The sequence below is a fragment of the Actinacidiphila acidipaludis genome (genome assembly GCF_019890725.1).
GTDB classification, from domain to species: domain Bacteria; phylum Actinomycetota; class Actinomycetes; order Streptomycetales; family Streptomycetaceae; genus Actinacidiphila; species Actinacidiphila acidipaludis.
In genome coordinates, this window is record NZ_JAINZZ010000055.1 from 1 (window position 1) to 53,644 (window position 53,644).

Sequence of the window (53,644 nt, forward strand, 5' to 3'; positions counted from 1 at the left end):
GCGAAGCCGGTCATGTCGGGGAGCATCACGTCCAGCACGACCAGGTCGGGGCGTTCCCTGGCGACCGCGGCCAGGGCCTCGGCGCCGGTCGCGGCGGAGACCACCTTGAAGCCGACGAACCGCAGCGAGGCGGAGAGCAGCTCGCGGATGTTGGGTTCGTCGTCGACGACCAGCAGGCTGGCCTCGGGCGTGTCCATGGCGTTCTCCTGGCCTGCGGGGGCGGTGCGGTCGTACGGTGCGGCGCGGGCGGGTCCGCGCGGGGGCCTGCTGCCGCACCGTACGGCCTGTTGCTGTGAAGGCCGGACGGGTCAGTCCCGCCGTCAGTTCCCGCCGGTGCCGCCGCCCGCGCCGCCACCGCCGAAGCCGCCGAATCCCCCGAACCCGCCGAAGCCGCCGGCCGAGCCCTGGGTGACGGTGGTCGCGGCGATGTCGCCGTTGGACTTCTGGTCGCCGCGGATGGTCACGCTCTGGCCCGGCTGCAGGTCGGAGACCTTGCCGTCCTTGTTCTCGGTGACCTTGGTGGACGAGCCGGTGGTCACCTTGACGATGTTGCCCTGGGCGTCGGTCACGTAGATCGTGTCGCCGTCGACGAGCTTGACGGTGCCCATGGTCACGCCCGAGCCGCCGGCTCCGCCGGGCGCCCCGGTGCCTGCGCCGGTGCCCGTTCCCGTCCCGGCGCCCGCGCCCGTGCGGCCCGTGCCCGTGCCGCCGAAGCCGCCACCGCCGCCGTAGCTCCGGCCGGAACCGGTGCCGGTCCCGGTGCGGCCGCCGGCCGCTGCGGCGAACGCCGCGGCCCGGCCGCTGCCGCCGCCCGACGTGCCGTGCAGATGGTTCTTCTCCACCAGCGCACCGCCCGCGAAGGCGCCGGCGGCCACCACGCACGCCGCGAGCACCAGCGTCACCCACGGCAGCTTCCGCCGCGGCGGCGCGGCCAGTTCCGCCGTGATGTCCCGGGTGTCCGGCGGTACGGCCAGGACGTCCTCGGGCCGCTCGGCGGGCTCCCCGAGGGGCCCCTGCATGATCTCGCCGGGTCCTTCGAAGATCTCGATCGTGGCGGGTTCTGGGACCAGCAGATCCGTGTCGGCGGCTGCCTTGACCAGCTCGCCTCGGCGTCGCGCCATCTCCGCTTCTCCCTTGGCTGTGTGCGTACGGATGGTGTGCCTGTGCTGCGTGGAACGCATGTCGGTCGGGGGTCTCACTCGTGCCGCAGGGCCTCGATGGGCCGCAGGCTCGCCGCTCGGTTGGCCGGGTAGCTGCCGAAGAACAGCCCGATGGCGACCGCGATCACGAACGCGCCGACCACCGACTCCGGGATGACCACCGGTTTGATGCCGACGATCGTGAACCGCGAGCCGATCAGCCCGCCGATCACCCCGAGCCCGCCGCCGACCAGCGACAGCAGCGTCGACTCGGCGAGGAACTGGCCGAGGATGACGCCCTTGGGGGCGCCGATCGCCTTGCGGATGCCGATCTCCCGGGTCCGCTCGGTGACGGTGACGAGCATGATGTTGGTGATGCCGATCCCGCCGACCAGCAGCGAGATCGCGGCGACCGCGCCGAGCAGGACGGTGAACGTCTTGTTCGTCGAGGCCTGCGTGTCCAGCAGGGACGCCTGGCTGCTCACCCGGAAGTCCAGCGCGCTGGAGTCCTTGATGCCGTGCTGGGACATCAGCACGGTCGTGATCTCGTTCTGCGCGGGCGTGGTGGCGTCGGCGGACTTCGCCTCGACCAGGATCTGGCTGACCGGGCCGAAGCCGGTGAAGGCGTTCTGCACGGTCGGCAGCGGCGCGATCACCGTGTCGTCCGGGTCCTGGAAGCCGGTGCCGCCCTTGGTGTCGAGCACGCCGACCACGGTGAACGGCGTGCCGCCGATGACGATCTTCCTGCCGACCGGGCTCGCCGTGCCGAACAGGTCGGTGGCCGTGGTCGAGCCGATCACCGCCACCTTGCGGGAGTTGAGCACGTCGTCGGCGCTGAAGTAGTCGCCCTTGGCGACCTTGCTGTTGGACGCCTTGAAGTACGCCGGGTAGGTGCCGACGACCTGGTTCACGCTGTGCGAGGTGCCGTCGTAGAGCGCGGTCTGCGACGTGGTGACCTCCGGGGCCACCGACTCGACGTCCGGCGCGGACGCAGGGTCGGCCAGCGCCCGGGCGTCGTCCACCGTCAGCGGCTTGGTGCTGGTCGCGGCGGAGCTGCCGCCGAAACCGCCGCCGGAGCTCACGGTCAGCGCGTTCGTGCCGAGCTTCTCGATGGAGTCCTTGACCGCCTGCGACGAGCCGTTGCCGACCGCCAGCAGGATGATCACCGCGGCCACGCCGATGAGCACGCCGAGCATGGTCAGCCCCGAGCGGACCTTGTTCGCCGCGAGCCCGCCGACGGCGAAGCGCAGGGTCTCGAAGGGGTTCATGGTCAGGAGCCTCCGCTCGTCAGGGCGTGCGGGGCGTGGGCCGCGAACACCGCGGGATCGCGCAGCGCGGGCGGCGGGCCGTCGACCGGCGCCTGCCGGACGTCGGCGACGACCTGGCCGTCGACCAGCCGCAGCACCCGCTTGGCGTGCCGGGCGACCTCGTCCTCGTGTGTGATCAGCACGACGGTGCGGCCCGACGCGTTCAGCCGGTCGATGATGGCCAGCACGTCCTCCGTGCTGTGGCTGTCGAGGTTGCCGGTCGGCTCGTCGGCGAGCAGCATCGCCGGCGCGGTGACCAGGGCGCGGGCCACGGCCACACGCTGCTGCTGGCCGCCGGACAGCTCGTTGGGACGGTGGTCCACACGGTCGGCGAGACCGACCAGCGACAGCGCGGCCAGCGCCCGCCGCCGCCGCTCGGCGGCCTTCACCCCGGCGTAGGCGAGCGGGAGTTCCACCTGCGCCAGCGCGGGGGTGCGCGGCACCAGGTTGAACGACTGGAAGACGAACCCGATCTTGCGGTTGCGGACCAGGGAGAGCTGGTGCTCGTCCAGGCCGCCGACGTCGATGCCGTCGAGCAGGTAGCGGCCGTCCGAGGGGACGTCCAGGCAGCCGAGGATGTTCATCAGGGTGGACTTGCCGGAGCCGGAGCTGCCCATCACCGCGACCATGTCGCCCTGCTCGACCACCAGGTCCACGCCCGGCGAGACCCCGGTGACCGGGTCGGGCGGGCCGCCGAGCGCGCGGACGGCGGCGTCGCCGTGCCCGTACGTCTTCAGCAGCGACCGCACCTCGATCACCGGGGACGGACCCCAGAGGTTCTCCTCCTCCACCGGGGCGGCGGCCCCGTCCGGGCCGGCGGCCCGGTGGGCCCCCGTCCGGACGCGGCCGAGCCGCCCGCTCAGGAGCTGCCTCATCGGCGGGCACCCCCGCCGGCGCTGGTGCCGCGGAAGCCGCCGGCGCCCGTTCCGCCGAACCGTCCGCTGCCGCCGCCGAGGCCGCCGGGGAACGCGCCGCTCGGGAAGCCGCCGTTGCTCGACGAGGCGACCTGCGGGATCTGCACCTGCTGACCTTCGGTGAGGCCGCTGGTGATCTGGTCCGCGGAGTCGCCCTCGACGCCGACGGTGACGTTGGTGCGGGTGGTCGAGCCGTCCGTGCCGACGACCAGGACCGTGCGGTTGGTGCCGGTGCCGGAGACCGCGGCGGTCGGCACGCTCAGCGCGCCCGACGCCTCGCCGGTGACGACCTGGATGCTCGCGCTCAGACCGGTCCGCAGGTTCGCGGTGCTGCTGGTGATGGTCAGCGTGGCCTCGTACTGCACGGCGCTGCCCGACGAACTGCCGCCGCCGCCCGAGCCGGAGGAACTGCTCACCGGCAGCGAACTGATCGACAGCACCTTGGCGTTGAGCGATGTGCCGGACTCGGCGTTCAGCGTGACGGTGGCCGCCTGGCCGGCCTTGATCTTCAGCGCGTCGGTCTCCGAGAAGTCCGCCTTGACCTGCATCCCCGACGGGTTGGTCAGCACGACGAACCCGCTCGGCGTGGAGCCGGAGGACGCCGAGGAGCTGCCCGAGGAGCCGGAGCCGCCGGACGAGCCGGAGCCGGAGCCCGAGGACGAGCCGCTGCCGGACGTGCCGGAGACCGTGTCGCCCTTCGCGGAGGCGACCGAGGCGACCGTGCCGGACACCGGAGCGGTCAGCACGCAGCCGTCCACCGCGCGCTGCGCCGCGTCCACCGCGTTCTGCGCCTGCGTCAGCTGCGCCTGAGCCTGCGCGAGTTGCGCCGGGTCGACGGTGGGCGTGGGCGTGGGGGTGGGCGTCGCGGCGACCTGGCCGCGGCCGGACGAGCCGCTGGACGACGAGCCGCTGCCGGAGCCGGTGGACGCGGGCAGTTCGCCCTCCTCCACCTTCGTCAGGTTCGCCTGCGCGGCCTCCAGCGACGCCTCGTCCTGCTGCAGCGTCTCCTTCGCCTGCGTCGGGTCGACCTTCGCGAGCACCTCGCCCTTCGTCACCGTGTCGCCCGGCTTGACGTCGACCTCGGTGAGGGTGCCGCCGGTGGTGAAGTTCAGTCCGGCGTCGCTCGGGGAGGACAGCGACCCGGACCCGGACACCGTGGCGAGCACCGTGCCCTTGGTGACGGTCGCCACCCGGGCGGTTCCGGCGCCCGTCGAGGAGTTGCCGTCGCCGCTGTGGACGGCCGCGTAGGCACCGCCGGCGCCCGCGAGGACCACCACGCCGAGCACCGAGTTGATCAGGGCGGCCCTGCGCCGCCGTGGAAGCACCTTCATGCGCGCATACTCGCCGCCCACGCCTTTGAACCCCTGGGAGAACCCTGGGAGTTCGCTGGGAGCCGGGAGCCCCGCCGGAGCGGCGCAGGTCGGGGCGATCCGGAATCCTCCCGGCGAAACGGCGCGGATTCCGGTGTCCGGCCGGTGGCCGAGGGTGGTGTTTCCCCGGGAACTCACAGGCCGGTCCCCGACAGTCCCCACGTGCGTGCGGTTCAGTCCCATGCGTCGCCTGTGTGTCCGCCGTGTCCCACGCGGGCGTGACCTGCCGCCACCTGTCCGCGCCGCGCCCGCGGCGCCCTTCCAGAGGAGACCTTCGGACATGACCTGGAACCCCACCCGGCCTTCCGCCGCGCGGCGCGCGGGCGTCTCCGTCGCCGCGCTCGCCGCGTCGGGGGCGCTGCTGCTGACCGCCTGCTCGTCCTCGTCGTCCGGCACGTCCGCCGACGCCAAGCCGTCTGGCTCGGCGTCCGGCTCGCCCGCGGCGTCCGGGAACAACGGGACCCAGGCGATGGAGGCGTACCGGCAGTGCCTGCAGCAGCACGGCGTCAACCTGCCGACGTTCCAGCGCCGTTCTCCCGGCGCCGGGCGGCCCAGCGGGGCCCCGAGCGGCCGGCCCGGCGGCGCCGGCGGGCGCGGCTACGGCGGCTTCCCGGGCTTCGGCGGGGCGTCCCCGGACGCGGCCACGCAGAAGGCCCTGGACGCGTGCAAGTCGCTGCGGCCGCAGTTCAACGGACAGGGGCGCGGGGGCAACGGGAACAGCAGTGCCTTCCAGGCGTTCGCGAGCTGTCTGAAGGACCACGGCGTGGCGCTGGCCACCCCGTCGCCCGGGGCGACCAACCGCGGCGGCGGCTTCGGCGCGCTGCGCGGCCTGAACACCTCCGACCCCAAGACCGCCAAGGCCTACGACACCTGCAAGGCGCTCCTCCCGCAGCGCCCGTCCGGGGCCCCCACGACCAGCCCCTCCGCCACCGTCTGAACCCCCCTCCGGCCGCCCTCCCGCCCGGCCGAGGACACCGGCCGGGGGGAGCCCGGAGGCGAGCGGGCGGCATAAAAGGTAAGAAAGGAAGGTGACCAGGCGGCGCAGGCGTCGGAGCGAGCGCGCCGACCGCGACGGCCCGGCCTCTCGCGAGTACGGCGGCGTGCGCTCGCTGCTGAACGTACGCAGCCTGGCCGGCAGGGTCTTCCTGCTGGAGATCGTGATCGTCCTGCTGCTCATCGGCATCGGGGCGACCGCGCTGGTCCTCCAGTCGGAGACCGCCAACACCAACGACGCGCGCCGTGTCACCCGCGCCGTCGCGGAGTCCTTCGCGCACTCCCCCGGCATGGTGGACGCCATCAACAGCCCCGACCCGTCCAAAGTGCTGCAGCCGGAGACCGAGACCATCCGGGCGACCACCGGCGTCGACGCGGTCAACGTCTTCAACAACTCCAGCGTCCAGCTCACCTCCCCGGACCCCACCCGGATCGGCCAGGTGTACCACCAGCCGGAGTACGTCCGGACGAACGTCATCCCGCAGCTCCTGCAGGGACACACCGTCACCTTCACCCTCCACGAGCCCGGCTACTCGGCCATCGCCACCGCCGTGCCCGTCTTCGCCCCCGACGGGACCGCCGAGGGCGTCGTCTCGGTGAACATCACCGTCCAGCGGGTCAACAGCGTCGGCGGCAACCTCCCGCTGCTGCTCGGCGGCGCGGCTGCCGCCGTCGCGCTGGCCGCCGCCGGTACCGCCCTGGTCTCACGGCGCCTGCTGCGGCAGACCCGCGGCCTCGGGCCCGAGGACATCACCCGGATGTACGAACACCACGACGCGGTGCTGCACGCGGTCCGCGAGGGCGTGGTGGTGATCGGCACCGACGACCGGCTGATCCTCGCCAACGACGAGGCCAGGCGGGTGCTGGGCCTGCCGGCCGGCGTCGAGCGCAAACCGGTCTCCGAGCTGGGCCTGGACCCCGGCACCGTCGCGCTGCTGACCTCGGACGACATGGTCACCGACGCCGTGCACCGGGCCGGTGACCGGATGCTGGTGGTCAACAAGCGGCCCACCGCCCCCTACGGCGGCCTCCCCGGCAGCGTGGTGACGCTGCGGGACTCCACCGAGCTGTACGCGCTGACCGGCCGCGTCGAGGTCGCCCGCCAGCGGCTGCAGCTCCTCTACGACGCCGGAGTCGGCATCGGCACCACGCTCGACATGGGCGTCACCTCGCAGGAACTGGCCCAGGTCGCCGTCCCCCGGTTCGCCGACATCGTCTCCGTCGATCTGATCGAGGCGGTGACCCGCGGCGAGGAGCCCGACGCCGGCGGGCGGCGGCTGCGGCGCACCGCGCTGGCCGGCGACACCGTGGGCTCGCCGCTGCACCCGGTCGGCTCCGCCCTCACCCTGGAGGCGGCGACCCCGCAGGCGCAGTCCCTGGAGACCGGCCGCCCGTTCCTCGTCGACGACCTGGCCGCGAGCCAGGACTGGCGGGCGCTGGACCCGGTCGGCGCGACGCAGATCGTCGACCAGGGGGTCCACTCCCTGCTCGCGGTGCCGCTGCGGGCGCGCGGCGTGGTGCTCGGGCTGGCCGGATTCTGGCGGGCCGAGGGATCGCCGCCGTTCGACCCCGACGACGTGTCGTTCGCCGAGGAACTGGCCGCGCGCGCCGCCGTCAGCATCGACAACGCCCGCCGCTACACACGCGAGCACAGCATGGCGATGAGCCTGCAGCGCAGCCTGCTGCCCAGCACCCTGCCCGAGCACACCGCCCTCGACGTGGCCTTCCGCTACCTGCCCGCGCACGCCGGGGTCGGCGGCGACTGGTTCGACGTGATCGCCCTGCCCGGATTCCGCACCGCGCTGGTCGTCGGCGACGTCGTCGGCCACGGGATCACCGCCGCCGTCGCGATGGGCCGGCTGCGGACCGCCGTGCACAACTTCTCCGCCCTCGACCTGCCCCCCGAGGAGGTGCTCGGCCGGCTGGACGAACTGGTCACCCGGCTGGACAGCGAGGCCAGCGGCACCGAGATCACCGGCTCGACCTGCCTGTACGCGGTCTACGACCCGGTCGCCGGCCGGTGCGCGATCGCGCTGGCCGGCCACCCCGGCCCGGCCCTGGTGTCCCCGGACGGCACCGTCGAGTTCCCCGACGTCCCGGTGTCGCTGCCGCTGGGCGTCGGGGGGCATCCGGTGCGGACCACGGAGCTCTCCCTGCGGGAGGGCTCCAAGCTCGTGCTCTTCACCAACGGGCTGGTGGAGAACCGCGAGCAGGACCTGGGAGCCGGCCTCAGCCGGCTGCGGCACGTCCTCGCCGAGGACACCACGCGCAGCCCCGACGAGATCTGCCAGGCCGTGACCGCCGAGATGCTGGCGTCCCGGCCGGCCGACGACGTGGCGCTGCTGGTGGCCAGGACCCACCTGCTGGAGCGGGAGCAGATCGCCGAATGGGACGTCGAGCCGGTGCCCTCCGCGGTCTCGCCGATCCGCGCCGCCTGCGGCCGCAAGCTGACCGAATGGGGCCTGGAGGACATCGGCTTCACCACCGAGCTCATCCTCAGCGAGCTGATCACCAACGCGATCCGGCACGGCAGCCCGCCGATCAAGGTGCGCCTGCTGCGCGCCAGCACGCTGGTGTGCGAGGTGTCCGACGGCAGCAGCACCTCTCCCCACCTGCGCTGGGCCGCCACCACCGACGAGGGGGGCCGCGGCATCTTCCTGGTCTCCCAGCTCGCCCACCGCTGGGGCACGCGCTACACCCCCGGCGGCAAGGTCATCTGGTCCGAGCAGCTCCTGCACTCCGGTCCGGACGGGCCCGGACCCGATCTGGGTCCCGGCCTGGGGCCGGACCTCGCGGACACCCTGCTGGAGGCGGAGGACCTGTGAGGGCGGATCCGTGCCGCGGGCCTCACCAGGCGAAGGCCTCCGGGGAGGGCCCGGGGCCCGGGAAGATCTCGTCGAGGCCGGCCAGCAGCTCCTCCGGCAGCTTCAGGTCCGCGGCCCGCAGCGCCGACGCGAGGTGCCCGGCGGTGCGCGGGCCGACGATCGGGCCGGACACCCCCGGCCGCGTGAGCAGCCAGGCCAGCGCGACCTCGCCCGGCTCCAGCCCGTGCTCGGCGCACAGGTCCTCGTACGCCTGCACCCGGGCGCGGACCGCCGGGTCGGCCAGCCCGCGCGCGGAGCGGCCGGTGGAGGTCCGGGAACCGCCGCCCTCGCGCTCCTTGCGCAGCGCCCCGCCCAGCAGGCCCTGGTGCAGCGGCGACCACGGGATCACGCCCATGCCGTACTCCCGCGCAGCCGGAAGGACGTCCATCTCGGCGCGCCGCTCGGCCAGGTTGTACAGGCACTGCTCGCTGACCAGGCCGAGCATGCCGTGCCGGGCGGCGGCCTCGTTGGCCTGCGCGAGGTGCCAGCCGGCGAAGTTGCTGGAGGCCGCGTAGAGGATCTTGCCCTGCCGGACGAGGACGTCGACCGCCTGCCAGATCTCGTCCCACGGGGTCGCCCGGTCGATGTGGTGGAACTGGTAGACGTCGATGTGGTCGGTGTTCAGCCGGCGCAGGCTCGCCTCGACCTCGCGGCGGATGTTGAGCGCGCTGAGCTTGTCGTGGTTGGGCCAGGACTGCTCGTACCAGGGGCGGCCGTCGTTGGTGACGTTGCCGTAGAGCTTGGTGGCCAGCACGACCTTGTCGCGGCGGCCGCCGCCCTGCGCGAACCAGCGGCCGAGGATCTCCTCGGTGAGCCCCTTGTGCTCGTCGCGGCCGTAGATGTTGGCCGTGTCGAAGAAGTTGACGCCCGCGGCGAGGGCCGCGTCCATGAGGGAGTGGCTGGTGGGCTCGTCGGTCTCGGCGCCGAAGTTCATCGTGCCGAGGACGAGTCGTGAGGTGCTGAGGCCGGTGCGGCCGAGCTGGGTGTACTCCATGGCGTTCAGCGAACACCTTGGAGTGCGCTCGATGGCAAGGGCTCCTGCCGCCCCGGGCGCGCGGGCGCGCGTGCGGGCCGCCCGGCTGACGGGCGCTCAGCCCCGCCGCCGGGCGGGGAGGTCAGGGGGCCAGGCGGTAGCCGCGGGGGGTGAGCTGGTGGCGCACGTGGCTGGTCGTCGAGACGAGTTCGAGCAGTGTCACCCGCTGGCCGGGGGTGAGGTCACCCGCGAGGTCCTTGTCGTGGACGTGTGCCCGCAGCATCAGCTCGTAGCTGTCCAGTGCCGTCATGCCGGGCACGGCGTGCAGCAGGGCCGACACGGGGATCGCGGCGGCCTCCTCGTCGGAAGCCGCGCGGCGCAGGGCCCTGCACAGGCCCACCGTCCCCTCCGCGGCCACTTCGCTGAGGACCAGGGCCCGCCGGTGCCGGGCCTCTTCCGTCGATGACGTCGTCATCGGACCACCTCGTTCGGACGATGTTGTCCGCTCCAAGAATCGAGCGTACGCCCGGTGTACGGAGTGCCCAATCGTGTGCGGAGCGTGACGACCAGGGCACCCCGGGTCGCCCGCAATCGCCGGTTTGCCCGTCAAGGGTCGGGTTATCCGTCCGGTATGAGTCATTCGCGCGAGACGGATGTCCAGTCCGGCCCTGGCATCGCCGGCCGGCGGCGACGGAGGTGAGCCACCGTGGCGCAGGTGAACGGGAAAGTCAACGGCCACGTCGACGGTCACAGGGCCGGCGAGCGCTCGGTCGGCACCTTGGTGAAACAGGGCACGGAACAGCTGTCCACGCTGGTCCGCCAGGAGATGAAACTCGCCCAGGCCGAACTGACCAAGAAGGGCAAGAAGGCGGGGATCGGCGGCGGCCTCTTCGGCGCCGCGGCCCTGCTGGCCTTCTTCGGCCTCGCGGCGCTCATCACGGCGGCGATCGTGGCGATCGCCATCCCGCTGCCGCTGTGGGCGTCGGCCCTCATCGTGGGCGGCGGCCTGCTGCTGTTCGCCGGGCTGCTGGCCCTCGCCGGCCGGTCCCAGGTCAAACGGGCCGTGCCGCCGACACCCGATGAGGCGGTCGACAGCATGAAGGACGACCTGGCGACGATCAAGGAAAGGGCGAAGCGATGAGCCGTGCCGAGCACCGCACCGATCCGACGCTGGCCGAACTGGAACGGCAGATCGCCGAAACCCGCGAGCAACTCGGCCAGACTGTCGAGGAGTTGGCCGCCAAGGCCGACGTGCCGAGCCGGGCCAAGGCCAAGGCGGCGGAGACGATGTCCCGCTTTCGGCTGGGCGCGCACCGGGCCGAGGACCGGACGAAGGAGGCGGCCGCACAGGCTGCCGACCGGGTGAAGCAGACCACCGGCCGCGGGGACCACCGCGGCGGCCACGGCCGCCACGCGGGCGGCGGCAAGGGCCCGGACGAGATCACCGGAGCGGCCGCGGCGGCCGTCGCCGAGGACGGTTCCGGAGCCCATCTGGCAGGCGGCGCACCGGGGGCCGCCGAACCCGAGGTCGTCGCCGTCAGCAGGACGCACGACCGGGAGCGGATGGCCTACGGCGCCGCCGCGATCGGCCTGACCGCGGCCACCGCGGGAGCGGTCGTCTGGGCCGCCCGGCACCCGTGACGGCCGGGTGCCGCCGGGCACCCTGACGCCGGGCCGTTGCGGCCGTCAGGCGGCCGGAGGACGGCCGCGGGTGCCGCGCGGGCCGGCGCCGTCCCCTGTCGTCGGCAAGCCCGTCGCGCCTACGCTGGGCTCTCATGAGCGCCGACCCGCCGATCCTCACCGTCAGGCCCGAACCCGGGGCGTACGCCTGGACGTTCGGCGGCGCCCCGCCGATCGCCCGGATCACGCCAGGCACCGTGCTCGACCTCTACACCGAGGACTGCTTCGCCGGGCGAGTGCGCTCGGACAAGGACCTGGTCTCCGAGGTCTGCGAGTTCCCGTTCCTCAATCCGCAGACCGGGCCCTTCCATGTCGAGGGCGCCGAGCCGGGCGACACCGTCGCGGTGCACTTCGTCTCGGTCGAACCCGCCCGGGACTGGGCCGCGTCCACCACCGTGCCGCTGTTCGGCGCGCTGACCTCCACCCACACCACGGCCACCCTGCAGCCGCCGCTGCCCGAGGTGGTGTGGATGTGGGAACTGGACCGCGAACGCCGGACCTGCGCGTTCACCACGCGTGAGGGCGGCCTGCGCATCGAGCTGCCGATGGACCCGATGCACGGCACCGTCGGGGTCGCCCCGGCCAACCTCGAGGTGCGCTCGGCCCTGGTGCCCGACGCGCACGGCGGCAACATGGACACCCCCGAGATGCGCGCCGGCACCACCTGCTACCTGGGCGTCAACGTCGAGGGCGCGCTGCTCAGCCTCGGCGACGGGCACGCCCGCCAGGGCGAGGGCGAGACCTGCGGGGTCGCGGTGGAGTGCGCGATGAACACCGTCGTGATCGTCGAACTCCTCAAGGGCGTCGCCACGCCCTGGCCGCGCCTGGAGTCCGACACCCACATCATCACCACGGGTTCGGCCCGGCCGCTCGAGGACGCGTTCCGGATCGCCCAGCTCGACATGGTCCGCTGGCTGGAACGGGACTACGGGCTCGCTGAACTCGACGCCTACCAGTTCCTCACGCAGGCCGGGGAGTCGCCGCTGGCCAACGTGTGCGACACCAACTACACGGCAGTGTCGAAGATCCGCAAGGACTGGCTGCCGCCCGGCACTCCGCACCGCGACCTGCACCGCCACCTGCGTGCGACCGCGGCCGCGCTCACCGGCTGAACGCCCCGCGGCGGCACGCGCCGGGCGACGGGATACCGTCGGGACGTGACGACCTTCAGCGAGAACCACGCCGAACTGCCGGGCGCCACCGGCCCGTACGCCACCACCGAGGCCGACCCGCGTGACGTGGGCCGGGTGCGTACCGAGTACGCCCCCGCGCACGACGGCGACCCGGACCCCGGCGAGATCGTGTGGACCTGGGTGCCCTTCGAGGAACACGACGGACGCGGCAAGGACCGGCCCGTCCTGGTGGTGGCGCGCGAGCCCGGAGGCACCGTGCTCGCCGTCCGGTTGTCGAGCAAGCGGCACGACCACGACCGGGAGTGGGTCGCGATCGGCGCGGGCCCGTGGGACCGCGAGGGCCGCGACTCCTGGGTGGACGTCGACCGGGTGATGCGGCTGCACGAGCAGGGCATGCGGCGCGAGGCGTGCGCGCTGGACCGCGGGCGGTTCAACCTGGTGGTCAACCGCCTCAAGGAGCTGTACGGCTGGTCGTGAGACGCGGCGACCGGTGACGTGCCCGGGTGGGCGGGTCACCGGTCGCGGGGCGTTCGGCGGACGGCCCGCCGGCGCCGTCAGGCGTCGGCGGAGTCCTTGTCCTCCGCGGCGGCCTCGGCCTTGTCCCCGGCCTTGTCGTCGGCCTTCTCTGCCGTCTTGTCCTCAGACCCGTCCGCGTCCTCGGCGGTCACGGCCGTGCTGTCGGCCTCGGCCTGGGGCTCTTCGGCCTCGGGCTTCTCGTCCTCGAAACGGGCGTCCAGGACGGCGTCGAGCTCGGCGGTCCACGCCTTGAGCTCGGACCGCGAGGAGGCCTCCACGTCGCACTGGAACCAGCGGCGGGTGGACGTGTAGACGGTCACACCGAAGCGCTTGCCGAAGCGCGGCGTGTCGATCTCCACCGCGCCGATCTCGTCCCAGCCGAACTCGGCGGTCTCCTCGTCCAGCGTGAAGGTGACGCCGTGGCGGTCGGCGACGATCCCGGCGCGGCGGTCGGACGCCTCGAAGACGGGCTTGCCGTCGTCGGCGTCCTCGTCGTCCGCACGGTCGTCCTGGCCGAGCGCGTCGTCCGGGGTGCTCGCGGTGTCCTCCGCGGCCGCGTCGTCGCCGGACTCGGCGGCTTCGGGCTGGGCGGATTCGGGCTGGGATTCGGGCTGGGCCTCCGGTTCCGGAGCCTCGGCGGCGGGCTTCCGCGCGGCCGACCCCTTCAGGGCGGCCGGGATCGCGTCCTCGGCCGCGTTCGTGCTCCCGGGCTTCCCGGGCTCGCCGGCCTGCGGCGGGACGAGGCCGGGGAAGAAGGCCGGGTCCGTCCCGGCGGCGGGCGTCGTCGGTGTCACGTTCTGACCTATGGGCTGCTCCACGGCCGTCAGTATGGCCGACGAAGCTGTGGCGGCAACCGTCGTAAGGCGACGGGTCCGCGTCCGATACCGAGTTGTGCCGTTTCTCGGGCCCTCAGCGCGTCAGCTTCCGTTCTGGATACCCCGCCCGGGTATCGTCCCCCGTACGGCCCACTTCGGCCGGCCGGGGGACGAGAAGCAGGGAGCCCAGCAATGCCGGATGGCCTCGCGGCCCGCAGCGCCGCCGACGATCGCGCCCCCGGTCGTCGGGGTGCCGGGCGCCGCCCCGGGCGGCGTGCCGGAGTCCTGGGCGGTGCGGCCGTCCTCGCCGTGCTGCTGGCTGGCTGCGGGTCGGCCCGCGGCACCGCGCACTCCGCCATGCCCGGCATGGGCGGGGGCACCGCGTCCGCGCGGGGTGCGTCCTCCGTGTCGGCGCCGACGGCGTCCTCGGGCATGCCGACGACCGCGGGCATGCCCGGGATGCCCGGCATGGCGGCCGGGCCCCCCGGCGACGGCCTCGCCGACACCCGGGACGGGTACCGCCTGGTGGCCGCCGCGGCGACGCTGCCCGCGGGCGTCGCCACCCGCTACCGCTTCGACATCACCGCGCCCGACGGCATGCCCGTCACCGACTTCGCCGTCGACCAGACGCGGAAGCTGCATTTCTACGCGGTGCGTTCGGATCTGAGCGGCTTTCAGCATGTGCACCCGGTGATGGCGCAGGACGGCGGCTGGACCGCGGCGCTGGGGGCGCTGACGCCCGGGCGGTGGCGGCTCTACGCGACCTTCAGCCCGGCCTCCGGGCCCGGGGCCGGGCGGGACTTCGTGCTGTCGCGCCTCGTCACGGTGCCGGGGCGCGCGGTCGCCGTGCCGCTGCCCGCGGCGGCACCCGCCGTGGGGGCGGACGGGTACACCGTCACGGTGAGCGGGGATCCCGGGGGTGGGGCGGTGCGGCCGCTCACCGTCCGGTTCACCCGTGCGGGCGAGGCGGTCTCCGGCCTGGAGCCGTATCTCGGCGCGTACGCGCATCTCACGGCGATCCACGCGGGGGATATGGCGTTCGCCCACGTCCACCCCGTGGCCGCGGCCGGCGCGTCCCACGGTGGACCCGAACTGGCCTTCCACTCCACGTTGCGGGAGTCCGGCGACTGGCGTCTCTTCCTCCAGTTCCAGGTGCGGGGCGCCCTCCACGTCGCCGCCGTGACCCTCCACATCACCTGACGGCTTCCAGCCCGGTAGAGCGGTACGGATTCGGGGGTGCCCCCGGGTGCGCGTTCCCGGCCTCCGCCCGGGAGGTGCCCCCAACGCGACAAGCCACGACGGCGCAGCAGTCGGCAACGCACCGCAAGGGGCAGGTCGTGACCCGAAGGGGGCGCGAGGTCCCCCCGGGTGGACAGGGCAGCTAGGGAACGACCCGAAGAAGGCGGCGAAGGTGCGACGCGTCGTCGGGGGAGAGGGCGTCGAGGAAACGCAGCAGCACCGTCGCGTGGTCCGGCTCCTTCTCCAGCGCCTCCCGCATCCGCCGTGCGGCCAGCCCTGCCGCGTCCGCCGCCGGGGCGTACGCGAACGCCCGCCCGCGAGGCGCCCGCACGAGTACGTCCTTGGCGTAAAGCCGTGAGAGGGTCGTCACCACAGTGCTGTAGGCGAGGGCTTCCGGAAGGCGGCCCATCACCTCGGCGGGTGTGAGCGGAACACCGGCGGACTGCAGGACGTCGAGGACCTCGGCGGCCAGGACGCCGTTGGCCTTCCTGCGCTGCGGGGGGCCGTTCGCTGGGCGCGACGCGTCCGACGTCACGGCTTGGCCTCCCGTCCACACCTCGTCTACAGTCTCGTAGACCATCTACGCGAGTGTAGACGGACTGTTCCTCCACGAGTGTGCCGCAGGGCTCACCCGCCACACCGCCCGCCGGAAGCCCGGGCCGGGCGCGAGATCCCCCGGGACGGACGCATTGAGCGCGATCAGCATCGGACAGGCCGCGGTGCTCGGCGTGGTCGAGGGCGTGACCGAGTTCCTGCCGGTCTCCTCCACCGGTCACCTGAAGATCGCCGAAGGTCTGATGAACATCCCGGTCGACGACAAGGGGGTGGTCGGCTTCACCGCCGTCATCCAGGTCGGCGCGATCGCGGCGGTGCTCGTCTACTTCTTCAAGGACATCACGCGGATCGTCTCCGCGTTCTCGCGCGGGCTGCTCCACAAGGAAGAGCGGTACCACCACGACTACAAGTTCGCGTGGTGGGTGATCTACGCCACGATCCCGATCGTGCTGGTCGGCCTGGCGGCCAAGCCGCTCATCGACGGGCCGCTGGCGTCGTTGTGGGTGGTCGCGGCGTCGCTGATCGTGGGCAGCGGGTTCATGTGGGCGGCGGACCAGATGGGCCGGCACAAGCGCGGTGAGGACGACACGGACCTCAAGGACGCGATGATCGTGGGGTCTTCGCAGATTCTGGCGCTGCTGTTCCCCGGGTTCTCCCGTTCGGGCGCGACCATCTCCACGGCGCTGATCCGGGACCTCGATCGGCTGGCGGCCACCCGGCTCTCCTTCTTCCTCGGGATTCCCGCGTTGACCGGGGCGGGGTTGTACGAGCTGAAGGATGCGTTGGGGACCGGCGCGGGGGCGGCGCCACTGGTCGTGGGGACGCTGATCTCGTTCGTCGTCGCGTATGCGTCGATCGCGTGGCTGCTCAAGTTCGTTGCGAACCATTCGCTCAACGCGTTCGTGGGGTACCGCGTTCTGATCGGTGTTGCCCTCATGGGCATGCTGGCCACGGGCGTTCTCTCTGCCTGACGCCCCCTCTCTCGAGGGTTCAGCCCTTGCGGGCTCGCACGTCCCGCCCGCGCCCCTGTTATCGCTTGCCGCTCGTCCGTCTGTCGGAGGCAGCCCGGATGCCGGGTGGTGGGACCCGGCGGGAGGCCGTCAGGCGTGGATCACTGCGTGGCCGCGGCCGCGGGCGATGAGCCAGTGGTTGACCGGGGTGGTCACGAGGAAGGCCAGCGCCAGCGAAGCCACCAGCGCACCCCAGAACAACGCGTCGGCCAGGCCCGCGTCCATCGCTCCGGGGATGCCGACCACGACCGTGTTGTCGATCAGCTCCATCACCGCGATGGACACCGTGTCCGCGGCCAGCGCCACCTTGAGCGCCTGCGCGACGGGCAGGCCGCCCCGGCGGACGCCCCGCATCGTCAGCGCGTAGCCGAACGCGAACGCGAGCACGATGGAGAGCGCCACCGTCGCGCCGTTGTGCAGCCCGGCGGCCGTGCCGATCACCATGCCCAGGACCTCGCCGATCGCACAGCCGGTGAGGCAGTGCAGGGTGGCCTGTGCGGCGCCGCGCCAGCCCCCGCCGCCATGACCGTGGTGCCCGGTGTGCCCGGTGTGCGTCTCCATCGTTCCCCTCCGTACCCGATCGGAAGCTCCGTACGAAGAGGGGAACCACATACCCCCTGGGGGTATTCCCGTACGCCGGTCGGAGCAGCGGCGGGCGGCACCGGTTGCGGGGTCGACCGGGTGCACCTTGACTCATGGGGACTCTTCATGCCCTGACGGTCGACCTCGAAGGAGCCACGCGATGTTGTCTCCCCGCAGCCTGTTCACGGAGATCCTGGACGACGACGACTCCTTCCAGCTCTTCTGCTCGATCGCGGCGAGCGGCGAGTCGCAGGGCGGGTGGGAGAACGGGCGGATCTCCGCCCTCGTGCCCGAGTCGCAGCGCGAACTCGCCCCCAAGATCGCCCGCCACGGCGCGGACGAGGACAAGCACGGCCGGATCTTCACCCAGCTCATCCGCAAGCGGGGCCTGGAGTCCGTTCCGGTGCCGCCGGAGACCGACTACACGATGCTGCTGGAGCGGCACGGCATCGGCCTGGCGCACTCCCGGCTCCGTGAGGACACCGCGCTGACCGAGGCCGACATCGTCACCTACCTGGCCCACAGCCGGGTGACCGAGCAGCGCGCCTCGGAGCAGATGGCGATGCTGCTCAAGTACTTCGCCGGCCACCCGGAGATCGGCAAGGCGGTCCGGGCGATCGCCCGCGACGAGGACAACCACCTCGCCTACTGCCACGAGGAGTTGCTCCGGCTGTCCGCGCTGGGCCACGGCCGCACCATCAACCGGATCCTGCGCGAGTGCGCGCTGGCCGAGATCCGGATCTACCGGGACGTGAGCCTGGCGGTGATGGCCAACATGGGCCGCATCCTGGGCTGGCCGGCCCCCAAGGCCGCGGCGCTCAGGGCCGGCATCCACGCGGTCTACCTCTACGAGCGGGCGTACGGCTGGCGCCGCATGGTGACCCTGGCCATGCCCGCCCGCCGCAACGCGCTCGGCGGACCGGCGGTCGCCGTGGCCTGAACCGCCGCCGCCGAACCGACCCCTCGTCCGGGCGCCTCCCCCGCGGACGCCCGGAGCGGAAGGGCGGTGGTCACGGGAGGGTGGCCAGCACCGTCCCGCTCGTGTCGTACACGGTCACCTTCAGCTCGGTGAACGCCGGCAGTCGTTCGCCCGGCCCACGGGCCGGCGCCGGGGCGGTCCCGTAGCCGGTGGCGTAGCCGGGGTGGCCGGGCAGCGTCACGACCTGCAGCGGGTACTCGTGGCCCGCGACGGTGACGCTCATCCGCGCGGCCGTGCCGCCGCCGATGTACAGGGGCGTGTAGAGGGCGCCGGTCGTGCCGCCCTGGGACTGGAGGCTGACCGTGCCCGCGGCCTGGTTGCCGTCCGTGACGCTCTTGCACGACCAGTCGCCCGGGGTCCCGACGCAGCGCTGCCCGGCTTCGAGCTTCAGCCGCGGGCCGTGGCCCATGACGACGACCCGGCCGGGTGCCACCACGCGGACCGTGGGCCAGGTCAGGGCCGGGGTCGGCGGGGAGGTGGGAACGTGCGACGCCGTGGGTGTGCCGTGGCCCGGTGCGGCGGGCGCCGCCGCGGGCGCTGCCTGCGGGCCGCCGGACCCGCCCGCGCGGTTCTCCGTCAGCACGATCCCGCTGCCGGCGGCGGCCACCACCGCGACGGCCGACAAGGTGACGGTCAGCCGCCGGTTGCGGCGGCCGCGTCCGGCCCGTTCCATGACCGCGCGGGCCGGCCAGGGGGACGGCCGGATGCCCGTCGCGGCGTCCCGCAGCGCGCGGCGCAGACGGTCGGCGTCCGGGTCCGCGGCGGGAATCCCGCCCATGCCGGGGGCGCCGGGGCTCCCGTCGTCCGCGGCGAGGCCCGAAGTCCCTCGCGCCGCGTCGTCCTGATGCGTGCTCATCGTGCCGTCTCCTTCCCGCCGGGGGCCGTACCGGCCTGATCGCCGGCGCCCGGGCTGTCCGATCCGGCGTCGGGCGTGTCGCCCGGGACGCCGAGCCCCGCCAGCGCTGGGTGCGTGCGGAGTTTGCGCAGGCCGCGGCTGGCCTGGCTCTTGACGTTGCCGACGGTGCAGCCGAGCACGTCGGCGACCTGCTGCTCGCTCATGTCCTCCCAGTAGCGCAGCACCACGACCGCGCGCTGCCGGGCTGGCAGCGCGGCCAGCGCCGCCGTCAGCGAGGTGCGGTCCTCGACCTGGCCGGTGCCGCTGTCCCGTTCCCGGTCGGGCAGCCGGGGCGTCAGCAACTGGACGACGCGGCGCTTGCGGAACCGGCTCAGGTTGTTGTTGACCAGGGCGCGGCGGAGGTACGCGTCCGGCTCGCCGAGCCGGCTGATCCGGGGCCAGTGCAGATAGACCTTGGCCAGCGTGGCCTGCACCAGGTCCTCGGCCTCGTGGTGGTCACCGGTCAGCAGGTAGGCCGTGCACACCAGGCGCGACCAGCGCACGGCCGCGTACGCGCTGAAGTCCGGTGTGCCGTCGGCGGGCGGCGCCTGCGGGCCCGGGTGGTCGCCCGCGCGGACCGGCACGGTGAGCGACCATCCGTCAGAACTCGTCAACGGCCGGCCCTCCCGCGTCGCCGTCAGTGACCGTCATGGACGCGCTCCTCGGTGCATCGGTGTCCCCTTCCCGGACGACGGGCACGCCGGATTCCGCACGTGCGCCGTGCTCTCTCCCGGTATCACTCCGGTTCCGGTCCGGGGGGTTGCACGGCGCGTCGTCCCGGCGGGCGGCCCGGCTGGCCCGGACGGTCGCGGTCCGCTGCACCGGACGGGGGATCCGGCAAGCGTACGAGCACAAGATCGGCCGGTCTCAGGATGAAGATCGGATACGTTGAGTGCTCAGTTGCGGACGCCCAGTAACGGACGGCGTGACCTGAGCTCTTTCCCGTCCCATCCCCGTATCACCGAAGGAGAAGTCGTGAAGCTGATGCACAAGAGCGCCGCCCTGGCTGTGCTGGCCGGCGGGATCATCCTCGTGTCGGGCGGCGCGGCCGTCGCCGACTCCGGTGCGAACGGCAGCGCGTCCAACTCGCCGGGTGTGCTGTCCGGCGACGTCATCGAGGTCCCGATCGACCTCCCGATCAACCTCTGCGGTGACTCCGTGGACGTGATCGGCCTGCTGAACCCGGCCCTCGGGGACTCCTGCACCACCGACTGAGAACCGCCGCACCGTACGGCCGGGGCCCGCGGTACGGGGTCCCGGCCGTTGTGCGCCGCGGTCAGCCGGCGGCGTGCTCGGCCAGGCGGTCGAGGAAGGGGCGCTGGCCCTTCACGATCTTCTCCCGGGCCGGCGCCAGGCCGAACCAGCCGACCCGGTCCAGCTCGGGGAACTCCCGCAGCGTGCCGGAGCCCTTGGGCCACTCCAGGGTGAAGGTGCCCGGCACCACCGCGGCCGGGTCCAGGTCGCCCTCCAGCGCCCACACCGTGACCAGCTTGCCGCCCGACTGCCGCACCTCGCCGAGCGGGACGAGTTCCCCGTCCGGGACCGGCAGCCCCAGCTCCTCGGTGAACTCGCGCCGGGCCGCGGCCGCCGGGCCCTCGTCCTCCTCGTACTCCCCCTTGACGACCGACCAGGCCGCGGCGTCCTTGCGGGCCCAGAAGGGGCCGCCCATGTGGCCGAGGAGCACCTCGACGCCGCTGTCACCGCTGTCACCGTCCGTGCCGCCGCCCGTCCTGCGGAACAGCAGGATGCCGGCACTGCGCTTGCCCGCCATCCCCCCAGTCTGCCCGCCGCCGCCCCGGCCCTTGTCCCGGACGCGCTCGAAGGCGCCCCGGTCGGCCGCGTCAGCCCGGGTACGGGTGGAACGTGCGGCCGGGCGGCGCGAGTTCGGAGGACGACGTCGTGCCAGTCGGCCACCGCGGCCGCGCCGGCGGGCGGCGGGACCAGCCGGACCAGTCGGTCCAGGGGCGCCGCGGCCGGGCCGGTCATCCCTGCCGCGGCTCGAAGGTGTGGTCGGGCGGGGTGAGTTCGGAGGAGAGCATGGCTGAGTCGATGTCGCCGGCCAGCAGCCCGGCGAGGAACTCCGTGGCGGTGACCGGGTAGGTCTCCCACTCGGTCAGGTCGTCGTTGAGGACCATCACGGGCCACTCGTCGGGGGACGTGCCGGGACGCACCAGCCAGTTGAGGGTCTCGGCGTCCTTGGTGCGGGCCCAGACGACGAGGGTGGTGCCCTCCTCCTCGATCTCCTCCGGGGCCTCCTCGTTCATCTCCCAGATGTCCTCGAGCTCCTCGAAGTACCCGTCGTTCATGGCGATTAGACCGCGTCCGCCGTTCGGGCCCTCGGGCGCCCGCAGCCGGACGTGGCCGTCGAACTCGCCGGGCCCGTAGGCGTCGACGAGCTCCTTGTAGTCGCCGGGCAGCGGATGTCCGAGGCGGCTTTCGGCGTCGGCCCAGTCGGTCGGGCCCGGGCGGTCGGCCGGAGGCGCGAGGCGGGTCAGCCGCTCCAGGGGTGTGGTCATGACGTCGGCGCTCTCTCTTCGGGGATCTCAGGATGGCACAGCCGCCGGACAGGCCTCAGCGGCAGCTGTTGAGGATGGTGATGGCGTTGATGTCCGGGTTCTTCCGCCAGGCACGCCGCTCCTTCTTGTTCGGGCTGTGCGGGCTGAAGTGGAATCCCTGCGGACTGGTGGCGTGGATGGTCAGGCCCACCGGCCGCAGGTCGGAGGCGTTGCGGTAGATCGGCGTGACGGTGTACGTCACGACGTGGCCGTTGCGGACCGCGGCCGCCACCTGGTTCTCGTAGTGGCGCATGACGGGTGAGTTCGAGTACTCGTGCAGGGCCACGAAGTTCTCGGGGATCGTGTTGGAGCCGCCGAGCTGGGCGGCGAGCAGGTGTCCGCGTTCCAGGTTGTGGGCGTTGTCCCAGCCGGGTATCGCGTTCTTGTCGATCTTGGGGCCGGTGTTCTGCCCGAGCATGTCCTGGTGGATCACCGCGGTCACCTGACCGGGCCGGTTGTGGTCGCCCAGGGGGCTGTAGGTGACGCGCCCGCCCCACGTGGTGTCGATCGGCTCGCCGTCCTTCCAGCCGGGAAGGACCTTGTACTTGGGCTTCAGCCCCAGCGGGTCGATCCAGGCGAACGGGTTCGCCACGTACGTCTGCGCGTTGGGTGACGGGTCCAGGCCGAGCGGGTCGGGCGCGGTGTAGCGCGCGCTCTCCGGGTCGTAGTGGCGGAAGTAGTTGAAGTACCAGCCGGTCTCGGCGTCGGCGTACTGGCCGGGGAAGCGCAGCGGGCAGTCCACCGCGTCGTCCGCCGGATCGGTGACCGGCACGCCCCACAGGGTGGTGCGCTGCTGCCAGGCCAGTTCGCCGTCGAGGGAGACCAGTTCGGTGGGCCGGCCGGTCATGTCGGTGACGATGGCGTGGAAGCGGCCGTCGACCAGCGCCTGGTCGTCGTCGCGGGACAGGTCGTGGCCGGGGCCGTCCGTGCCATCGCCGCCGTCGCCGGGGCCGTGGGCGTGGGCGAGCTGGGCCAGTGGCCGGTAGGTGCCGGGGACGTACTCCCAGGTGGTGGTCCGCCCGCCGGCCGTGGTCTGCTCGGCGAGCTGCGCGCCGGACCAGGTGAAGCGGATCTCCTCGGCCACCGTGCCGTCGCCGTCGTGGCGGCGCTTGGCGATGCGGCGCCCGGCGGGGTCGTAGAGGTACGTCCAGCGGGTGCCGTCGGGGGTGACGGTGGCGGTGAGCTGGTCGTGCGCGTTCCAGGTGAACGTCCGCACCTGGCGCTGTCCGTTGAGCAGCCGGCGGGTGCTGCGCACGATCCTGCCCTGGGCGTCGTACTCGTACCCGGTGCGCCCGGACCGCCGGAGCCGGCCGTCGGTGAACTCGCGGGCGGTGTCCTCGGGCCGGTCCAGGGGCGTCGCCGAGCGCGTCAGATTGCCCAGCGCGTCGTAGGCGTAGTCCTCGGTCCAGCCGCGGGCCCGCACGGCGGTCACCCGGCCGGCCGCGTCGAGGTCGAACGTCCGCGTCCCGGTGGTCAGTTCGTGGATCTCGGTGAGCAGGTCGTCGGGGCGGTAGCGGTAGCCGCGCTCCTGGACGGGCACGCCGGGACCGGCCGGCCCCAGCACGGTCTGGCCGGTCAGCCGCCCGGTGCCGTCCCAGTCCTGGGTGAGGGTCAGCCCGGGACCGGCGGTGCGGGAGACCTCCCGGCCCAGCTCGTCGTGGCCGAACTCGGTGAGGTGGCCGCCGAGGCCGAGCGTGCGCGGCCGCCCGGCCGCGTCGTAGGTCCAGGTGGAGACGATCCCGGACGGGGTGCGGCGGCTGGTCGTGCGGCCCAGCGCGTCGTACGACCAGGTGGTGCGGCGGCCGTCGACGGTCTCGGAGACCATCCGGTCGAGCACGTCGTAGGCGTAGACGATCTCGGCGTCGGCGTTCGCGGTGCGGACCAGGTTGCCGGCCGCGTCGTAGGCGAAGGACGTGGTGCCGCCGGCGTCGGTGAACGCCGTGACGCGGCCCAGGACGTCCCGGGTGAAGGTGACGGTCTCGCCCGCGCCGTTGGAGCGCTCGGTGAGCTGCCCGGCCGCGTCGTAGCGGTAGCCGAGGGTGCGGCCGGAGAAGTCGGTCTCCTCGACGAGCCGCCCGGCCGCGTCGTAGGTGTAGGTCCAGCTCTGCCCGAGCGGGTTGGTGACCGCGGTGAGCCGCTGCTCGGTGTCGTGCGTGAAGGCGTAGGCGGCGCCGTCGGTCTCCGCGCTGCCGTCGGTCATACCGAAGGGGCCGGTGGTCTGCGACGACACCCGGCCGGTGGCGTCGGTGTGGGTGAGGGCGTTGCCCTCGGCGTCGTACGTCCACTCCTCGCGGCGGCCGTCCGAGCGCTCGGACCACAGCAACTGCCCCTCGACGGTGAAGCCGAACCGGACGGTGCCGCCGAGCGCGTCGGTGCTCTCCACGATGCGGCCGAACGCGTCACGGCGGGCGGTGGTGACGCGGCCGAGCTGGTCGGTGACGGCCACCGGCAGGCCGGCCGCGTCGTGGACGAGTTCCTGCCGGGCCCCGAGTGGATCGGTGACGGCGACCAGGTCGCCCGCCTCGTCGTAGGTGCTGACCGTGGTGGCGCCGGCCGGGTCGGTCGCCTCGACGACGTTGCCGCGGTCGTCGTACGCGGTGCGCCAGACGCGGCCGGCCGGGTCGGTCATCTCCACCGGGAGGCCGAGCCGGTCGTAGGTGACGGTGGTGCTGGTGCCGTCGGGGTAGGTGATCGTGGTCAGGTTGTCGCCCGCGTCGTAGGCGTAGCGGCTGACGCGGCCGAGCGGGTCGGTCGCGGCGAGGCGCAGCCGTCCGGCGGCGTCCCACTCCTGCGTGCTCACCGCACCGGCCGGGTCGGTGCTGCGCACCAGCCGGGCCTGGTCGTTGAACACGTAGGACGACACGTTGCCGAGCGCGTCGGTGAACGTGGTGGTGTGCGTCTCGTCGTCGTAGGCGAAGGTGTTGGACAGCACGCCGCCGCTGCCCTCGGTGCGCACCACGCGGCCGGCGGTGTCGTAGGTGTAGGCGTAATCGGTGCCGGTCCTGTCGGTCCAGCCGGTGATCCGGTGCTGGTCGTCGTAGCGGAACAGGCCGGGAAGACCGGAGGAGTTGACGACCTCCACCAGGTCGCCGCGCGCGTCGTAGCCGTAGCGCGCGAGCACGGTCCCGGTGCCGGGGCCGTCGGTGTCCAGCAGGCGGAAGCCGGTGATGCGCGGCAGTCGCGGGTGGCGGTCCACGGCGATCCGGTAGCCGCCGTGGTGGGTGATCAGGGCGGGCGCGTCGTCCTCGCCCCAGGTGATGTCGATGCGGCGGCCGTTGCGGTCCTCCACGCCGGTCAGCCGCAGGACGACGGCGCCTTCGAGGCCGGCCGCCGGGCGCGGGTGGTGGAACTCCAGCACCTGCCCGGTGGCGGGGTCCCTGATCTGCATCGGCTGGTTGGGGACGCCGCTCCACATCAGCCCGAGCTGCGGGCCGGACTCCGGCAGCACGGCGACGCCCGGGCGCGGCGGCGGGAAGCGCAGTCGCATGCCGTCGGCGGCGGCGAACACCACGCCCTGGGTGTCCAGTTGCAGGCGCTGGTCGAGCGTCGAAGCCCAGGTGGGCCCGAACCACACACCGTGCCGGTACGACGACAGATGCGTGCGTTCCAGCAGCAGCGGCAGCGCGCCCGGCAGGTGGACGTCGGTGACCGGCAGCAGCATCGCGCCCGAGGCGGTGTCGACGGGGTCGCTCAGGCAGTGCCGGTGGTGCCCGGGTATGGAGTCGTCGGGGCCGTGGGGGAAGCGCAGGTCGCCGTTGCCGGCGCTGTGCTCGGCGTCCTTGACCGCGTCCGACGCGGCCTTGCCGCCGCGGTCCGCGCCCGCCTTCGTGGCGGCCGAGGCGCCGGTGCCCTCGGGCACATGCGGGTCGTGGTGGTTCCCGCTGCCGTGGTGGTGGCTCTTGGCCTTGTTCGCGAGGTCGTCCTCGACCTTGTCGAAGTGGTCGGCGGCCTTGTGGACGTGGTCGGCGATCCGGTGGTGGCCGTGGCCGAGGCCCTTGGGCACCTTCTGGGCGATGTGGTCGATGATCTCGACGACGGGCTTGGCGAGCTTGTCGGCGATGCTCACGGCGCGGCTCAGCCCCCGGTCTTGTAGGTCAGGTGACCGACCTCGGAGTAGAAGGTGTGACCGTGGGCGATGTTCGCCTCGGCCTGGTCCTTGATGGTGTTGGCGTGGCCGCGCATCATCGCGGTGTCCAGCTTCAGGCCGGGCGCGGGGGCGCCGACGGCGACGTGCGCGACCTCCTCCAGCAGGAGCTGGCCGACGGCGTGCTCGATCTGCTCCTTGAGCGGGCCGATGGTCTTGTCGACCAGGATGCCGATGACCTCCTGCTCGAAGCGCTTGAGGATGCCGTCCATGAGCTTGTTCTGCAGCTCGATCTCGGCGACCGCGGCCGCTTCCGACAGGCCCAGGGTGAAGACCGCGGCGGCCTGGTCACCGATCAGTTCGGCGGCGGCGATGCCGAGTTGGACGATGCACTCGTCCTTCATCGCCTCGACGCCGATCGCGGCCACGTCCAGGGCGTCGGCCAGCAGGTGGCAGCCCTCGATGAGGGTCTTCATGTGGCCCTGGGTCTGCGAGCCCCACACCTCGGCGAGCGCCGTGTAGGACTGGGCCGCGTAGGTCTCCTGCAGCCCGCCGGTCACCACGCCGTGGGTGACGTCGTGCGAGCTCTGCGCCGAATCGGCGTACCGGCGCAGGCCTTTGGCCGCGTCGCGCAGCTGGTCCTCGTCGATCTCGGGCCAGTTGAACCCGAGGATGTTCACGACCTCCGCCAGCCAGTGCGGCAGGTTGATCGACACGAGTCTGCCCCCCCCCGATCCGTCGTCGCAGACACCATCGAACGATGAGAACACCATCCGAACACAGGACGTCAAGAAGGGGCGAGCGGGTTCCGGCCCAGGGACGCGCGCGAAGTAAAGACCGCACCGGCCCGTGGTCATGTATCGGTCATGCACGGGTCATGTACAGACCATGGCGAGGTCAGGCGGCGGTCATGTCAACGCGAGAGAGATCTCGGTGGACTTGATGAGCGCGGTCACCTCGGTGCCCTCGGCGAGGGCGAGTTCGTCGGCGGCGGCCCTCGTGACGGCGGCGGTCAGTTCGCCGCCCGCGACGGCGATCCTGACGACGGACATGGCGGCGCCGTTGCTGACCGCGCTGACCGTGCCCGGGATCCGGTTGCGGATGCTCATCGTGCCGACCCGCCCGGTCGCGAGGGCGACCTCGGTGGACTTCACCAGCACGCGGACCGGGGTGCCGGGTGCGAGCGCGAGGTCGTCGACGGCGTCGCGGGTGACCGCCGCCGTGACGTCGTGGCCGCCGTCGAGCCGCACCGCGACCGCGGCCATGGCCTCGCCGGTGGTGACGGAGGCGACCGTGCCGGCGATCTGGTTGCGGATGCTCAGGAACACGGGGAATCCACCTCTTGGTCCGGTTTCACCTGATGTGCACCAGCACTCTAACGCGGCGTCCGGTCCGGAAACGCGGAGGACCCGGCGGGGGAGCGGTCCCCGCCGGGTCCTCGGGTGCGGCCGGTGCGGCCGCGGAACGGCTTACCGGAAGGAGTTCAGGAAGGACTCGGTCGGCGAGCCGACGCCCGTGGCGTTGTCGTAGCCGTGGACGGCGTTGAGCGAGGTGTCCTGGCCGAAGGCGACCAGGCGGACCCGCAGCGCGCCGCTGATGACGCCGAAGTCGGCGACGTTGCTCAGCGGGGTGCTGGTGTGCAGGGCCTGACGGTCCACCACGTCACGGAACAGCTTGGACTTGTCGTAGATCGTCGGGTTGGCGAACCCGAGCGCACGACCGTGACGGGCCTGCAGGATGTCGGCCTGGACGGCGGCGAACTCCGGGCAGGAGACGCTGGTGCCGCCGTAGCCGCCCTCGCTGTACGGGGCGCCGTCGCTGATGCCGACGAGCACCGAGGTGTACAGGTCGCCGTTCATGGAGACGTCCGGCGTCACACGCTGGGCGGTCTTGCTGTTCGCCCCGGTCATCAGGGTGTGCGACAGCATGGTCGGGACGACACCGCGCTGGTAGCCCGGCTGCGCGAAGTCCTCGCTGGTGCCGCCGCCGCCGCCGAAGTAGAACGGCGCCGGCACGGCCGGCTCCCAGCTCTTGCCGTCGGCGGACAGGTTGGACCGCAGGGTGCCCATGTCCGTCTCGAAGCCGTAGCCGCCGGTCTTGTCCTTCAGGCCGAGTGCGGTACCGCCGACCGAGGTCACCCACGGGTCGGAGTCCGGCCAGTTGGCCTGAGCACGGGCGGTGTCGGCCTGGCAGTTGGCGCCGGTGGCGGCCGCCACCGGGCTGCTGTCACCGCAGTCGCCCGCGGAGAAGCTGACGCCGATGCCCTCGATCGCGGCCTGCTTGAAGACCTGCTCGTAGGCGGCGATCTCCGACGCGGTCACGTCCGCGTTGTCGGTGGTGTGCATGACCTCGCCCCACGAGTTCGAGATCACGTCCGCGAGGTGGTTGTCGACGACGGTGCTGATCGCGCCCAGCAGGTCGTCGTCGGTGCAGGAGTTCGCGCCGACGTAGACGACGTTGGCGTCCGGGGCGAGCCCGTGCACCATCTCGACGTCCAGGGCCTCCTCCGGTGCCCAGCCCGCGGGGCCGCCGCACAGGTCCTGGTACTCCCACTTGGAGGAGTCGATGACCTCGTTGTACTGGCCGGACTTGAAGGCCTTGTCGCCGTGGGCCGTCGAGTACTGGTTGGCGTCCTGCAGCATGGTGGAGCTGCCGTACGCGTCGATGATGGCGACCGTGGCGCCCTTGCCCGTCAGGCCCGAGGCGGTGATGCCGTAGGCCTTGCGCAGCTGCGACGGGTAGAAGGAGCACTGGTCGAACGGCACGGCCTTGTTGGTGTAACCGGCCGGCGCGCCCGTGGCGGTCTTCTGGCCCCAGTAGTCCGAGCAGGTCGGGTCGGTCGGCAGACCGGCGGCGGGCTTGGAGCCCTTGTCCGACAGCGCGTCCGTGCGGTGCGAGTCCGGCTTGGCCGCCGTGGTGGCGCCCGTGGTCAGGCCCGTCACGCCGAGGATCGCCGAGGAGACCTTGGCCGGGATGACGACGTTCTTCGCCGGGGCGCGGCGCACCTTGCCGGCCACCTTGTACTGGTGGATGCCGGTGCCGAACGCCTTGGTGACGGCCGCGTTGGTGCCCTTGACGGTGATGGCGTGGTCCGTGGTGGAGACCACGGTCAGGCCGGCGTCGCGGGCCCACTTCTGCACGGCGGCGACCTGGTCGGCGGTGGCGCCGAACCGGGCCTTGTACTGGGCCGGGCTGAGGTACTTGCCGTAGCCGGCGCTGGCCGGGTCGGAGACCGCGGTCGCGTAAGCGGTGAGCCCCGCGGGGTCCTGACCCGCCAGGTAGACCGTGCCGGTGACCTCGGTCGAGGAGGGCACCGCGCCGGCGTCGGCGGAGGCGGTGGCCCACGTCGGGTGGCTGCCGGTGATGGTCTTGGCGGCCGGCGCCGGCCCGGAGGCCTGCGACGGGACGGCGAGCAGCAGCGAGCCGGACACCAGGGCCAGTGAGGCCCCTGCGACCACGGCTACGCGGGCCCGCCGAACACGGGGTTTGCGTATGTCGGTAATGACGACTCCAACATGAAGGTCGGTGGGATACGTGTTGCGTGGGGGTGGTGTGTCAGCTGTGCAACGGCGAACGCCCATGGCGCGCGCTGGGCTGTAGTGTGCCCCTCCGCACGTTTCCGTGGAATAGCCAACCATCACCGCGCGTTCGGGCTTTACCTAAAGCAGAGATTCGACACGCGGGTCAATTCCCCCTAAAATTGGGCGAGATGGGCGAGTCAGGCGTGCCGCGCACCGCTCAGACGGCCGCCGGGTCCTCCAAGCGGACGGCCTCCGCGCGCGCCAGCTCCACTTCGGCGTCCACGTCGATGGTCCGGGCCAGCCACCAGTACAGGGCGCCGGAGACGGGGAGTCCGATGAAGAGGGAGATGTCCGCGCCGTCCAGCGCCTTGGCGGCGACACCGGTGAACAGCGTGCCGACGGAGAAGAACGGGACCATCGCGGCGAAGCCCACCAGGTAGGCGGTGATCCCCCGCCATCCCCAACGCCCGTAGATGCCATGCGGGTTGAAGATCTCCGCGATGGCGTAGTGGCCGCGGCGCACCACGTAGTAGTCCATCAGATTCACCGCGGTCCACGGGATGAACAGATAGAGCACCAGCAGCAGGAAGTTGTTGAAGTTCTCCAGGAAGTGCGAGGTCGCGGCGAGCGCGCCGACCAGCGACAGTCCCGCGGTCACCGCCAGCGTCACCAGTCGCGCGCCGACGGTCGGGCGGACCTTGCGCAGCGAGTCGGCGGCGCTGATGAGGGTGAGGGAGCCGCCGTACATGTTGAGCGCCGTCACCGAGACCAGGCCCAGGGCTGCGAAGACCAGCACGATCGCGCCGAAGCCGCTGAACACCTTGTCGCCGGCCGCGTTGATCGAGGCGATGGTGTCGAAGTCCTTGCCGGCCCACGCCGCGAGCAGCGCGCCGAGCACCATCAGCCAGGCGCCGCCCAGCGCCGACCCGAAGTACGTCCAGTAGAAGGTCCGGCGGACCGTCACGTCCGGCGGCAGGTAGCGCGAGTAGTCCGAGACGTAGATCGCCCAGCTGATCTGGTAGCCCGCCACCACGCCGAACTGCGCGAGGAACGGCGTCCACTTGAAGCCGCCGAGGTCGAACGACCCGGCCGGGTAGTGCAAGGTGGCCAGCACACCGACCGTGAAGACGCCGAAGACCACGAGGAACGTGTAGGTGAGGACCTGCTCGGCGCGGTGGATGACGTCGTACCCGACGAGCGCGACCACCAGGGCCAGCACGGTCACCCCGGCCACCCACCACTTCACCGGGCCGTGCGCGGTGGTGCTCATCGCCTGCCCGGCGAGGATGGTGTTGAAGACGTTGAACCCGGCGTACTGCACATAGGCGAACAGCCAGACCAGCAGGGCGCCGACGTAGCCGAACTGCGGGCGGGACTGGATCATCTGGGGCAGTCCCAGTTGCGGGCCCTGCGCCGAGTGGAACGCCATGAAGAACGTGCCGAGCACGGTCCCGGCGACGATCGAGATCAGCGACCAGATCAGGTTCCCGCCGCCGGTGATGCTGATCAGCCCCACCGCCAGCGTGGCGATCTGGGCGTTCGACATGAACCACAGCGGGCCCAGGTGCCAGAGTTTCCCGTGCCGCTCACGCAACGGGACGTAGTCGATGGAACGGACTTCCATGCCGGGCACCCGAGCCTGCGTCGACGCCACACCGCCTCCTGGGGTCACAGGCGTATCCGTTGGCCACGGATACGCCGGACCCACATTGACGCGGTGGCCGGCGCCATGGGTCAACCCCTCGAACGGTCATGGACAAGTCATAAATGACCTGGTGTCACCGCCGGGGGCCGGCCCGGACCCCGCGCCGCACGGTTCCGTCGGGCGGACCGTGCGGCGGGGGGACGGCGTGCTCAGGTGTTGTCGGCGAGGTTGCGCAGCCCGCTCAGCGGACCGTTGAAGTAGTCCTGGTCACCGGGGAACGTCCCGGAGTCCGCGTGCTGCCAGAAGGTGTAGAACGGCCAGCCGGCCGGGAGCGTCCCGGCCGTCGAGGCGTACCGGGCGATGAACAGCGGGTCGTGCTTGGAGTAGGCCGCGGTGTTGCCGGTGCAGGTCTTCCACCAGTCGGTGGTGGTGTAGATCGTCGCCCAGCGGCCGGTCCTGGTGTGGACCCGGTTGACGAACGCGGTGATCCAGCCGCGCATCGCGCTCTGACTCAGGCCGTAGCAGGCCGCGCCGTCCGGGTACTCGATGTCCAGCAGCGGCGGGAGGGTCTTCCCGTCCTTGGACCAGCTGCCGCCGTGCGAGACGAACCAGTCCGCCTGTGCCGTGCCGCTGGAGGTGTTCGGGGTGGCGAAGTGGTAGGCGCCGCGGATGAAGCCGGCGTAGTAGGAGTTGGTGTAGTTCGCGTCGAAGTACGGGTCCTTGTAGGTCGTGCCCTCGGTGGCCTTGATGTACGCGAACTTCGCGCCCTTGGCGTAGGCCGCCGGCCAGTTGATCGTGCCCTGCCAGTTGCTCACGTCGAAGCCGGGGGTCCGGGTGACGCGGGTGGACGGCTGGGCCGCCGCCCTGGCGGACCGGCCCTCGTGGGCCCTGACGGACGATCCCATCCAGTCGCGGTTCGGATGGGACAGGCGCTCATGGCCCCTGACGGTCGAACCCAGCCAGTCGCGGCCGGGATGGGGCAGGCGCTCATGGGCCTTGACGGACGATCCCATCCAGTCGCGGTCGGGGTGCGGCAGACGTTCGTGGCCTGATGCGGCCGGTGGGACGGGTGCGGCGGACGCGGACGATGCGGACGTCCCTGTGACAGCGGTCAGCAGGGCGGTGAGGGCGATCAGTACGCCGCCGAGTCTCCGGAGCATGCAGGCCTCCAAGGGGCGGGGGACAGGGTCTGATAAGCGTCATTTGACCAGTTGGTCGGATTGATGCGGTGCTGGACGCGCCCGGGGACCCGGATGCTGTCGGCCGCCTGGGGGCCTGGACAGGCGTGCGGGCGTGGTCCAGGCTTCTCGTCCATGACCGCCGCCCCCGCGCCCGCGCCCGCCCTCACCCCGCAGCTCGCGGACGCCCTGGAGCTGGTCGCCGAACGCACCGCCGGACTGCTGCGCGGCTGCGCCGACGCGTCCGTGCCGATACCCGGCGCCGAGTGGACCGTCGCCGAGGCCGCGGCCCACCTGGCCCTCGCCAACGAGCTGATGGCCGGCCTGGCCACCGGCCGCGCGCTGCCCTACGGGGACGGCACCCCCGGCAGCCTGGCCGCGGCCAACGCCGCCTCGCTCGCGGCCTTCCCCGAGCGCGACCCGGCCGTGCTCGCCGACGCCGTGGTCCGCCATGCCCGGGCCTTCACCGAGGCCGCCGCCACGCGCTCCGCCGACGAGCCCGTGGTCAGCCCGCTGGGCCCGATGGACCTGGCCCTGCTCGGCAGCTACCTGCTCACCCACATGCTCGGCCACGCCTACGACATGGCGGTCGCGCTGCGCCGCACGCCCCCGGTCGACGCGGAGCTGGTCGCGCTGACCATGCCGTTCCTGCGGTGGGGCATGCCCCGGGTGGTCGACGCACGGGCCGCCGCCGGGCACGGCGGCTGCTACCTGCTGCGGGTCCGCGGCGGCGGCCGGTTCGCGGTGACCTTCACCGACGGGACCGCGCGGGTCGACGCGGAGCCCCCGCGCCGCCCCGACTGCACGATCCTCACCGAGCCGGTGACGTTCTTCCTCATCGCGCTCGGGCGCTGCTCGCCCACCGCGGCCATCGCCCGCGGCAAGGTCCTGGCCTGGGGCCGCAAGCCCTGGCTCGCACCGCGGTTCGCCGGGCTCTTCACGGCGCCGTGACCCGGGAGCCTCAGCCGACGTGCACGCGCGGGCGGCGCCCGGGGTCGGGCTCGGCCTCGCGCAGCACCTCCCGGGTGACCGGCGCGACCTCCCCGTGGCCGAAGAGGAAGAACCGCAGGAAGTTGGCGAACGGGCCGCCCTCGGTCCACTCGAAGTAGATGTGCGGGATGCCGCCCGTGGTGTCCCGCACGTGCAGCAGCATCGCCGCCAGGGCGTTCGGCACCGACGTGCCCTCCAGGGTCAGCACCCGGTAGCGGCCGTGCATGACCTCGCCCCGCACCGCGACCGCCGACTCGAAGTCCGAGGCGTCCCGCACGGTGACCTCGACGAAGACCACGTCGTCCTCCGGCGTCAGGTCGTTGTCGAAGCGGATCTGGTGGGACTTCTCCCGGTACTCGGCGACGTCCCGGTTGTCGGGCTCGTTGGCGATGAACCGTATGCGGCGGCTGGCGATGTCCCGCACGAAACGCGTGGCCATGGCGTCCATCTCCACCCCGGTCACCCGCAGCTCGAACGACCGGGCCAGCCGGGACAGCAGCGAGATCAGGACGATGCCGGCGATGAAGCAGGCGCCGATCTTCACACCGTCCGGGCGCTCCAGCACGTTGACCACGGTGGTGTAGAGGAAGACGAGCGCGATGATCCCGAAGGTGATCGTCCAGCGCCGGTCCCGGCTGCGGCGGGCGGAGATCGTCACCGCGACCGCGGCCGAGCTCATCAGCACCAGGACTCCGGTGGCGTAGGCGCCGCCCTGCTTGTCGACGTTCGCGTCGAAGATCCAGGTGACCAGGAACGCCACGATGATGAAGACCAGCACCATCGGCCGCACCGCGCGCGCCCAGTGCGGCGCCATGCCGTACCGCGGCAGATAGCGCGGCATCAGATTGAGCAGGCCCGCCATCGCCGAGGCGCCGGCGAACCACAGGATCGCGATCGTCGAGAGGTCGTAGACCGTACCGAAGCCCGACCCCAGGTACTGGTGCGCGAGGTAGGCCAGCGCGCGGCCGTTGGCCTGCCCGCCGGGCTGGAACTCCTGCTTGGGGATCAGGACGGTCGTGATGAAGCTGGTCGTGATCAGGAAGCAGCTCATGATCAGCGCCGCGGTGGTGAGCAGCTTCTTGGTGCCGCGGATCCTGCCCGCCGGCTCGGCCTCGGTGTCGGTGTCGGCGCCCTTGACGTGCGGCATCACCGCGACACCGGTCTCGAAGCCGGACATGCCCAGCGCCAGCTTGGGGAAGATCAGCAGGGACACGCCGATCATCACGGCGACGTTGCCGCGCTCGGCGGTCAGCCCGCTCGTCCAGTCGGTGACCAGATGCGGCGCCGACAGCACGTGGTAGAGACCGTCGACGACCACCACCACGTTGAGCAGCAGATAGATCCCGACCAGCACCACCGCGACGCCGATCGCCTCCAGGAAGCCCTTGAGGAACACCGCGCCGAGCAGCGCCACCAGCAGCAGCGTGACCAGCATCTGCTTGCCCTGCAGGGAACTGGAGAAGTGCGGGTTCTCCACCAGGTGGGTGGAGGCGTCGGCGGCCGACAGGGTGATGGTGATCAGGAAGTCCGTCGCCGCGAAGCCCAGCAGCGTCAGCACGAACAGCTTGCCCTTCCAGAAGGACAGCAGCCGTTCGAGCATCGCGATGGAACCCGCGCCGTGCGGGCTCTCCTCCGACACCCGCCGGTAGACCGGCAGCGCGCCCGCCAGCGTCACGATGACGAGCACGATCGTCGCGATCGGCGACAGCAGCCCGGCGGCCAGCGCGGCGATGCCCGGCTGGTAGCCGAGGGTGGAGAAGTAGTCGACACCGGTCAGGCACATCACCCGGTACCAGCGCTGGCCGCGGTGCTCCGGCTCGGCCGCGTCACCCGCGCCCTGCTGGTGCTTGCCCATGTCGGCCAAGCCCTCCAGCAGCCACGAGCGGAACCGGCCCGGGGGCTGGTCCGTGGCCGTCGCGGGGTGCGGTGCCATGGCCATCCGTCATCTGCTCCTGTGTCCTCGTAGGGCGGTATGGCGGAACCGGCCATCGCGGTGCGGGGGTCGAGGGAAATCGACGGAAATCAGCCTATGCGCGGCACACCGCGGCGGCCTGCCGCCCCGGTGTGTACACACGGGCCGCTCCGCCGCACCGCGGAAGGTCTCGGGCGCACCGCCGACGGGTCGTTCGCGCCTCGGACAGCCTGCGCGACGCGGACCGCCGCGGGGCCGCCGGGCGGTGAGTCCATACGGATTCTTAACGCGTCGCTACGGTCTTCGCGCACGTGGGACGGTCGGCCCCGGCCGGCCGTCCCGCCGTCAGGCGCCCGCCGAGGGCGGTCCTGGCGACGGCGTGGGGCCGGGAGAGGGGCCGGAGTGCCTCGTTCGGTGCCCAGCGGGTGCGGGACGCCCGCCTCCGCGTACACGATCACTGCACGATCCGCGTGCCGCACCGACGAGAGGCGAGCGCCGTATGCGACCCCTCCGCACCACCGCCCTCGCCGGCGGCCTCGGCCTGGCCCTGCTCGCGGGGGTGACCGGGGCCGTGCCCGCCCACGCCCGCACCGCTCCCGCGGCCTTCTCCACCGCCGCCGCGCGCGGCGTGGTCGCCCGGGTGGTGCCGGCCTGGTCGTCCCGGATCGCCCTCGGCACCTGCGCCCCCGCCGCCTCCGGCGCCGAACGCTACGCCGTCGCCCGCGACGGCGGCCGGGTGCTGATCTCCGGCAGCTCCCCGAGCGCCCTGCTGACCGGCGTCGGCGCCTACCTGAAGTACACCGCCCACGTGGACGTCTCGTGGTCCTCGGACGCCTCCGCCGAGCCCGTCGCGGTCCGCGGCCGCCCGCCGCTGCCGTCCGCCCCCGTCACCCGCACCGCGAACGTCCCCCGCCGCGTGCTGTCCAACGACACCGCCGACGGCTACACCAACGCCTACTGGGACTGGAACCGCTGGCAGCGCGAGATCGACGTCGCCGCCCTGCACGGCGTCAACGCGTTCTTCCTGCCGGTGGGCGCGGAGGCGGTGTACCAGCGGACGATGCGGGCCTTCGGCTACACCGGCGCGGAGATGCGCGCCTGGATCCCGATGCCCGCCCACCAGCCGTGGTGGCTGCTGCAGAACATGGCGAACACCACCGCCGACACCGAGAGCCAGGGCCTGATCGACGCCCGGGCCGCGCTCGGGCGCCGCATCGCCGACCGCATGCGCGAGGTGGGCATCGCACCGGTGCTGCCCGGCTACTTCGGCACCGTCCCCGGCGGCTTCACCGCCCGCAACCCCGGCGCGTCCGTCGTCCCGCAGGGCCGGTGGAGCGGCACGCCGCGGCCCGACTGGCTCGACCCCCGCACGCCCGTCTTCAGCCGGGTCGCCGCCGCCTTCTACCGCACCCAGCGGCAGCTCCTCGGCCCCTCGGACGCGTTCAAGATGGACCTGCTGCACGAGGGCGGCAACCCCGGCACCGTGCCCGTCCCCGCGGCCGCCCACGCCGTGCAGAGCGCCCTGGAGACCGCTCACCCCGGCGCCACCTGGGTCATCCTCGGCTGGCAGCACAACCCCACCGCCACCCTGCTCGCCGGCGTCGACCGCTCCCGGATGCTCGTCGTCGACGGCCTCACCGACCGCTACCCCGACGCCGACCCGTCGTCCGACCCCGCCACCCGCTTCTCCGGCACCCCCTACGCCTTCGGCTCGATCTGGAACTTCGGCGGGCACACCGCGATCGGCGCGAACGCCGCCGTCTGGAGCAGCCGGTTCTTCGCCCAGCTCGCCCGGCCCGCGAGCCCGCTGACCGGCATCGCGGTGCTGCCCGAGGCCGACGACAACAACGACGCCGCCTTCGAGTACCTGACCGAACTGGCCTGGCAGCCCCCGCCCGCGGACCCCGGGCCCGCGGCCTTCGCCGCCTGGTTCCGGCAGTTCGCCGACGCCCGCTACGGAGTGGCCGACCCGGACGCCGAGGCCGCCTGGCAGACGATTGCGCGGACCGCCTACGCGATGCCGCCCGACGGCTGGAGCGAGGCGCCCGACGGCCTGTTCGCCGCGCGGCCGAGCCTCACCGCCGTCCGCGCCTCACCGACGTCGCCCGGCCGGACCCGCTACGACACCGCCGCGTTCGCGCCCGCGCTGGCCGAACTCCTGCGGGCCGCACCCCGCCTGGGCGCGAACCCCCTCTACCGGTACGACCTCGTCGACGTCGCCCGGCAGGTGCTGTCCAACAGCAGCAGGGACTGGCTGCCGCGGATCAGGGCCGCCTACCAGGCCCAGGACCGGCCGCTCTTCCAGCAGTTGTCCGCCCAGTGGCTCGACGCGATGCGCACGATGGACGCACTGCTCGCCACGCGCCCGGAGTTCCTGCTCGGCCGCTGGCTCCGGTACGGGACGCGGGCGGCGGCCGCGGCGGGCGCGGACGACGGCGCGGTGCAGCGGGACCTGCGCACCCTCGTCACGTCGTGGGAGGACGACGCGGGGGTCGCCGCCCGGCTCTCCGACTACGCGAACCGCGAGTGGTCCGGGCTGGTCGGGACCTACTACCTCGACCGCTGGAGCCGCTACTTCCAGTCCCTCGACACCGCGCTCGCCTCCCACACGGCCCCCGCCCCCATCGACTGGTTCGCCCTGTCCCACACCTGGACCCACACCCCCACGTCTTTCCCCACCACCCCCCACGGCACCCCTCTCCCCCTCGCGGCCCACATCCTCACCCTGACGAGTGCGTAGAAGGCGTCGGTGCAGTACGTGCCCCGAAGGGGCGCGGGGTCCCCCAGACTTCGTCCGGGAGGTGCCCCCAGCGCGACAAGCCACATGGGCGCCGCACACGGCAATGGCGCCTCGGGGCCACCCCGGAGGCCGAGGGGCGCAAGCCCCACCGCGCCGTCAGGCGGCGATGACGCACCCGGGGGCAGTCCGCCCCCCGGGCCCCCGGGCAACCGAGAACCCGGGGACGTCAACCGCCCGAACCCCCCAGTGGGAACGCTCACGCATCGGAATCCGGCTTCGTCCGCGCCGCCGCGTACGCCTGGCTCGGCGTCATCGGCACGCCGTTGATCTCCACGGTCCGGTACCGGCTCACCTTGGCGCAGGTACCGGACTGGTCCGCCGTCTCCGCGTGGGAGTTGTTCAGCGCCGCCTGGGTGTCGGCCGGCGCCGGCTTCCCCGCACCGCCCGGGAACGCCTCCCCGCTCGGCCAGTCCGTGCCGACCACCAGGGTCAGCCCCTTGAGCGTGCCCTGCTTGAGGTGCGACGCGGGCAGGCCCAGCGACGTGGCGACGGTCTGCGCCTCGCCCTTCTGCCCGGGCCCGTACGTCAGCGTCGTGCCGGCCGCCCGCGCCGGCGCGTTGCCCGCGCTCACGGCCTGGGTGAAGCCCTTGCCCACCAGAGCCGTCGCGACGGTCGACGCGCGCCCGGGCAGTCCGTTGCCGTTCTGCACCTGGACGGTGATCTGCGAGGCGGGGACGGGAGGCGTCGTCGGCTTGCCCGTGGCGGAGGCGGCCGCGGACTTGCCGCCGGTCGCGGTGGTCAGCGCCTGGTCGTTGGCGATCGTCGAGAAGAGGGTGGTGGCGCCCGGGCCGGGGACCACGCGGTTCACGTTGGTCGGGTCGGGGCCCGTCTGCATCGTGGTGAACGTGATCCGCTTGGACGGCACCTTGTTGAGGTCGTCGGCCAGGCCGATCAGCTTGCTGACGCTGCCGAGCCCGGTGTCCACGGTGAGCGCCTTGGTGGCGGCGTCCGCGAGGTGGTAGACGGCGCTCGGGTTCGTCAGGGTGCCCGAACTCTTGAACTTGCGGATCAGGGAGCTGAGGTAGAGGTGCTGGGCGTAGGTGCGGCCCAGGTCGCTGCCGTCGCCGAAGCCGTGCCGGGAACGCAGGAACTCCAGGGCGGCGACGCCCTTGAGGGTGTGGTCGCCCTTCGACAGCTTCAGGTGCGAGTAGGTGTCGTAGACGTCGGAGTCGACGCACACCGGCACGCCGCCGACCGCGTCGGACATCTGGACCACGCCGGAGAAGTCGACCTGCACGAAGTGGTCGATGGGTATGCCGGTCAGCTTGTGCACGGTGGCGACCTGGCAGGCCTGCCCGTACGCCAGCGCGCTGTTGATCATGCCGTGGTAACCGGGCGTCGACGCACCGGACTTGGGGTTGCTGCACGACGGGACGTCGGTGACGGTGTCGCGCGGGATGCTCATCACGGTCGCGTTGGAGCGGTCGGCGGATATGTGCACGACCATCTCGACGTCGGCGTTCTGGCCGGTCTGGACACCGGTCTTGGAGCAGCCGCCGCCCAGCTTGCAGTCCTCCTGGCTGGTGCGGCCGTCGCTGCCCATCACCAGGATGTTGATCGGGGTGCGGCCGAAGGCGTCGGCCTTCTCGTGGCCCGCGCTGTCCTTACCGGCGCCGTCGGTCAGCGAGACGCTGGTGATGTTGCCGTTGAGGTGCTGCCAGAGCCAGTAGCCGCCGCCCGCGGTGACCAGCACCAGGACGGCCGTGCAGATGCCGGCGATACGGAGGAACCGGCGTATGCCCGCGGGCTTGGCCCGGCGGCTGCCCCTGCGGCGGGCGGCGGCCCGTCCACCCTGGTTGCGCGCCGCGGCACGGGCCGCGGCCCGGCCGCCGGTGACCGGGGCCTGGGTGTCGCCGGAGTGGCCGGTGTCGTACGCGTCACGGGTGTCGTGGCCGTCGTGGCCGTGCCCGGCGTAGTCCGTGCCGCCGCGACGGCCGGACCCGGAGTCCGGGCGGCCGTAGCCCGAGTCGTCGTAGCCCGGGGCGTCGTACGGCGAGCCGCCGCGGCGCCCGCCGCCGTAGCCCGAGCCGTCATGACCCGAGCCGCCGTAACCCGCGCCGTCCGGACCGGTGCGCGGGCGCGGTGCGCGGGGCGCCTGGTCGTGCGGCGCCCGCCCCGCGGGGCCGCCCCAGGGGTCCGTCATCTCCACTCCCTTGACCGAGCAGCCCGTGTGAGGCGTGCCACTGGATTCTGGCGGGCGGAGCGGTGGCTCCGCCCTGAGGGTCACGCTTGCGCGACGGCGCAAGCGTAGGTCATACGGCTGTGGGCACCCTGAGAGCCGGCCTGCCTTCGCCGGTCCTCGATGCCCCCGCGACACCCCCGGCCGCCCTCCGCGGCGGGGCCCGCCCACCGAGGATGACTACAGTCGCGTAGACGGGTGGACGGCCTCGATGGTTCCTGGATTACGCAACCTCTAAAGTGTTCGCCATGTCCGAAGCGGTGGAGCAAGCAGGTGGGCTCTCGGTGGCCTGGGAGACCGCTGAGCTGGAGGGCGGGCCGGCGGACGGGGCGAAGATCCGGGTGACCGGGCGGCCTCGTGTGCTTCAGGTCACGGCGGAGTGCCCGGTCGAGGAGGGGTCCGCGCAGGCGCTGCGCGTGGCGGCGGTCTATGTGTACCGGCGCAAGCATCAGGAGCCGTTGCGGTATGCGTGGGACTGGGCCAGCCCCTGAGGGGTCCGCGGCTCTCGCCGCTTATGTGGGGCATCTCACATCCCCCCGGGTTTCCCCGGGCCCCCCTCGGGCCTCGTCCTGCCCCTTGCGGTGCTTTGCCGTCTGCAGGTCGGCCTGTGGTTGCTCGCGCAGTTCCCCGCGCCCCTGTTTCACGTGCCGTTTGTCCGCACGTTGGGGGCAGTCCGGAAGCGTCTCCTCGGACTTGTGCGTGACTGTTCATACGGAGGGGCTGGGCGGGTGTGTGCACAAGTCCTTGCGGGGAGCGCTTCCTCCCCACCCCCTTGGCAGCCCATGGAGCCGCCTGGGCGCGACAAGTCAGCGCGGCGGCGCAGACGGCAATGGCGGCGCGGGGGCAGCCCTGAGGCCGGAGGGGCGGGCAGCGGCGGGTCAGGAGGGGGAGGGGTCGGAAGGGCTGCTGAAGCCCGGACTCGTGTACCCCAGCTTCGGCCGCTGCCGAATCAAGCTGACCCCGGCCGACCCGAACCCCGGACTCGTGTACCCCAGCTTCGGCCTCTTCCGGACCAGGCTCACCCCGGCCGACCCTCCACTCGCGCCCCGCGCCTCCCCCACGCACCGCCGGAGATACGGCAGAACCCCCTCGACCAGCAGCGCCCGCCGCCACTCCTGCCGCGCGGTGGCCAGCTCCAGCGCGGCCCGCGCCGCCGCGGCGTCCCGCCGGGCCGTCAGGACCAGCCCGGCCAGGCCGACCAGCAGCGCGGCCCCGAACACGGCGGCGGTGGTGAAGCCGACACCGGTCAGCGACGTCGTGACGCGGTGCCCGCTGCCCGCGGCCCGCAGCCCGAAGCCGAGCGCGAGGAACGTCACCGCCGCGATACCGCTCAGCATCGGCACCAGCACCGCGAGCGTCGCGGTCACGCCCGGGCCGTCCGAGCCCGCGAGCCCCCCGCCGCCCGTGCCGGAACCGCCGCGGGCGCGACGTGCCCGCCCGCCGGCCGAGGGCGCGTCCCGCAGCGCGGTGTACCGCGCGTACTCGTCCGCGGCCGCCTCGGCGATGACGTCGGCGGCCTGGACCGCGCGCGCCCGCAGCAGCTCCACGCCGAGCGGCGGTTCGGGCGAACCTGAGCCCGCGCCGGCCTCCCGCAACGCCCGCCTGATCTCCTCGCTGTGCAGCGCCTCGTCGAGGACCGCGAGGAACTCCGCGCGGTAAGTGCCGTCCTGGTGACTGCCGTTCACGTCCGCCCCCCGATACGCCGACAGGCAGGGCGGGACCGCCTTCGCCCGCCCCCGGTGCCGCACCACGATAGTCAGCCGGGTTGCGTGATTGCTGAATCATGCAACTCTGTGGCGGAATCCGTACCACTCCGCGACGTGGGAAGCGGCCGCGGGCCGGGGGGCCGCCGTACGGGGTGCGTACCCTGGTCCCTGACAAGGCGGCACCCCAGGGAGGTTCACGTGGCGAGGTCGGCCGAACGGCTCGGCGACCCCAGTGCGGAGGTGCTCCAGGGCGCGGCGGCCGCTTTCGGCCTGCTGGCCTCCCCGATGCGCCTGCACATCGTGTGGATCCTGTCCCAGGGCGACTGCGACGTGACGGGCCTGGCCGAACGCGTCGGCGCCACCCTGCCCGCGGTCAGCCAGCACCTGGCGAAGCTCAAACTGGCCGGCCTGGTGCACGCGCGGCGCGAGGGACGCCGCCAGGTCTACCTCGTGGACGACCCGGACCTGGTGACGGTGGTCCGGCTGATGGTCGATCAGCTCGCCGACGCACCGGTCGTGTCACGGGGCGCCCGTGGCCTGGGCGCCTGAGGGCCCGACGGCGGAGCGCGGCCCGGCGGCAGGCGGCCCGCGGGTGCTCCCGGATGCCAGGAACGCGGTGTCCGTCGCCGATCTCACCGACCTCGCCGACGCCGGGGCCCTGGAGGTGCTGCGCCGGCTCGGCACCGGCCCGCGCGGGCTGACCGAGGCCGAGGCCGAGGAGCGTCTGGCGCTCCACGGCGAGAACACCGTGCCGGGGCAGCGTCCGGCGTCCTGGCCGCGTCGTTTCCTGGCCAGCGTGCGCGACCCGTTCACCGCGGTGCTGCTGTGCCTCGGTGTGGTGTCCGCGCTGGTCGCCTCCTGGGGTACGGCGTGTGTGATCACCGTGCTGATACTGGTCAGTTGCGGGCTGCGGGTCCGCGCCGAGCACCGGGCGGACCGGTCGGCGGCGGGGCTGCGGCAGCTCGTCGCCGCGACCGCGACCGTCCAGCGCCGGGCCGCGGCGGGGTCCGCGCCGCGGCTGCGGGAGCTGCCCGTCGCCCTGCTGGTGCCGGGGGACGTGATCCGGCTCGGACCCGGCGACGTCGTCCCGGCGGACGTGCGGCTGCTGCGCGCCCGGCACCTCACGGTCCACCAGGCCGTGCTCACCGGGGAGTCCGCGGCCGCGACGAAGGAAGCCACTCAGGTGCCGCTGACCCTGACGGGCGCCGGGGACTTCGAACGCCCCCATCTGTGCTTCCAGGGCAGCAGCGTGGGGTCGGGCAGCGGCACCGCGGTCGTCACCGCGACGGGACCGCACACCCGGTTCGCCCGCGCCCACCACGAGCGGGGAGCGCACGGCGGGCGGCGGGTGTCGGCGTTCGACCGCGCGGTGAACGGCATCTCGTGGATCCTCGTGCGGTTCATGCTGCTCATCCCGCCGCTGGTGCTGGCGGCCGACGCGGCCGTGCGCGGGCGGGGTCTGGCCACGCTGCCGTTCGCGGTGGCCGTGGCGGTCGGGCTGACGCCGGAGATGCTGCCGGTGGTGGTGGCCACGGTGCTGGCCCGGCGGGCCGCGGTGCTGGCCCGCGACCACCGGGTCATCGTGCGGTGGCTGCCGGCGCTGCACAACCTCGGCGCGATGGACGTGCTGTGCACCGACAAGACGGGCACCCTCACCCTCGACCGTCCGGTCGTCGACGCCTGCCTCGATCCGGCGGGGCGGCCCGACGAGGAGGTGCTGCGCTGGGCGGCCGTCAACAGCCTGTGGACACTGCAGCTCGCGGACCTGCCGGTGGCCGACGCCCTGGACGAGGCGATCCTCGACGCCGCGGGCGGCCGCCCGGACCCGCCGGCGGGGCGGTCGGCCTCCGCGGCTCCGGCGGGCGGGGCCGCCGGGAGCGGGACGGTCGGCGTGCGGGCCGTGGCGGCCGGCGGCCGGGAGAACGGCTCCTGGGAGCAGCAGCGTTGGGAGATCGGCGGCTGGGAGGGGGTCGCGGCCCTGCCCTTCGACCCGGCCCGGCGCGTGTCCACCGCCGTCGTCCGCCGCCCCGGCCGCCGCGGCCGGCACACCCTGGTGGTCAAGGGCGCGGTGGAGGACGTCCTGGACCGGTGCACCCGGGTACGGGTCACGGGTGGGGGCGCGGGCGAGAGCGGCGGGACCCCGTCCGGCGGGGACGCATCATGTGCGGAGGCCGGCATGGGTTCGGGGGCCGCCGCGGGTCGGGCGGGCGGCCCCGGCGCCCCGGCCGCCGTGGACGGCACCCGTCCGCTCACCGCCGCCGAACGCGAACGGCTGTCGGCGATGGCCGCGGCCCGCGCCGAGGAGGGCCTGCGGCTGCTCGCGGTGGCCGTCGCCGAACGGCCCGCGCGGCTGGGCGGCTACCGGACGGCGGACGAACAGGGCCTGGTCCTCGCCGGGTTCGTCGCCCTCCGCGACACCCTCGCCCCGACGGCGACGGCCGCGCTGTCCGGCCTCGCCGACCGCGGGATCACCGTGAAGGTCGTCACCGGCGACCACCCGGGGACCGCCGCGCGGGTCTGCCGCGACCTCGGCCTCGACCCCGGTGAGGTGGTCGGCGCCGGCCGCATCGAAGCCCTGGACGACCCGGCGCTGGCCGAACTGGCGATGCGCACCACGGTGTTCGCCCGCTGCACGCCGGAGCACAAGGCCCGCATCGTGCGGGTGCTGCGGCAGGCGGGACACGTCACCGGTTTCCTCGGCGACGGCGTCAACGACCTGCCCGCGCTGCACGCCGCGGACGTCGGGATCTGTCCGGGCGACGCCGTGGACGTCACCCGGGACGCCGCCGACACCGTCCTGGCCGGCCGGGACCTGACCGCCATCGGCCACGCGGTGGCCGCGGGCCGGCACTGCACCGGCACCCTCGGCACGTACCTGCGGATCACGCTGTCGTCCAACTTCGGCAACGTCATCGCGATGCTCGCGGCCGGGCTGCTGCTGCCGTTCCTGCCGATGCTGCCCGCGCAGGTCCTGCTCCAGAACCTGTGTTTCGACGCGGCCCAACTCGCCTTCGCCGCCGACCGTCCCGCACCCGAGGCGCTGCGCCGGCCGGCCGTGCTGCGGCCCCCGGACTTCCTGCGTTTCGTCGCGGCGTTCGGCGTGCTCAACGCGGCCGCCGACTTGACGATCTTCGCGGTGCTCGTCGGCACCGTCCCCGCGGTTCACCACAGCGGGGGTCAAGTCGCCTTTCACGCGGGGTGGTTCACCGAGAACCTGATCACGCAGGCCCTGGTGATGCTGCTGCTGCGCCCGGGACGCGGCCGGTCCCGCGGCACCCCCGCGGTCATCCGCGCCGCCGCCGCGGCGCTGGCCGCCACCGGCGTGCTGCTGCCGCTCTCGCCGCTCGCCCCGGCGCTGGGCATGACGGCGCTGCCGTCGGCCTACTACCTCCTGCTGGGCGCGGTGCTCGCCCTCTACGCGGCCACCCTCCATCTGACCGTCCGGCCGCAGGTCCGGCGCCCGGCCCGTCCGGCGTAGGACGGGCGTGGCACCCGGCCCGGCCCGGTGTAACAGCGGGCCTGGTCCCGGCATCGGCGGGGAAGCGGGTCAGCGCGGCGGGGCGCCGTCGTCGTGGGACGCCTGCCGCTCGGCGGCCTGGTGCTCGACGACCCGGCGCAGCATCGCGGCGAACTGCTCGCGCTCGGCGGGGGACAGGGGAGCGAGCAGGGCGTCCTGGGCGGAGTCGACGAGTTTGTCGAGCCGCCGCAGATGGCGCCGGCCCTGGGCGGTGAGGGTGATGACGTTGCGGCGGCGGTCGGCGGGGTCGGGGGTGCGCTCGACGTGGCCCTGTTCGGCGAGTTCGTTGATGACGGCCACCAGGTCGCTGCGGTGGACGGCGGTCCGCGTGCTGAGCGAGGACTGGCTCGCCGGGCCGCCTTCGTGCAGCGCCACCAGCACGCCGTAGTGCCACTTGCGGGCGTCCGCGCCGGCCAGGGCCGCGCCCACCAGCCGGTCGGCGTGGCCGGACGCGCGGCCCAGCAGCCGGCTGGGCAGTCCGCGCAGCCGTTCCGGCGCCGCCCGGTCGTCCCAGATGCCGTCCATCGCCTCGTTCATGGCGGGCATCCTACCCGGTTGCGTTAGGCGGACTAACGACGTAGATTCGTGAGTGGCATAAACGTTAGTACGATAAATGTTCATTGACCCAACGAACTGGCGAGGAGCCGTCATGCCGACCGTCGACGTACTGGACTCGACCCTGCACTACCTGGACAGCGGAAGCGGGACGCCCGTGGTGCTGCTGCACGGGAACCCCGCGTCCTCCCATGTGTGGCGCGACGTGATGCCCGGCCTCGGCGGCGGGCGGCTGCTCGCGCCCGACCTGATCGGCATGGGCCGCTCGGGCAAGCCGGCCCTCGACTACTCCTTCGCCGACCACGCCCGCTACCTCGACGCCTGGTTCGACGCCCTCGGCCTCGACCGGGTGATCCTCGTCGGCCACGACTGGGGCGGCGCCCTGGCCTTCGACTGGGCCAGGCGTCACCCGGACCGCGTGCTCGGCGTCGCGTTCCTGGAGACCGTCGTCAAGTCCGTGACGTGGGAGGAGCTGTCCCCCCAGGCCCGGCAGCGCTCCCGGACGGTGCTCGGGCCGGAGGCCGAGGAGACGCTGATGGGCGCGGACACGCTGGTCCGGATGGCCTTCACCGGCGGCGGGGTGCTCACGCCGGTAGGCGACGAGGACCTCGCCGCCTACCTCGCGCCCTACCCCGACCGGGAGAGCCGCCGTCCGCTGCTGGCCTGGGCGCGGCAACTGCCCATCGGCGGCGAGCCGCCCGAGGTCGTCGCGCGGATCGAGGAGTACGACGCGTGGCTGGCGGCGAGCACGGAGGTGCCCAAGCTGCTGATGACGTTCGAGGGCGCGGGCTCACTGCTCATCGACGAGCGGATGACCGCCTGGTGCCGGGAGCACATCGCCGCCCTCGAGATCGTGCACTGCGGCCCGGCCGGGCACCACGCCCCGGAGGACCGTCCGGCCGAGATCGCCGCCGCCGTCTCCGCCTGGGCGGACCGCCACGGGCTGCGCGACGAGGTCCTCCGGAACGCGCGGTAGCCGGCGCCTCAGGTTCCGGTCCGGGTGCCGGTGGGGGAGACGTCCGCCCGGGAGTCCGCCGGACGGTCCTGCCCGGACCCGGACCCGGCTTGCGACTCGGACCCGGCCTGCGACTCGGCGCCGTCCTCCCCCTCGGGCGGCGGTGGCAGGTCCGGGGGGCTGGTGACCGCGACCGGGGCCGCCACCGCGGGAGGGCTCTCCGCCGGTGGGGCGATGCCGTCGCGCCACGGGATCTCGGGCGTCGAGGTGGCCGCGTCCCGGGTGTCCGCGTCCTCCCGCAGCTGCTCGTCCTCGGGGTGGTGCAGCGTGCCGTCGCGCTGCTGCCGGGACTGCCGGGTCAGGATCCACACGAAGAACACGCACGTCACGGCGATCGCGACGATGGTGAGCCAGGTGTTCATGGCACGACCTCCAGGCCCCCGGCGCACTGCGCCGGGTCTCCTCCGCCTGACCGCGGGAGACACCGGCCGCACCGCCGGGAAGGCCGTCATACGCTCGGCCCCCGGTTCTTCCACCGTACTCCGCGGCCGACCCACCGGCGCGGCGCGCGCACCCCCGACCAGGAGGCCCGTCCGGCTCGGACCAGGACGCCGCCCCGGCCCTTGGCGCGGCCCTGCTCAGGCCCCCGATCAGGCCCCTGACCAGGACACGCGTCCGCCGCTGCGGGAGGATGGGCCCGACCGGCGGGGTGGACGCGGCGGAGGAACACGACGAAAGGCGCGGCCCATGGACGTACGGCGGCGATGAGCGAGCCCCCCGGCGCCGCGGGGCGCCCTCCCGCTGAACCCGCCCCCGCTCCCGAGGCCGCCGACCCCTTCGTGCGGGTGCGCGGGGCCCGGGAGCACAACCTGCGCCGGGTCGACCTCGACATCCCGCGCAACACCCTCGCCGTCTTCACCGGGGTCTCCGGCTCGGGCAAGTCGTCGCTGGCCTTCGGCACGCTGTACGCCGAGGCGCAGCGCCGCTACTTCGAGTCGGTCGCGCCGTACGCCCGGCGGCTGATCCACCAGATCGGCGCGCCGAAGGTCGACGGGATCACCGGGCTGCCGCCCGCGGTGGCGCTGCAGCAGCGCCGCGGCACCCCCGGGTCGCGGTCGACCGTCGGCACGGTCACCACCCTGTCGAACCTGTTGCGGATGCTCTACTCGCGGGCCGGCGACTATCCGCCGGGCACGGCCGAACGGCTGGACTCGGACGCGTTCTCCGCCAACACCGCGGTCGGCGCCTGCCCGGAGTGCCACGGCCTGGGCCGGGTGCACCGGGTCACCGAGGCCTCGCTGGTGCCCGACCCGTCGCTGAGCATCCGCGACCACGCGATCGCCGCCTGGCCCGGCGCCTGGCAGGGCAAGAACTTCCGCGACGTCGTCCAGGCCCTCGGCTACGACATCGACCGGCCCTGGCGGGAACTGCCGCAGGCGGACCGGGACTTCATCCTCTTCTCCGACGAGCAGCCCGTGGTGACCGTGCACCCGGTGCGCGAGGCCGGGCGCATCCAGCGGCCGTACCAGGGCACGTTCAGCAGTGCGCGGCGGTACGTGCTGCGGGCGTTCTCCGAGTCGAAGAGCGCGGCCACCCGGCGGCGCGTGCTGCGGCACCTGGAGAGCGCCACCTGCCCGGTGTGCGAGGGACGGCGGCTGCGGCCGGAGGCGCTGGCGGTCACCTTCGCCGGCCACGGCATCGCGGATCTGACCCGGCGTCCGCTGGCCGACCTGCCGGGCATCCTGGCCCCGGCCGCGCGCACCGGCGGCGCCGGTGACGGGAGCGGTGCCGGGAGCGGTGACGCGGGCGGCGGCGGCCGTGAGGGGACCGACGAGGCCGCCGCGGCGCTCGTCGAGGACCTGGTCGCCCGCATCGAGGTGCTCGTCGGTCTCGGACTCGGCTACCTCAGCATGGACCGCACCGCCCCGACCCTGTCCCCCGGGGAACTGCAGCGGCTGCGGCTCGCCACCCAGTTGCGGGCCGGGCTGTTCGGCGTCGTGTACGTGCTCGACGAACCGTCCGCCGGGCTGCACCCCGCCGACACCGAGCCGCTGCTCGACGTCCTGGACCGGCTGCGGGCCGAGGGCAACTCGCTGTTCGTGGTCGAGCACGACCTGGACGTGGTGCGGCGGGCCGGCTGGGTGGTCGACGTCGGTCCCGGCGCGGGCCGGTACGGCGGGCAGGTCCTCTACAGCGGGCCCGTCCCCGGGCTGCGGCAGGCCGCGGAGTCGGCCACCGGCAAGTACCTGTTCGGCGAGGACTCGCGGCCGCGGCCGCCCCGCACACCGCGCGAACCCGCCGGATGGCTGCGGCTGCGCGGGGTCACCCGGCACAACCTCCGCGACCTGGCCGTGGACCTGCCGCTCGGCGTGGTCACCGCGGTCACCGGCGTGTCCGGATCGGGGAAGTCGACCCTCGTCGACGAGGTCGCCCGCGCGGTGGCCGCGGGACTGCACCCCGATCCCGACTCCGACTCCGGCGCCGTGACCGAGGCCGCGGACGGCATGGAGGCCGAAGAGCCCGACGAGGCGGCGGAGTTCGGCGACGAGCGGACGCCGGGTCCGGCGGCCGCGATCGACGTCGAGGGCCTGGACGCGGTGGACCGGCTGGTCCGGGTCGACCAGAAGCCCATCGGGCGCACCCCGCGGTCCAACCTGGCCACGTACACCGGCCTGTTCGACGCCGTGCGGACCGCCTTCGCCGCCACCCCGGAGGCCCGGGCGCGCCGCTACACCCCCGGCCGGTTCTCGTTCAACGTCGCCGCGGGGCGCTGCCCGACCTGCCAGGGCGAGGGGTTCGTGGCCGTCGAACTCCTCTTCCTGCCGGGCACCTACGCGCCCTGCCCGACCTGTCACGGCGCCCGCTACAACCCGGAGACGCTGCAGATCACCTACCGGGACCGGACCATCGCCGACGTGCTGGCGATGTCGGTGGACGAGGCCGCCGGGTTCTTCGCCGACCTGCCCGCCGCGGCCCGCAGCCTCACCACGCTGCAGGACGTGGGCCTGGGCTACCTCTCCCTCGGCCAGCCCGCCACCGAGCTGTCCGGCGGCGAGGCGCAGCGCATCAAGCTCGCCGCGGAACTCCAGCGCGCCCGCCGCGGCCGCACCCTCTACCTGCTGGACGAGCCGACCACCGGGCTGCACCCGGCCGACGTCACCCTGCTCATGAGCCAGGTGCAGGGCCTGGCGGACGCCGGGAACTCCGTCGTCCTGGTCGAGCACGACATGTCCGTGGTGGCCGCCGCCGACTGGGTGCTGGACCTGGGTCCTGGCGCGGGCGATGCGGGCGGCCGGGTGGTGGCCGCCGGGCCCCCGCTCACCCTCGTCCGCGACCCGGTCGGCCGGACCGCGCCCTACCTGGCCCGCCATCTGGGCGACGCCGCCCTTCCGGGCGGCACCCGCCACCCGACCGGGGACTCAGCCGACCTCGGAGGTGGGAGTGGCGGCGGCTGACGGGACCAGAGTCGCGGCGGGTGTCGCGGCCGGTGCGGTGGCCGGCGCCCGACTGGGCGGCATCGGCGGCGCGGTCAGCAGCACCCGTCCGTAGGCGCCCATCGCGACGCCGGTGACGAGCAGGATCACCAGCCAGCGCAGGTGCAGGCGGGCGGGCAGGCTCAGCGTCCAGGCGAGCAGCCCGCCGGACGGTGCCCGCCGGGAACGGCGGCCACGGGGACCGGCGCCTCGGCTCAACGTCTCCTCCTCCTGCCCGCCGTCCGCGGGCGCGGACGGGAACGGCCGATCTCGTCGCGGTACTCCAGCAGTTCCAGCGGCATGTCGAAGGCGACGGCGCCCACGATCTGCGGCCCGAACGGCGTGGCCCGGGAGTAGCGGGCGACGAACCGCTCGGCGCGCAGCGACCCCTCGACGATCTCGACGTCCGTGCCCAGGGAAGGGATGCCGACGCCCTGGATGCGGGTGCCGTGCTGCTCCGACCAGAAGCGCGGCACGGGCGCGAAGCGGGCCGCCCGCGCCGGGCCGCGCAGCAGCGAGTCGGCGGCGTGCTGGCCCATCTCGACGGCGTGGATCAGGTGCTCGACCCGCCGGGGCCGGTCGTCGAAGCGCGGGTTGGGCCAGGCGGCGACGTCCCCCGCGGCGACGACGTGCGGCACGAGCCGGCCCCAGGCGTCGACGGCGTGGCAGGTGGGCCCGCACAGCACGCCGTCGCCGAGCGACAGCCCGCTGCCGCGCAGCCATTCCGTCCGCGGCTCGCCGCCCAGGCCCAGCACCACGACGTCGCAGTCGAGCAGGGTGCCGTCGTCCAGCCGCAGCCGCAGCAGGTCGCCGTGGTCCTGCCAGTCCGTCACCTGGGTGGCCAGCCGCACGTCCACCCCGGCCCGCCGCTGCAGGGCGGCCACCACCCCGCCCACCCGGCTGCCCAGGACGCGGCGCAGCAGCGGCGCGCTGTGCACCACGAGGGTGACGTCCATCCCGGCCTGGCGTGCGGTGCAGGCCAGTTCGCAGCCGACGAAGCCGCCGCCGAGGACCACCACGTGCCGGGCCCGCGCGGTGTGCAGGGCGCGCTGGACCGCGGCGGCGTCGTGCAGCGTGCGGACGGTGCGGACGCGGTCGCTGAAGACCGGCGCCTCGGGCAGCCGCTTGGCGTCGACCCCGGTGGCGACGACCAGGCCGTCGAACGGCAGCCGCTCGCCGCCGCGCAGCTCCAGCGCGGACCGGGCGAGGTCCAGGCCCAGGATGCGGGTGTCCAGCAGCCAGTGGGCGTCCAGGGACCGGTCCGCCCGGAAGGCGAGCTGCTCCGCGGTGAGCCCGCCGGTCAGGTACTGCTTCGACAGCGGCGGGCGGCTGTAGGGGCGGTGCGGTTCCTCGCCGACCAGGACCAGTTCCCCGTCGAAGCCGCGCTCGCGCAGCCGGGTGGCCGCGCTCAGCCCGGCCAGCCCCGCGCCGGCCACGACGATGCGCCTGCGGCCGGTCCGGGCGGCGGTTCCGCTGCGCAGCGGGCGCACCGGACGCCGGTCGCCCGGGCCGCCCGGGCCGCGGGTCGTGCCGGGCGGCCGGCCGCCGTGGATCTCGATGGCCTGCATGGGGCAGACGCGCACGGCCTGCCGTGCCTGGGCGGCGAACTCGGCCGGGACGGCGCGGGTGTAGTGCAGCGAGCCGCCCTCGGAGATCCGGAAGACCTCCGGGGCCTCCTGCTGGCAGATGCCGTAGATGTGGCAGCGGTTGTTGTCGACGCTGACCCGGACCGGTTCGTCCTCGGGCACGAGGACCGGGCGCGGCAGGTCGAAGGCGTCGGCGCGCACCGGCGCGCCCGCGGTGGACTGGAGTTCGATCGCCCGGGCCGGGGTGGCGGGTGCGATCCCCGGGTGAGGGTGCGTCACTCGGCGACCCCGGTGGTGCCGGGGAAGGCCCGCTGCCGGAGCCGGGAGCGGGAGGGGAAGAGCCGGATCAGGAAGGCCAGCAGAATCGTTCCGGCACCGGCCGCCACCCCGACCGCCACCAGGTCGGGATGGCGCGGTTCCGGGTGGACGAGGAAGACGTGCAGCCACACCAGGGCGAACGAGACGTAGGCGAACTGGTGGACCCGCAGCCAGCGGTGGTAGCCCAGCCGGCGCTGGAGCCACACCGCGCAGGCGACGGCGACGGCCAGCTCGGTCCCGACGATGCCCAGCCCCACCGGCACGCGCTGCGTCCCGCCGAGGAACGGGACGGCGAGCTGCGGCCACCCGATCCGCCAGACCGGCTGGTAGACGAAGGTCAGTCCGTGGATGCCGCCGAAGATCATCGCCGACAGTGCCAGGGTCATGTGGGCGCCGTAGAAGGTGGCCCGGTTCACCGAACGCTGCAGGAACCGCAGCCGCAGCATCACGCCCAGCACCATCGTGGCGACCATCAGCGCGTAGGCGACGAGGGCGGCCAGCCTTGCGATCCGGTGCACGCCCGTGTCGTAGGGCTCGTGGTGGTCGTAGGCGTCGAGCGGTGAGCCGGGGATGGGCGCGGCGTCGGCCCAGGCGCGGGGGGCCGCCAGCGCGCACCCGGCGGCGGCGAGCGCCAGGACGAGAACGGTCATCAGGACCACGAGGGTCCGGCGGCGGTCACGGACCGCCACCACGGTCGAGGCCATGCTGGACACTCCCTGCGTAGACGCGCTGGTGAGTCCGCAGCCGGCCCCGGGGGGCCGTCACCGGACCCGGCCGCCATTCCGTGAGGAATGGCCAGAACGCCCCCCGAGAAAGGCGCTCCGGCCGGTGAACCCACCGGTGGCGCGCCCTGCTTGGCGGCAGACGCTACACCAACGCACCCCACCGCGCCCATGGTTACCGGAGGTTCAGATGCGTCGGGCGGGAGTGGTGAAGTGCCAGCCGTGCGCGGCCAGTCGGGGGATGAGCCGGTCGACGGCCGCGACGGTCTGACCGCGGTCCCCGCCGCCGTCGTGGAGGAGCACGACCGCACCCGGGGTCAGCCCGGTCGTCAGGCGCCGGACGAGTTCGTCGGTGCCCGGGCGCTCCCAGTCGCCCGCGCTCAGCCGCCAGCCGAGCGCACGCATGCCGAGACCGCTCGCCACCTCGGGCGTGCGGCCCCACCGCCCGTACGGCGCGCGGAAGAACGGGACGGACGCGCCGGGCGCGGCGGCGCGGATGGCCGCGCTCGTCCGCGCCAGGTCGTCGCGGACCCGGTCGTCGGGCCAGTCGCTCATGTCGTCGTGGTGCATGCCGTGGTTCCCCAGCAGATGCCCGTCCGCGACGATCGCCCGGACGATCTCCGGGTGCGCCAGCGCCTGGTCGCCGCGCAGGCAGAAGACCGCCGTGACCCCGTGCCCGCGCAGCACGGTCAGCAGGTGGGGGGTGTGGACCGGGTGTGGCCCGTCGTCGAAGGTCAGCGAGACATAACTGCCGACCAGGGTGGTGGACTCCACGACGGACGTGCTCCGGCCGAAGGGGCCGGCCGGTCCTGCTGCTGTGGTCACGGCGGTGCTCTCCTGTCCTGCGCGATGGCTCGTGGTGCGGTGGCGCGGCGATGCGGTGCGAGCACGGGTGCGGACGGTTCGGGTGGGTCTGCTGGGACGGGTGTTGGGGGGTGTGGGTCAGGTGGGCTGGCAGGTCATGGTGGGCGGGGTCGGGGGTGT

At 73.5% G+C, this 53,644-nt stretch carries 46 protein-coding genes; 17 read left to right on the forward strand and 29 right to left on the reverse strand.

Annotated features, from left to right (window positions below; genetic code table 11):
• From K7862_RS29555 to K7862_RS29575, 5 genes are all read right to left on the reverse strand, one after another.
• Window positions 1-197: response regulator (locus K7862_RS29555; RefSeq protein ID WP_222967806.1), on the reverse strand; the 197-nt coding region annotated here is incomplete at its 3' end.
• A gap of 123 nt (window positions 198-320) precedes the next feature.
• Window positions 321-1,121, reverse strand: a complete 801-nt coding sequence (locus tag K7862_RS29560; RefSeq protein ID WP_222967808.1) for a DUF5666 domain-containing protein — start codon at window positions 1,119-1,121, stop codon at window positions 321-323.
• Between the two features lie 74 nt (window positions 1,122-1,195).
• On the reverse strand, window positions 1,196-2,407 hold the full coding sequence (locus K7862_RS29565; protein ID WP_222967810.1) for an ABC transporter permease: 1,212 nt from the start codon (window positions 2,405-2,407) through the stop codon (window positions 1,196-1,198).
• A 2-nt stretch (window positions 2,408-2,409) separates the two neighbouring features.
• Window positions 2,410-3,321, reverse strand: a complete 912-nt coding sequence (locus tag K7862_RS29570; protein WP_222967812.1) for an ABC transporter ATP-binding protein — start codon at window positions 3,319-3,321, stop codon at window positions 2,410-2,412.
• On the reverse strand, window positions 3,318-4,691 hold the full coding sequence (locus K7862_RS29575) for an efflux RND transporter periplasmic adaptor subunit (RefSeq protein ID WP_222967814.1): 1,374 nt from the start codon (window positions 4,689-4,691) through the stop codon (window positions 3,318-3,320). The genes K7862_RS29570 and K7862_RS29575 overlap by 4 nt, the downstream gene beginning before the upstream one ends.
• Window positions 4,692-5,010: 319 nt before the next feature.
• Between K7862_RS29575 and K7862_RS29580 the strand changes: the two genes are divergently transcribed.
• Window positions 5,011-5,667 carry a hypothetical protein gene (locus tag K7862_RS29580; protein WP_222967815.1) on the forward strand — a complete coding sequence of 219 codons (657 nt, stop codon included), beginning with the start codon at window positions 5,011-5,013 and terminating at the stop codon, window positions 5,665-5,667.
• A gap of 91 nt (window positions 5,668-5,758) precedes the next feature.
• Entirely contained in the window at window positions 5,759-8,548 is a 2,790-nt protein-coding gene (locus K7862_RS29585; RefSeq protein ID WP_308012256.1) for a SpoIIE family protein phosphatase, read from the forward strand.
• 22 nt (window positions 8,549-8,570) lie between these two features.
• Here the strand turns inward: K7862_RS29585 and K7862_RS29590 are convergent, their stop codons facing one another.
• Window positions 8,571-9,581 carry an aldo/keto reductase gene (locus K7862_RS29590; RefSeq protein ID WP_222967816.1) on the reverse strand — a complete coding sequence of 337 codons (1,011 nt, stop codon included), beginning with the start codon at window positions 9,579-9,581 and terminating at the stop codon, window positions 8,571-8,573.
• Between the two features lie 121 nt (window positions 9,582-9,702).
• On the reverse strand, window positions 9,703-10,035 hold the full coding sequence (locus K7862_RS29595; protein WP_222967817.1) for a hypothetical protein: 333 nt from the start codon (window positions 10,033-10,035) through the stop codon (window positions 9,703-9,705).
• A gap of 240 nt (window positions 10,036-10,275) precedes the next feature.
• Here K7862_RS29595 and K7862_RS29600 point away from each other — a divergent pair, with 240 nt between their 5' ends.
• The 4 genes from K7862_RS29600 to K7862_RS29615 all read left to right on the forward strand — a co-directional run bounded on the left by K7862_RS29600 (window position 10,276) and on the right by K7862_RS29615 (window position 12,850).
• Window positions 10,276-10,701, forward strand: a complete 426-nt coding sequence (locus tag K7862_RS29600) for a phage holin family protein (protein ID WP_222967818.1) — start codon at window positions 10,276-10,278, stop codon at window positions 10,699-10,701.
• Window positions 10,698-11,201 carry a DUF3618 domain-containing protein gene (locus K7862_RS37920; protein WP_262414020.1) on the forward strand — a complete coding sequence of 168 codons (504 nt, stop codon included), beginning with the start codon at window positions 10,698-10,700 and terminating at the stop codon, window positions 11,199-11,201. The genes K7862_RS29600 and K7862_RS37920 overlap by 4 nt, the downstream gene beginning before the upstream one ends.
• 134 nt (window positions 11,202-11,335) lie before the next feature.
• Window positions 11,336-12,352, forward strand: coding sequence for an acetamidase/formamidase family protein (locus K7862_RS29610; RefSeq protein ID WP_222967819.1), 1,017 nt, complete (start codon window positions 11,336-11,338; stop codon window positions 12,350-12,352).
• Between the two features lie 75 nt (window positions 12,353-12,427).
• Window positions 12,428-12,850: a type II toxin-antitoxin system PemK/MazF family toxin gene (locus K7862_RS29615; RefSeq protein ID WP_262414029.1), complete on the forward strand. Its 423-nt coding sequence runs from the start codon at window positions 12,428-12,430 to the stop codon at window positions 12,848-12,850.
• A 77-nt stretch (window positions 12,851-12,927) separates the two neighbouring features.
• Here the strand turns inward: K7862_RS29615 and K7862_RS29620 are convergent, their stop codons facing one another.
• Window positions 12,928-13,707, reverse strand: coding sequence for a hypothetical protein (locus K7862_RS29620; protein WP_222967822.1), 780 nt, complete (start codon window positions 13,705-13,707; stop codon window positions 12,928-12,930).
• A 189-nt stretch (window positions 13,708-13,896) separates the two neighbouring features.
• Between K7862_RS29620 and K7862_RS29625 the strand changes: the two genes are divergently transcribed.
• Complete coding sequence (locus K7862_RS29625) at window positions 13,897-14,904, forward strand: DUF8832 domain-containing protein (RefSeq protein WP_262414021.1); 1,008 nt, start codon at window positions 13,897-13,899, stop codon at window positions 14,902-14,904.
• Window positions 14,905-15,085: 181 nt separating this feature from the next.
• On the opposite strand, the gene K7862_RS29630 is transcribed toward K7862_RS29625, so the two are convergent.
• Entirely contained in the window at window positions 15,086-15,523 is a 438-nt protein-coding gene (locus K7862_RS29630; RefSeq protein ID WP_222967824.1) for a BlaI/MecI/CopY family transcriptional regulator, read from the reverse strand.
• Window positions 15,524-15,632: 109 nt separating this feature from the next.
• Between K7862_RS29630 and K7862_RS29635 the strand changes: the two genes are divergently transcribed.
• Window positions 15,633-16,469: an undecaprenyl-diphosphate phosphatase gene (locus K7862_RS29635; RefSeq protein WP_222967825.1), complete on the forward strand. Its 837-nt coding sequence runs from the start codon at window positions 15,633-15,635 to the stop codon at window positions 16,467-16,469.
• Between the two features lie 129 nt (window positions 16,470-16,598).
• Here K7862_RS29635 and K7862_RS29640 read toward each other — a convergent pair whose 3' ends face one another.
• On the reverse strand, window positions 16,599-17,069 hold the full coding sequence (locus tag K7862_RS29640; RefSeq protein WP_222967827.1) for a DUF4396 domain-containing protein: 471 nt from the start codon (window positions 17,067-17,069) through the stop codon (window positions 16,599-16,601).
• 181 nt (window positions 17,070-17,250) lie between these two features.
• Between K7862_RS29640 and K7862_RS29645 the strand changes: the two genes are divergently transcribed.
• The gene (locus K7862_RS29645; RefSeq protein WP_222967829.1) at window positions 17,251-18,030 is read left to right on the forward strand and encodes a ferritin-like domain-containing protein; all 780 of its coding nucleotides are present in this window, start codon (window positions 17,251-17,253) and stop codon (window positions 18,028-18,030) included.
• Window positions 18,031-18,100: 70 nt separating this feature from the next.
• Here K7862_RS29645 and K7862_RS29650 read toward each other — a convergent pair whose 3' ends face one another.
• Together K7862_RS29650 and K7862_RS29655 are read right to left on the reverse strand one after the other, a co-directional pair.
• Complete coding sequence (locus K7862_RS29650) at window positions 18,101-18,925, reverse strand: hypothetical protein (protein WP_222967830.1); 825 nt, start codon at window positions 18,923-18,925, stop codon at window positions 18,101-18,103.
• Complete coding sequence (locus tag K7862_RS29655) at window positions 18,922-19,548, reverse strand: SigE family RNA polymerase sigma factor (RefSeq protein ID WP_222967861.1); 627 nt, start codon at window positions 19,546-19,548, stop codon at window positions 18,922-18,924. The genes K7862_RS29650 and K7862_RS29655 overlap by 4 nt, the downstream gene beginning before the upstream one ends.
• A gap of 397 nt (window positions 19,549-19,945) precedes the next feature.
• Between K7862_RS29655 and K7862_RS29660 the strand changes: the two genes are divergently transcribed.
• Complete coding sequence (locus tag K7862_RS29660; RefSeq protein WP_372461699.1) at window positions 19,946-20,179, forward strand: chaplin; 234 nt, start codon at window positions 19,946-19,948, stop codon at window positions 20,177-20,179.
• A 61-nt stretch (window positions 20,180-20,240) separates the two neighbouring features.
• Here the strand turns inward: K7862_RS29660 and K7862_RS29665 are convergent, their stop codons facing one another.
• The 8 genes from K7862_RS29665 to K7862_RS29700 all read right to left on the reverse strand — a co-directional run bounded on the left by K7862_RS29665 (window position 20,241) and on the right by K7862_RS29700 (window position 31,929).
• Entirely contained in the window at window positions 20,241-20,735 is a 495-nt protein-coding gene (locus K7862_RS29665) for an NUDIX hydrolase (protein WP_222967831.1), read from the reverse strand.
• 211 nt (window positions 20,736-20,946) lie between these two features.
• A complete protein-coding gene (locus tag K7862_RS29670) occupies window positions 20,947-21,480 on the reverse strand; it encodes an SMI1/KNR4 family protein (protein ID WP_222967832.1) in 534 nt (177 codons plus the stop codon).
• 55 nt (window positions 21,481-21,535) lie between these two features.
• Entirely contained in the window at window positions 21,536-25,585 is a 4,050-nt protein-coding gene (locus K7862_RS29675; protein ID WP_222967833.1) for a DUF6531 domain-containing protein, read from the reverse strand.
• 8 nt (window positions 25,586-25,593) lie between these two features.
• Window positions 25,594-26,319, reverse strand: a complete 726-nt coding sequence (locus tag K7862_RS29680; RefSeq protein ID WP_222967834.1) for a WXG100-like domain-containing protein — start codon at window positions 26,317-26,319, stop codon at window positions 25,594-25,596.
• Between the two features lie 192 nt (window positions 26,320-26,511).
• Complete coding sequence (locus K7862_RS29685; protein WP_222967835.1) at window positions 26,512-26,931, reverse strand: TOBE domain-containing protein; 420 nt, start codon at window positions 26,929-26,931, stop codon at window positions 26,512-26,514.
• Window positions 26,932-27,072: 141 nt separating this feature from the next.
• Entirely contained in the window at window positions 27,073-29,061 is a 1,989-nt protein-coding gene (locus K7862_RS29690) for a S53 family peptidase (protein WP_222967836.1), read from the reverse strand.
• 280 nt (window positions 29,062-29,341) lie between these two features.
• The gene (locus tag K7862_RS29695; protein WP_262414024.1) at window positions 29,342-30,748 is read right to left on the reverse strand and encodes a purine-cytosine permease family protein; all 1,407 of its coding nucleotides are present in this window, start codon (window positions 30,746-30,748) and stop codon (window positions 29,342-29,344) included.
• 230 nt (window positions 30,749-30,978) lie between these two features.
• A complete protein-coding gene (locus K7862_RS29700) occupies window positions 30,979-31,929 on the reverse strand; it encodes a lysozyme (RefSeq protein ID WP_262414025.1) in 951 nt (316 codons plus the stop codon).
• 153 nt (window positions 31,930-32,082) lie between these two features.
• Between K7862_RS29700 and K7862_RS29705 the strand changes: the two genes are divergently transcribed.
• Window positions 32,083-32,898, forward strand: coding sequence for an SCP2 sterol-binding domain-containing protein (locus K7862_RS29705; RefSeq protein WP_222967837.1), 816 nt, complete (start codon window positions 32,083-32,085; stop codon window positions 32,896-32,898).
• 10 nt (window positions 32,899-32,908) lie between these two features.
• On the opposite strand, the gene K7862_RS29710 is transcribed toward K7862_RS29705, so the two are convergent.
• On the reverse strand, window positions 32,909-34,876 hold the full coding sequence (locus K7862_RS29710; RefSeq protein WP_262414026.1) for an APC family permease: 1,968 nt from the start codon (window positions 34,874-34,876) through the stop codon (window positions 32,909-32,911).
• Between the two features lie 472 nt (window positions 34,877-35,348).
• On the opposite strand from K7862_RS29710, the gene K7862_RS29715 reads away from it, so the two are divergent.
• Complete coding sequence (locus K7862_RS29715) at window positions 35,349-37,589, forward strand: alpha-N-acetylglucosaminidase (protein ID WP_222967839.1); 2,241 nt, start codon at window positions 35,349-35,351, stop codon at window positions 37,587-37,589.
• Between the two features lie 256 nt (window positions 37,590-37,845).
• Here K7862_RS29715 and K7862_RS29720 read toward each other — a convergent pair whose 3' ends face one another.
• Window positions 37,846-39,792: an LCP family protein gene (locus K7862_RS29720; protein ID WP_222967841.1), complete on the reverse strand. Its 1,947-nt coding sequence runs from the start codon at window positions 39,790-39,792 to the stop codon at window positions 37,846-37,848.
• A 284-nt stretch (window positions 39,793-40,076) separates the two neighbouring features.
• Between K7862_RS29720 and K7862_RS29725 the strand changes: the two genes are divergently transcribed.
• Window positions 40,077-40,319: a hypothetical protein gene (locus tag K7862_RS29725; protein ID WP_222967843.1), complete on the forward strand. Its 243-nt coding sequence runs from the start codon at window positions 40,077-40,079 to the stop codon at window positions 40,317-40,319.
• Between the two features lie 387 nt (window positions 40,320-40,706).
• Here the strand turns inward: K7862_RS29725 and K7862_RS29730 are convergent, their stop codons facing one another.
• Window positions 40,707-41,513, reverse strand: coding sequence for a hypothetical protein (locus K7862_RS29730; RefSeq protein ID WP_222967845.1), 807 nt, complete (start codon window positions 41,511-41,513; stop codon window positions 40,707-40,709).
• A 219-nt stretch (window positions 41,514-41,732) separates the two neighbouring features.
• Here K7862_RS29730 and K7862_RS29735 point away from each other — a divergent pair, with 219 nt between their 5' ends.
• Together K7862_RS29735 and K7862_RS29740 are read left to right on the forward strand one after the other, a co-directional pair.
• Window positions 41,733-42,083, forward strand: a complete 351-nt coding sequence (locus tag K7862_RS29735; protein ID WP_222967846.1) for an ArsR/SmtB family transcription factor — start codon at window positions 41,733-41,735, stop codon at window positions 42,081-42,083.
• A gap of 67 nt (window positions 42,084-42,150) precedes the next feature.
• A complete protein-coding gene (locus K7862_RS29740; protein ID WP_308012260.1) occupies window positions 42,151-45,012 on the forward strand; it encodes an HAD-IC family P-type ATPase in 2,862 nt (953 codons plus the stop codon).
• 69 nt (window positions 45,013-45,081) lie between these two features.
• On the opposite strand, the gene K7862_RS29745 is transcribed toward K7862_RS29740, so the two are convergent.
• Window positions 45,082-45,588 (reverse strand): MarR family winged helix-turn-helix transcriptional regulator, encoded by a 507-nt coding sequence (locus K7862_RS29745; RefSeq protein WP_222967848.1) that lies wholly within the window; start codon window positions 45,586-45,588, stop codon window positions 45,082-45,084.
• Window positions 45,589-45,700: 112 nt separating this feature from the next.
• Here K7862_RS29745 and K7862_RS29750 point away from each other — a divergent pair, with 112 nt between their 5' ends.
• Window positions 45,701-46,582, forward strand: a complete 882-nt coding sequence (locus tag K7862_RS29750) for a haloalkane dehalogenase (protein WP_222967849.1) — start codon at window positions 45,701-45,703, stop codon at window positions 46,580-46,582.
• An 8-nt stretch (window positions 46,583-46,590) separates the two neighbouring features.
• Here K7862_RS29750 and K7862_RS29755 read toward each other — a convergent pair whose 3' ends face one another.
• A complete protein-coding gene (locus tag K7862_RS29755; RefSeq protein WP_222967850.1) occupies window positions 46,591-46,983 on the reverse strand; it encodes a hypothetical protein in 393 nt (130 codons plus the stop codon).
• Between the two features lie 342 nt (window positions 46,984-47,325).
• On the opposite strand from K7862_RS29755, the gene K7862_RS29760 reads away from it, so the two are divergent.
• Window positions 47,326-50,016, forward strand: a complete 2,691-nt coding sequence (locus K7862_RS29760; protein ID WP_222967851.1) for an excinuclease ABC subunit UvrA — start codon at window positions 47,326-47,328, stop codon at window positions 50,014-50,016.
• Here the strand turns inward: K7862_RS29760 and K7862_RS29765 are convergent.
• The 4 genes from K7862_RS29765 to K7862_RS29780 all read right to left on the reverse strand — a co-directional run bounded on the left by K7862_RS29765 (window position 49,981) and on the right by K7862_RS29780 (window position 53,485).
• Entirely contained in the window at window positions 49,981-50,253 is a 273-nt protein-coding gene (locus K7862_RS29765) for a hypothetical protein (protein ID WP_222967853.1), read from the reverse strand. The genes K7862_RS29760 and K7862_RS29765 overlap by 36 nt on opposite strands.
• Window positions 50,250-51,899, reverse strand: coding sequence for an FAD-dependent oxidoreductase (locus K7862_RS29770; RefSeq protein WP_222967855.1), 1,650 nt, complete (start codon window positions 51,897-51,899; stop codon window positions 50,250-50,252). The genes K7862_RS29765 and K7862_RS29770 overlap by 4 nt, the downstream gene beginning before the upstream one ends.
• Window positions 51,896-52,642 carry a ferric reductase-like transmembrane domain-containing protein gene (locus K7862_RS29775; RefSeq protein WP_222967857.1) on the reverse strand — a complete coding sequence of 249 codons (747 nt, stop codon included), beginning with the start codon at window positions 52,640-52,642 and terminating at the stop codon, window positions 51,896-51,898. The genes K7862_RS29770 and K7862_RS29775 overlap by 4 nt, the downstream gene beginning before the upstream one ends.
• Before the next feature lie 204 nt (window positions 52,643-52,846).
• Window positions 52,847-53,485 (reverse strand): polysaccharide deacetylase family protein, encoded by a 639-nt coding sequence (locus tag K7862_RS29780; protein ID WP_222967858.1) that lies wholly within the window; start codon window positions 53,483-53,485, stop codon window positions 52,847-52,849.
• Window positions 53,486-53,644 lie beyond the last annotated feature (159 nt).

Coding starts and splice junctions, on each gene's coding strand:
- K7862_RS29725 (WP_222967843.1), top strand. CDS start 40,077: ATGTCCGAAGCGGTGGAGCAAGCAGGTGGGCTCTCGGTGGCCTGGGAG.
- K7862_RS29755 (WP_222967850.1), bottom strand. CDS start 46,983: ATGAACACCTGGCTCACCATCGTCGCGATCGCCGTGACGTGCGTGTTC.
- K7862_RS37920 (WP_262414020.1), top strand. CDS start 10,698: ATGAGCCGTGCCGAGCACCGCACCGATCCGACGCTGGCCGAACTGGAA.
- K7862_RS29595 (WP_222967817.1), bottom strand. CDS start 10,035: ATGACGACGTCATCGACGGAAGAGGCCCGGCACCGGCGGGCCCTGGTC.
- K7862_RS29625 (WP_262414021.1), top strand. CDS start 13,897: ATGCCGGATGGCCTCGCGGCCCGCAGCGCCGCCGACGATCGCGCCCCC.
- K7862_RS29570 (WP_222967812.1), bottom strand. CDS start 3,321: ATGAGGCAGCTCCTGAGCGGGCGGCTCGGCCGCGTCCGGACGGGGGCC.
- K7862_RS29565 (WP_222967810.1), bottom strand. CDS start 2,407: ATGAACCCCTTCGAGACCCTGCGCTTCGCCGTCGGCGGGCTCGCGGCG.
- K7862_RS29695 (WP_262414024.1), bottom strand. CDS start 30,748: ATGGAAGTCCGTTCCATCGACTACGTCCCGTTGCGTGAGCGGCACGGG.
- K7862_RS29640 (WP_222967827.1), bottom strand. CDS start 17,069: ATGGAGACGCACACCGGGCACACCGGGCACCACGGTCATGGCGGCGGG.
- K7862_RS29700 (WP_262414025.1), bottom strand. CDS start 31,929: ATGCTCCGGAGACTCGGCGGCGTACTGATCGCCCTCACCGCCCTGCTG.
- K7862_RS29630 (WP_222967824.1), bottom strand. CDS start 15,523: ATGGTCTACGAGACTGTAGACGAGGTGTGGACGGGAGGCCAAGCCGTG.
- K7862_RS29720 (WP_222967841.1), bottom strand. CDS start 39,792: ATGACGGACCCCTGGGGCGGCCCCGCGGGGCGGGCGCCGCACGACCAG.
- K7862_RS29580 (WP_222967815.1), top strand. CDS start 5,011: ATGACCTGGAACCCCACCCGGCCTTCCGCCGCGCGGCGCGCGGGCGTC.
- K7862_RS29760 (WP_222967851.1), top strand. CDS start 47,326: ATGAGCGAGCCCCCCGGCGCCGCGGGGCGCCCTCCCGCTGAACCCGCC.
- K7862_RS29775 (WP_222967857.1), bottom strand. CDS start 52,642: ATGGCCTCGACCGTGGTGGCGGTCCGTGACCGCCGCCGGACCCTCGTG.
- K7862_RS29670 (WP_222967832.1), bottom strand. CDS start 21,480: ATGACCACACCCCTGGAGCGGCTGACCCGCCTCGCGCCTCCGGCCGAC.
- K7862_RS29750 (WP_222967849.1), top strand. CDS start 45,701: ATGCCGACCGTCGACGTACTGGACTCGACCCTGCACTACCTGGACAGC.
- K7862_RS29590 (WP_222967816.1), bottom strand. CDS start 9,581: ATGGAGTACACCCAGCTCGGCCGCACCGGCCTCAGCACCTCACGACTC.
- K7862_RS29610 (WP_222967819.1), top strand. CDS start 11,336: ATGAGCGCCGACCCGCCGATCCTCACCGTCAGGCCCGAACCCGGGGCG.
- K7862_RS29705 (WP_222967837.1), top strand. CDS start 32,083: ATGACCGCCGCCCCCGCGCCCGCGCCCGCCCTCACCCCGCAGCTCGCG.
- K7862_RS29745 (WP_222967848.1), bottom strand. CDS start 45,588: ATGAACGAGGCGATGGACGGCATCTGGGACGACCGGGCGGCGCCGGAA.
- K7862_RS29560 (WP_222967808.1), bottom strand. CDS start 1,121: ATGGCGCGACGCCGAGGCGAGCTGGTCAAGGCAGCCGCCGACACGGAT.
- K7862_RS29665 (WP_222967831.1), bottom strand. CDS start 20,735: ATGGCGGGCAAGCGCAGTGCCGGCATCCTGCTGTTCCGCAGGACGGGC.
- K7862_RS29710 (WP_262414026.1), bottom strand. CDS start 34,876: ATGGCCATGGCACCGCACCCCGCGACGGCCACGGACCAGCCCCCGGGC.
- K7862_RS29650 (WP_222967830.1), bottom strand. CDS start 18,925: ATGAGCACGCATCAGGACGACGCGGCGCGAGGGACTTCGGGCCTCGCC.
- K7862_RS29645 (WP_222967829.1), top strand. CDS start 17,251: ATGTTGTCTCCCCGCAGCCTGTTCACGGAGATCCTGGACGACGACGAC.
- K7862_RS29715 (WP_222967839.1), top strand. CDS start 35,349: ATGCGACCCCTCCGCACCACCGCCCTCGCCGGCGGCCTCGGCCTGGCC.
- K7862_RS29575 (WP_222967814.1), bottom strand. CDS start 4,691: ATGAAGGTGCTTCCACGGCGGCGCAGGGCCGCCCTGATCAACTCGGTG.